The organism is Pseudomonas sp. NFX15 (genome assembly GCF_049132105.1).
Lineage (GTDB): Bacteria > Pseudomonadota > Gammaproteobacteria > Pseudomonadales > Pseudomonadaceae > Aquipseudomonas.
On record NZ_JAFMPV010000027.1, the window covers coordinates 1 to 57,671 of the forward strand.

General features: G+C 61.0%; 46 protein-coding genes (1 of these 46 running past the window's edge). 25 read left to right on the plus strand and 21 right to left on the minus strand.

Translation table 11 applies throughout. From position 1 onward, the window contains the following. Nucleotides 1-82: 82 nt before the first annotated feature. Genes J1D76_RS22750 through J1D76_RS22760 form a run of 3 tightly spaced genes read right to left on the minus strand, consistent with a single transcriptional unit; the run spans nt 83 to nt 2,472 of the window. On the minus strand, nt 83-484 hold the full coding sequence (locus J1D76_RS22750; protein ID WP_421140586.1) for a DNA polymerase III subunit chi: 402 nt from the start codon (nt 482-484) through the stop codon (nt 83-85). A gap of 8 nt (nt 485-492) precedes the next feature. Continuing rightward, entirely contained in the window at nt 493-921 is a 429-nt protein-coding gene (locus J1D76_RS22755) for a DNA polymerase III subunit chi (RefSeq protein WP_421140587.1), read from the minus strand. A gap of 60 nt (nt 922-981) precedes the next feature. Beyond that, the gene (locus J1D76_RS22760) at nt 982-2,472 is read right to left on the minus strand and encodes a leucyl aminopeptidase (RefSeq protein WP_421140588.1); all 1,491 of its coding nucleotides are present in this window, start codon (nt 2,470-2,472) and stop codon (nt 982-984) included. 398 nt (nt 2,473-2,870) lie between these two features. Between J1D76_RS22760 and lptF the strand changes: the two genes are divergently transcribed. The 8 genes from lptF to pdxJ all read left to right on the plus strand — a co-directional run bounded on the left by lptF (nt 2,871) and on the right by pdxJ (nt 11,293). Next, nucleotides 2,871-3,989, plus strand: coding sequence for an LPS export ABC transporter permease LptF (gene lptF / locus J1D76_RS22765; protein WP_421140589.1), 1,119 nt, complete (start codon nt 2,871-2,873; stop codon nt 3,987-3,989). Further along, nucleotides 3,982-5,043 carry an LPS export ABC transporter permease LptG gene (gene lptG, locus J1D76_RS22770; protein WP_421140590.1) on the plus strand — a complete coding sequence of 354 codons (1,062 nt, stop codon included), beginning with the start codon at nt 3,982-3,984 and terminating at the stop codon, nt 5,041-5,043. Before lptF ends, lptG begins: the two co-directional genes overlap by 8 nt. A 172-nt stretch (nt 5,044-5,215) precedes the next feature. Continuing rightward, nucleotides 5,216-7,015 carry a translation elongation factor 4 gene (gene lepA, locus J1D76_RS22775; RefSeq protein ID WP_008053223.1) on the plus strand — a complete coding sequence of 600 codons (1,800 nt, stop codon included), beginning with the start codon at nt 5,216-5,218 and terminating at the stop codon, nt 7,013-7,015. 5 nt (nt 7,016-7,020) lie between these two features. Next, nucleotides 7,021-7,875: a signal peptidase I gene (gene lepB, locus J1D76_RS22780; protein ID WP_421140591.1), complete on the plus strand. Its 855-nt coding sequence runs from the start codon at nt 7,021-7,023 to the stop codon at nt 7,873-7,875. 184 nt (nt 7,876-8,059) lie between these two features. After that, on the plus strand, nt 8,060-8,749 hold the full coding sequence (gene rnc / locus J1D76_RS22785) for a ribonuclease III (protein ID WP_421140592.1): 690 nt from the start codon (nt 8,060-8,062) through the stop codon (nt 8,747-8,749). Next, a complete protein-coding gene (gene era / locus J1D76_RS22790; protein WP_093214366.1) occupies nt 8,742-9,644 on the plus strand; it encodes a GTPase Era in 903 nt (300 codons plus the stop codon). Before rnc ends, era begins: the two co-directional genes overlap by 8 nt. Nucleotides 9,645-9,810: 166 nt before the next feature. Beyond that, a complete protein-coding gene (recO, locus tag J1D76_RS22795) occupies nt 9,811-10,494 on the plus strand; it encodes a DNA repair protein RecO (protein ID WP_421140593.1) in 684 nt (227 codons plus the stop codon). Nucleotides 10,495-10,546: 52 nt separating this feature from the next. Beyond that, nucleotides 10,547-11,293 (plus strand): pyridoxine 5'-phosphate synthase, encoded by a 747-nt coding sequence (gene pdxJ, locus J1D76_RS22800; RefSeq protein ID WP_421140594.1) that lies wholly within the window; start codon nt 10,547-10,549, stop codon nt 11,291-11,293. A gap of 122 nt (nt 11,294-11,415) precedes the next feature. Here the strand turns inward: pdxJ and mltF are convergent, their stop codons facing one another. Then, a complete protein-coding gene (gene mltF, locus J1D76_RS22805) occupies nt 11,416-12,876 on the minus strand; it encodes a membrane-bound lytic murein transglycosylase MltF (protein ID WP_421140595.1) in 1,461 nt (486 codons plus the stop codon). 285 nt (nt 12,877-13,161) lie between these two features. On the opposite strand from mltF, the gene purL reads away from it, so the two are divergent. Both purL and J1D76_RS22815 read left to right on the plus strand, forming a co-directional pair. After that, a complete protein-coding gene (gene purL, locus J1D76_RS22810) occupies nt 13,162-17,058 on the plus strand; it encodes a phosphoribosylformylglycinamidine synthase (RefSeq protein WP_421140596.1) in 3,897 nt (1,298 codons plus the stop codon). Between the two features lie 5 nt (nt 17,059-17,063). After that, a complete protein-coding gene (locus tag J1D76_RS22815) occupies nt 17,064-17,375 on the plus strand; it encodes an NGG1p interacting factor NIF3 (RefSeq protein ID WP_421140635.1) in 312 nt (103 codons plus the stop codon). Nucleotides 17,376-17,539: 164 nt separating this feature from the next. On the opposite strand, the gene nagE is transcribed toward J1D76_RS22815, so the two are convergent. The 7 genes from nagE to J1D76_RS22850 all read right to left on the minus strand — a co-directional run bounded on the left by nagE (nt 17,540) and on the right by J1D76_RS22850 (nt 26,296). Beyond that, nucleotides 17,540-19,255, minus strand: coding sequence for an N-acetylglucosamine-specific PTS transporter subunit IIBC (gene nagE / locus J1D76_RS22820; protein WP_421140597.1), 1,716 nt, complete (start codon nt 19,253-19,255; stop codon nt 17,540-17,542). A 40-nt stretch (nt 19,256-19,295) separates the two neighbouring features. Beyond that, the gene (ptsP, locus tag J1D76_RS22825; RefSeq protein ID WP_421140598.1) at nt 19,296-21,812 is read right to left on the minus strand and encodes a phosphoenolpyruvate--protein phosphotransferase; all 2,517 of its coding nucleotides are present in this window, start codon (nt 21,810-21,812) and stop codon (nt 19,296-19,298) included. Between the two features lie 150 nt (nt 21,813-21,962). Further along, on the minus strand, nt 21,963-22,985 hold the full coding sequence (locus J1D76_RS22830) for an SIS domain-containing protein (protein ID WP_421140599.1): 1,023 nt from the start codon (nt 22,983-22,985) through the stop codon (nt 21,963-21,965). Continuing rightward, nucleotides 22,966-24,072 carry an N-acetylglucosamine-6-phosphate deacetylase gene (gene nagA / locus J1D76_RS22835; protein WP_421140600.1) on the minus strand — a complete coding sequence of 369 codons (1,107 nt, stop codon included), beginning with the start codon at nt 24,070-24,072 and terminating at the stop codon, nt 22,966-22,968. Before nagA ends, J1D76_RS22830 begins: the two co-directional genes overlap by 20 nt. A 28-nt stretch (nt 24,073-24,100) precedes the next feature. Next, the gene (locus J1D76_RS22840) at nt 24,101-24,832 is read right to left on the minus strand and encodes a GntR family transcriptional regulator (protein ID WP_421140601.1); all 732 of its coding nucleotides are present in this window, start codon (nt 24,830-24,832) and stop codon (nt 24,101-24,103) included. Nucleotides 24,833-25,191: 359 nt separating this feature from the next. Further along, nucleotides 25,192-25,695 carry a L,D-transpeptidase family protein gene (locus tag J1D76_RS22845; protein ID WP_421140602.1) on the minus strand — a complete coding sequence of 168 codons (504 nt, stop codon included), beginning with the start codon at nt 25,693-25,695 and terminating at the stop codon, nt 25,192-25,194. 52 nt (nt 25,696-25,747) lie between these two features. Next, nucleotides 25,748-26,296 carry an NUDIX hydrolase gene (locus J1D76_RS22850; protein ID WP_421140603.1) on the minus strand — a complete coding sequence of 183 codons (549 nt, stop codon included), beginning with the start codon at nt 26,294-26,296 and terminating at the stop codon, nt 25,748-25,750. A 147-nt stretch (nt 26,297-26,443) separates the two neighbouring features. Here J1D76_RS22850 and J1D76_RS22855 point away from each other — a divergent pair, with 147 nt between their 5' ends. The 8 genes from J1D76_RS22855 to guaA all read left to right on the plus strand — a co-directional run bounded on the left by J1D76_RS22855 (nt 26,444) and on the right by guaA (nt 33,788). Further along, nucleotides 26,444-27,043 carry a CoA pyrophosphatase gene (locus J1D76_RS22855; RefSeq protein WP_421140604.1) on the plus strand — a complete coding sequence of 200 codons (600 nt, stop codon included), beginning with the start codon at nt 26,444-26,446 and terminating at the stop codon, nt 27,041-27,043. 45 nt (nt 27,044-27,088) lie between these two features. Continuing rightward, nucleotides 27,089-27,613 (plus strand): gamma carbonic anhydrase family protein, encoded by a 525-nt coding sequence (locus J1D76_RS22860; protein WP_421140605.1) that lies wholly within the window; start codon nt 27,089-27,091, stop codon nt 27,611-27,613. Further along, nucleotides 27,610-27,825, plus strand: coding sequence for a DUF1289 domain-containing protein (locus J1D76_RS22865; protein ID WP_421140606.1), 216 nt, complete (start codon nt 27,610-27,612; stop codon nt 27,823-27,825). The genes J1D76_RS22860 and J1D76_RS22865 overlap by 4 nt, the downstream gene beginning before the upstream one ends. A 107-nt stretch (nt 27,826-27,932) precedes the next feature. Beyond that, the gene (locus tag J1D76_RS22870) at nt 27,933-28,400 is read left to right on the plus strand and encodes a preQ0 transporter (RefSeq protein ID WP_421140607.1); all 468 of its coding nucleotides are present in this window, start codon (nt 27,933-27,935) and stop codon (nt 28,398-28,400) included. Between the two features lie 87 nt (nt 28,401-28,487). Next, nucleotides 28,488-29,669, plus strand: a complete 1,182-nt coding sequence (gene purT / locus J1D76_RS22875; RefSeq protein WP_421140608.1) for a formate-dependent phosphoribosylglycinamide formyltransferase — start codon at nt 28,488-28,490, stop codon at nt 29,667-29,669. A 183-nt stretch (nt 29,670-29,852) separates the two neighbouring features. Then, nucleotides 29,853-30,401 (plus strand): sugar ABC transporter ATPase, encoded by a 549-nt coding sequence (locus J1D76_RS22880; protein WP_421140609.1) that lies wholly within the window; start codon nt 29,853-29,855, stop codon nt 30,399-30,401. A gap of 238 nt (nt 30,402-30,639) precedes the next feature. Then, a complete protein-coding gene (gene guaB, locus J1D76_RS22885; RefSeq protein ID WP_034150805.1) occupies nt 30,640-32,109 on the plus strand; it encodes an IMP dehydrogenase in 1,470 nt (489 codons plus the stop codon). 101 nt (nt 32,110-32,210) lie between these two features. After that, the gene (guaA, locus tag J1D76_RS22890; protein ID WP_007982837.1) at nt 32,211-33,788 is read left to right on the plus strand and encodes a glutamine-hydrolyzing GMP synthase; all 1,578 of its coding nucleotides are present in this window, start codon (nt 32,211-32,213) and stop codon (nt 33,786-33,788) included. A gap of 113 nt (nt 33,789-33,901) precedes the next feature. On the opposite strand, the gene J1D76_RS22895 is transcribed toward guaA, so the two are convergent. Next, nucleotides 33,902-38,581, minus strand: a complete 4,680-nt coding sequence (locus J1D76_RS22895; RefSeq protein WP_421140610.1) for a membrane-targeted effector domain-containing toxin — start codon at nt 38,579-38,581, stop codon at nt 33,902-33,904. 228 nt (nt 38,582-38,809) lie between these two features. On the opposite strand from J1D76_RS22895, the gene J1D76_RS22900 reads away from it, so the two are divergent. Next, nucleotides 38,810-40,186: a multicopper oxidase family protein gene (locus J1D76_RS22900; protein ID WP_421140611.1), complete on the plus strand. Its 1,377-nt coding sequence runs from the start codon at nt 38,810-38,812 to the stop codon at nt 40,184-40,186. Then, nucleotides 40,186-40,674 (plus strand): tRNA adenosine(34) deaminase TadA, encoded by a 489-nt coding sequence (tadA, locus tag J1D76_RS22905; protein WP_421140612.1) that lies wholly within the window; start codon nt 40,186-40,188, stop codon nt 40,672-40,674. The genes J1D76_RS22900 and tadA overlap by 1 nt, the downstream gene beginning before the upstream one ends. An 81-nt stretch (nt 40,675-40,755) precedes the next feature. On the opposite strand, the gene cmoB is transcribed toward tadA, so the two are convergent. The 7 genes from cmoB to J1D76_RS22940 all read right to left on the minus strand — a co-directional run bounded on the left by cmoB (nt 40,756) and on the right by J1D76_RS22940 (nt 50,497). Continuing rightward, complete coding sequence (cmoB, locus tag J1D76_RS22910; protein WP_421140613.1) at nt 40,756-41,712, minus strand: tRNA 5-methoxyuridine(34)/uridine 5-oxyacetic acid(34) synthase CmoB; 957 nt, start codon at nt 41,710-41,712, stop codon at nt 40,756-40,758. After that, nucleotides 41,709-42,488, minus strand: a complete 780-nt coding sequence (gene cmoA / locus J1D76_RS22915; RefSeq protein ID WP_421140614.1) for a carboxy-S-adenosyl-L-methionine synthase CmoA — start codon at nt 42,486-42,488, stop codon at nt 41,709-41,711. The genes cmoB and cmoA overlap by 4 nt, the downstream gene beginning before the upstream one ends. 51 nt (nt 42,489-42,539) lie before the next feature. Then, entirely contained in the window at nt 42,540-43,175 is a 636-nt protein-coding gene (locus tag J1D76_RS22920) for a lysoplasmalogenase (RefSeq protein WP_421140615.1), read from the minus strand. 2 nt (nt 43,176-43,177) lie between these two features. After that, complete coding sequence (locus J1D76_RS22925; RefSeq protein ID WP_421140616.1) at nt 43,178-43,570, minus strand: protease inhibitor I42 family protein; 393 nt, start codon at nt 43,568-43,570, stop codon at nt 43,178-43,180. A 205-nt stretch (nt 43,571-43,775) separates the two neighbouring features. Next, a complete protein-coding gene (gene lon / locus J1D76_RS22930; protein WP_421140617.1) occupies nt 43,776-46,193 on the minus strand; it encodes an endopeptidase La in 2,418 nt (805 codons plus the stop codon). A gap of 311 nt (nt 46,194-46,504) precedes the next feature. Then, on the minus strand, nt 46,505-48,913 hold the full coding sequence (locus tag J1D76_RS22935) for a glucose/quinate/shikimate family membrane-bound PQQ-dependent dehydrogenase (protein WP_421140618.1): 2,409 nt from the start codon (nt 48,911-48,913) through the stop codon (nt 46,505-46,507). A gap of 201 nt (nt 48,914-49,114) precedes the next feature. After that, entirely contained in the window at nt 49,115-50,497 is a 1,383-nt protein-coding gene (locus tag J1D76_RS22940) for a carbohydrate porin (RefSeq protein ID WP_421140619.1), read from the minus strand. 360 nt (nt 50,498-50,857) lie between these two features. On the opposite strand from J1D76_RS22940, the gene J1D76_RS22945 reads away from it, so the two are divergent. Both J1D76_RS22945 and J1D76_RS22950 read left to right on the plus strand, forming a co-directional pair. After that, entirely contained in the window at nt 50,858-51,088 is a 231-nt protein-coding gene (locus J1D76_RS22945) for a VF530 family DNA-binding protein (protein ID WP_421140620.1), read from the plus strand. A 2-nt stretch (nt 51,089-51,090) separates the two neighbouring features. After that, nucleotides 51,091-51,732 (plus strand): Pr6Pr family membrane protein, encoded by a 642-nt coding sequence (locus tag J1D76_RS22950; RefSeq protein WP_421140636.1) that lies wholly within the window; start codon nt 51,091-51,093, stop codon nt 51,730-51,732. A gap of 161 nt (nt 51,733-51,893) precedes the next feature. Here the strand turns inward: J1D76_RS22950 and J1D76_RS22955 are convergent, their stop codons facing one another. Both J1D76_RS22955 and J1D76_RS22960 read right to left on the minus strand, forming a co-directional pair. After that, nucleotides 51,894-52,682, minus strand: a complete 789-nt coding sequence (locus J1D76_RS22955) for a siderophore-interacting protein (protein ID WP_421140621.1) — start codon at nt 52,680-52,682, stop codon at nt 51,894-51,896. Beyond that, nucleotides 52,679-53,254: a PadR family transcriptional regulator gene (locus J1D76_RS22960; RefSeq protein WP_421140622.1), complete on the minus strand. Its 576-nt coding sequence runs from the start codon at nt 53,252-53,254 to the stop codon at nt 52,679-52,681. The genes J1D76_RS22955 and J1D76_RS22960 overlap by 4 nt, the downstream gene beginning before the upstream one ends. Nucleotides 53,255-53,758: 504 nt before the next feature. Between J1D76_RS22960 and J1D76_RS22965 the strand changes: the two genes are divergently transcribed. The 3 genes from J1D76_RS22965 to J1D76_RS22975 form a co-directional block, all read left to right on the plus strand. Continuing rightward, on the plus strand, nt 53,759-54,238 hold the full coding sequence (locus tag J1D76_RS22965; RefSeq protein WP_421140623.1) for a CS1 type fimbrial major subunit: 480 nt from the start codon (nt 53,759-53,761) through the stop codon (nt 54,236-54,238). 111 nt (nt 54,239-54,349) lie between these two features. Continuing rightward, the gene (locus J1D76_RS22970) at nt 54,350-56,872 is read left to right on the plus strand and encodes a CS1-pili formation C-terminal domain-containing protein (RefSeq protein ID WP_421140624.1); all 2,523 of its coding nucleotides are present in this window, start codon (nt 54,350-54,352) and stop codon (nt 56,870-56,872) included. Between the two features lie 34 nt (nt 56,873-56,906). After that, on the plus strand, nt 56,907-57,671 hold the 5' portion of the coding sequence (locus J1D76_RS22975; protein ID WP_421140625.1) for a hypothetical protein. 465 nt of this gene lie beyond the right edge of the window; the window shows 765 of its 1,230 coding nt (coding positions 1-765); its start codon is at nt 56,907-56,909; the stop codon falls past the right edge of the window.

The following is a 57,671-nucleotide window of genomic DNA, read 5'->3' on the forward strand; positions in this document are numbered from 1 at the left end:
ATGGTGTGTCAGCCACATAGGTGTTGACTGACACACCATCGCGAGCAGGCTCGCTCCTACAGAAAAGGCGTCTGCAGGTTGTTCAGTCGTTGTACTGGCTCAACAACCGCTCCAGCCTGGCACTGAGGCGGCGTTTGATTTCGGTTTCGATGTGCGGGGCGAAGTCGTCGATCACGTCTTGCATGATCAACTGCGCGGCGGCGCGCAGTTCGCTGTCCAGGTGCAGCAAGTCGTCCGGGTTCTTGGCAGGCGCCGGCGTCGCCGTGGCAACGGGTTCAACGATGGGCGCTGGGGTTGCCGGTACGACGGCGGGCGAAGGCTCGGCCACGGCGTCGAACAGCATTGGGATCTGTTCCTGGTCGCCGTCCTCGACCGTGTCGGTCAGCAGGGGCGGTTGCAGGTTGTCATCGCCGAGCAATTGGCGGATCGACTCGAGGTCGTCCAGCAAGTGCGCGGACTGTTGCAGCGGTTTTGAAGTGTCCATTGTCAGGCTCAGAGTCGCTGTAAACGGTGATCTTGCAGAGGATAGCCCTGTTCGCGGTAGAAACGGAAACTCTCCCGCGCGGCCGCTCTGATCGTGGGATCCTCCACCACCACCTCCGCCACCCTGGCGAACCGGTTGGCGAAGGCCGGGACTTTCAGGTCTAGATTGACCAGCAAATCCTGATGCTGACCGCAGTCATCGCCAAGCCCCAAAACAATCGCGCTCTCAGGTTCACTGTCGGCAGGGCCGTGGGGCACGAAGCTTTCGCCCTTGAACGCCCACAGGCGCGCATCGAGATCGTCACGTTGGGCTGCATCGCTGCAATGCAGGTAGATGCGGTGGCCCATCCGCCAGGCTTTTTCGGTGAGCTTGCAGGCAAAATCCAGGCGTGCCGAAGGATCGGCGCTGGGCAGGATATAGAAGTCGACTTTGGTCATTGCGGTTCCTGAGCCTTTGGCGGCGTCACCCGAGAGCAGCGCCGCCAAGGATCATTGGTTTCAGGCTTTGGCGCGGTCCAGCAGGTATTGGGTCAGCAGGGGCACCGGACGGCCCGTGGCGCCCTTGTCCTTGCCGCCGCTGGTCCAGGCGGTGCCGGCGATGTCCAGGTGCGCCCAGTTGAGGTTCTTGGTGAAGCGCGACAGGAAGCAGGCCGCCGTAATGGTGCCCGCTTTCGGGCCGCCGATGTTGGCGATGTCGGCGAACGGGCTGTCCAGCTGTTCCTGGTACTCATCGAACAGCGGCAGTTGCCAGGCGCGGTCGTCGGCTGCCTTGCCGGCGCTCAGCAGTTGGCCGATCAGTTCGTCGTTGTTGCCCAGCAGGCCCGAGGTGTGGGAGCCCAAAGCAACCACGCAGGCGCCGGTCAGGGTCGCGATGTCGATCACCGCTTGTGGCTTGAAACGCTCGGAGTAGGTCAGGGCGTCGCACAGCACCAGGCGGCCTTCGGCGTCGGTGTTGAGGATTTCGACGGTCTGGCCGCTCATGGTGGTGACGATGTCGCCCGGGCGCGAAGCGTTGCCGCTCGGCATGTTCTCGGCGCAGGCGAGGATGCACACCAGGTTGATCGGCAGCTTCAGTTCGAGCACGGCACGCAGGGTACCGAACACGCTGGCGGCGCCGCCCATGTCGTACTTCATTTCATCCATGCCGGCGCCCGGCTTGAGGCTAATGCCACCGGTGTCGAAGGTGATGCCTTTGCCGACCAGGGCGTACGGCTTCTCGGATTTCTTGCCGCCGTTGTATTGCATGACGATCAGGCGCGGAGGCTGGGCGCTGCCCTGGCCCACGGCGTAGAACGAGCCCATGCCCAGTGCCTTGATCTTCTTCTCGTCGAGGACTTCGACCTTCAGGTCCTTGAACTCTTTGCCCAGATCCTTTGCCTGCTCACCGAGGAAGGTCGGGTGGCAGATGTTCGGTGGCAGGTTGCCCAGGTTGCGGGTGAACGCCATGCCGTTGGCGATCGCAGTGGCGTGGGTCACGGCGCGCTGGACTTCAGCCTGGGCGGCCTTGATGGTCAGCAGGGTGATTTTCTTCAGGGCGCGGGGTTCGGCTTTCTGGCTCTTGAACTGATCGAAGTTGTATTCGCCGTCTACCAGGGTTTCGGCCAGCAAGCGGGTCTTGCCGTAGCTGTCGCGGCCTTTGACGACCACTTCATCCAGGGCCAGCACCGCATCGCTGCCGCCCAGGCCTTTCAGAACATTGAGGATGCCGGCGATGGTTTTGCGGAACGGGCGGTCACCCAGTTCGTCGTCCTTGCCCACGCCCACCAGCAGCACGCGTTCGGCCTTGAGGTTCGGCAGGCTGTGCAGCAACAGGCTCTGGCCAACCTTGCCGGCCAGGTCGCCGCGCTTGAGCACTGCGCTGATCGCGCCGCCGCTCAATTCGTCGAGCTGCTTGGCCACTGCGCCGAGTTTGCGGCCTTCGCCGACGGAAACCACCAGCGTGGCAGTCTTCAACGTTTCCGGGTTGACGCTTTTTACAACCAGTTCCATGTCCGGGTCCCTGAATTGATGGTTAGCCTGCAAGCGTCCGACACCGTACGTGCGTCACTTGCCTGGAAAAAAGAGAGGCGCCAGGATTGATCGGCGACAAAGGCCGCAGTTTGAACCTCGCTACCGGCGGCTGACAACCCTCGGTTGCACGATTGTAGGAGCAGCCGGTCGACGCTCGATCGCTCGCGAAGAACCCAAGGCCACTGCGGGGTTTCAGGTTCTTCGCGTTATCGTGGGCGACCATCGCCAGCAAGCTGGCCCCTGCATGCATTGCGCAGTGACAGGCGCGTCCAATCACAGGATAATGCGCCATCTTTTTTCGGCGGCCCTGTCCTGCGGGCTGTCAGAAACGTTTGCTTGTTTGGCCGCCTTAGCCTGACAACCCTGGAGTGTCTGGTTTGATTGTCTTCCGTTATCTATCCCGCGAAGTCCTGTTGACCTTGAGCGCCGTCAGTGCCGTGCTGCTGGTCATCATCATGAGCGGTCGCTTCATCAAGTACCTCGCCCAGGCGGCTTCGGGCCTGCTGGATCCGGGGTCGCTGTTTCTGATCATGGGCTATCGCATGCCCGGTTTTCTCCAGCTGATTCTGCCGCTGGGCCTGTTTCTCGGGATTCTGCTGTCGTACGGGCGCCTGTACCTCGAAAGCGAAATGACCGTGCTCTCGGCGACCGGCATGAGCCAGCAGAAACTGGTTGTCATGACCCTGTTCCCGGCCACCCTGGTTGCACTGATCGTGGCATGGTTGAGCCTGAGCCTGGCGCCGCAAGGTGCGAACCAGTTTCAGTTGCTGCTGAACAAGCAGGACGCCCTGACCGAGTTCGACACCCTGGAGCCGGGACGTTTCCAGGCCCTGCGTGACGGCACCCGGGTGACCTACACCGAGCGCATGTCGGATGACCGCGTCAATCTGGGCGGCGTGTTCATCTCGCAGAAAAACATCAGCTCCAACAACAAGGATCGCGGGATTTCCGTCCTGGTGGCAGAAAAAGGCCGTCAGGAAATTCGCCCCGACGGTAACCGCTACCTGATCCTCGATAACGGCTATCGCTATGACGGTAATCCTGGGCAGGCCGACTACCGGGCGATCAAATATGACGAATACGGTGTGTTGCTGCCAAAACCGGACGTCAGCGATGAAGTCACCGACCGTGACGCAATGCCGACCAGTACGTTGGTCGGCAGTGAAGACATTCGCCTTCGCGCCGAATTGCAATGGCGCATGTCGCTGCCCTTGCTGGTGTTCATCGTGACCTTGATGGCAGTGCCGTTGTCGCGGGTCAACCCGCGCCAGGGCCGGTTCCTCAAGTTGCTGCCGGCGATTCTTCTTTATATGGCGTACCTGACCATCCTGATTGCCGCTCGCGGTGCCCTCGACAAGGGCAAGATCCCGGCGGTCGTAGGCTTGTGGTGGGTGCACGGGATTTTCCTGGCGGTCGGCCTGGGCTTGCTCTATTGGGAACCCCTGCGCTTGAAGCGGGCGAGTCGCCGCAGCGCGCTGGAGGTGGCCCGTGGTTAAGCTGGATCGCTACATTGGTAGCAGCGTACTCATCGCGATTCTGGCCGTGCTCGGGATCATTCTCGGCCTGGCGACCCTGTTTGCCTTCATCGACGAGATGGGTGAAGTCAGCGATACCTACACCCTGATCGATGTGCTGAGCTATGTGACGCTGACCGCACCGCGCCGCATGTATGAAATGATGCCGATGGCGGCGCTGATCGGTTGCCTGATCGGCCTGGGCAGCCTGGCCAGCAACAGCGAACTGACCATCATGCGCGCCGCCGGCGTGTCGATTGGCCGCATCGTCTGGGCAGTCATGAAGCCGATGCTGGTCTTGATGCTGGCTGGCGTGTTGATCGGCGAATACGTTGCGCCGCCTGCCGAAACCGCGGCTCAGGCCAATCGCTCGCTGGCCCAGGGCAGCGGCGATGCGCAAAGCGCCAAGCACGGCCTGTGGCACCGCCAGGGCGATGAGTTCATCCACGTCAACTCGGTACAGCCCAACGGCATCCTGTATGGCGTAACCCGTTATCGCTTCGACAACGAGCGGCACATGCTCTCGGCGAGCTTCGCCAAGCGTGCCGAATTCGCCAAGGATCACTGGCAGTTGACGGACGTCACCACCACGCTGTTCCACGAGCGCAGCACCGAAGTGGTGTCGGCCCCGGACGAGCGCTGGGAAATCGCACTGAGCCCGCAATTGCTGAACACCGTGGTCATGGTGCCGGAGTCGCTGTCGATCAGTGGCCTGTGGAATTACATCCACTACCTGGCGGACCAGGGGCTGAATAACGGCCGCTACTGGCTGGCATTTTGGGTCAAGGTCTTGCAGCCGTTGGTTACCGCCGCGTTGGTGCTGATGGCGATTTCCTTCATTTTCGGTCCATTGCGTTCGGTGACGCTCGGTCAGCGCGTGTTCACCGGTGTGCTGGTGGGCTTCACCTTCCGCATCGTCCAGGATCTGTTGGGGCCTTCCAGTCTGGTGTTCGGCTTCCCGCCGTTGCTGTCGGTGCTGTTGCCGGCCGGTGTTTGTGCCGTGGCGGGGCTCTGGTTGCTGCGCCGCGCCGGTTAATGGCGAGCACTTCGTGGCCTGAAACACCATGAAAAAACGCCCCGGTCGCAAGGCCGGGGCGTTTTTGTACGCACCGTCTGACCTGCGAACGTGACGCTTGCGCCGTGGATCAGGTACAATTCCCGGCTATTTTTCGGCGGGCTATGCCTGCAGCCTTTTTGAGTGTTGATCCGTGAGTGATTTGAGTCATATCCGCAATTTCTCCATCATCGCCCACATTGACCATGGCAAGTCGACGCTGGCCGATCGCTTCATCCAGATGTGTGGCGGCCTGGCCGAGCGCGAAATGGAAGCCCAGGTCCTGGACTCCATGGACCTTGAGCGTGAACGCGGGATCACTATCAAGGCGCACAGCGTCACCCTGTATTACAAGGCTCGCGACGGTATCAACTATCAGTTGAACTTCATTGATACCCCCGGCCACGTTGACTTCACCTATGAAGTAAGCCGTTCGCTGGCCGCCTGTGAAGGCGCGTTGCTGGTGGTCGATGCCGGCCAGGGCGTTGAAGCTCAATCGGTTGCCAACTGCTACACGGCCATTGAACAGGGCCTGGAAGTGATGCCGGTGCTGAACAAGATCGACCTGCCACAGGCCGACCCGGACCGCGTTAAAGAAGAAATCGAAAAAATCATCGGCATCGATGCCACCGACGCGGTCGAGTGCTCGGCCAAGACCGGCCTGGGTGTCGATGAGGTGCTCGAGCGCCTGGTGGCCACCATTCCTGCACCGACCGGCAACTACGAAGATCCGCTGCAAGCGTTGATCATCGACTCCTGGTTCGACAACTACCTGGGCGTTGTGTCCCTGGTGCGCGTTCGCCACGGCCGCGTGAAGAAGGGCGACAAGATCCTGGTCAAGTCCACCGGCAAGATCCACCTGGTGGACAGCGTCGGTGTATTCAACCCGAAACACACCCCTACCGCTGACCTCAAGGCCGGTGAAGTGGGCTTTATCATCGCCAGCATCAAGGACATTCATGGTGCGCCAGTGGGCGACACCCTGACCTTGAGTTCGACGCCGGACGTTGATGTACTGCCAGGCTTCAAACGGATTCAGCCGCAGGTTTACGCCGGTCTGTTCCCGGTCAGCTCCGACGACTTCGAAGACTTCCGCGAGGCGCTGCAAAAGCTGACCCTCAACGATTCGTCGCTGCAATACACCCCGGAAAGCTCCGACGCACTGGGCTTCGGCTTCCGTTGCGGCTTCCTCGGCATGCTGCACATGGAAATCATCCAGGAGCGCCTGGAGCGCGAATACAACCTGGACCTGATCACCACCGCGCCGACGGTAATCTTCGAGCTGCTGCTCAAGACCGGCGAGACGATCTACGTCGATAACCCGTCGAAGCTGCCGGACCTGTCTTCCATCGAAGACATGCGCGAACCCATCGTGCGCGCCAATATTCTTGTGCCGCAAGAGCACCTGGGTAACGTCATTACCCTGTGCATCGAAAAGCGCGGCGTGCAGGTCGACATGCTGTTCCTCGGCTCGCAGGTCCAGGTGACCTACGACCTGCCGATGAACGAAGTGGTACTGGACTTCTTCGATCGCCTGAAATCCACCAGCCGCGGCTATGCTTCGCTGGATTACCATTTCGATCGTTATCAATCGGCCAGTCTGGTGAAGCTGGACGTGCTGATCAACGGTGACAAGGTCGATGCCCTGGCGCTGATTGTGCACCGTGACAACTCGCACTACAAAGGTCGCCAGTTGACCGAGAAGATGAAAGAACTGATTCCACGGCAGATGTTCGACGTGGCAATCCAGGCCGCCATTGGCGGGCAGATTGTGGCGCGTACAACCGTCAAGGCGCTCAGAAAGAACGTATTGGCCAAATGCTACGGCGGTGACGTCAGCCGTAAGAAAAAACTGCTTGAAAAGCAAAAGGCCGGTAAAAAACGCATGAAGCAAGTCGGCAACGTGGAAATTCCACAAGAAGCCTTCCTTGCAGTGCTCAGGTTGGATAGTTAGGTCCTATGTCACTAAATTTCCCGCTGTTGCTGGTCATCGCCGTATTTGTCTGCGGCCTGTTGGCGTTGCTCGATCTGTTGATCCTGGCACCGCGTCGGCGTGCCGCCATTGCCTCTTATCAAGGCAGTGTCAGCCAGCCAGACATGGTCGTGGTCGAGAAACTGAACAAAGAGCCGCTGCTGGTTGAATACGGCAAGTCGTTCTTCCCGGTGTTGTTCATCGTGCTGGTGCTGCGTTCGTTCCTGGTGGAACCGTTCCAGATTCCTTCAGGCTCGATGAAGCCCACCCTGGATGTCGGCGACTTCATCCTGGTGAGCAAGTTTTCCTACGGGATCCGCTTGCCGGTGATCGACAAGAAAATCATCGAGGTCGGTGATCCGCAGCGCGGCGATGTGATGGTGTTCCGCTACCCGAGCGATCCGAACGTCAACTACATCAAGCGTGTCGTAGGCTTGCCGGGCGACACGGTGCGCTATACCGCTGACAAGCACCTGTTCGTCAACGGTCAATCGATTGCCGAACAGATGATCGGCTCGGAGCCGGGCACGCTGGGCAGCGCGGAACTCTACAAGGAAAAACTCGGCGCCGCCGAGCACCTGATCCGCAAAGAGATGAACCGCTACCGCGCGACGCCGGACCATTCGTGGACCGTGCCGGCCGGGCACTACTTCATGATGGGCGACAACCGCGACAACTCGAACGACAGTCGCTACTGGGATGATCCGAACATTCCCAAGGATCTGCTGGGCATGGTTCCCGACAAGAATATCGTCGGCAAGGCCTTCGCGGTCTGGATGAGCTGGCCGGAACCCAAACTCAGCCACCTGCCGAATTTCTCGCGGGTTGGCCTGATCAAGTAATCAGACACGGCGCTGTTGAACACAGCGCCGAATGCATTTCTGGAACCGACACAATCGGGGCCGAACGCATGAAGCCAATGATATTCAGGACGTTATTTTTGAACACAGCGTTAATTGTCCCAAGCCTGCGCCGACTCTCGGCGGTGGCAGTGGAATCCAGCCACGAACTCAGCGTGGGTAAACCGTGAGCGTCTCCTTAAGCCGTCTAGAGCGTCAGCTCGGCTACACCTTCAAGGATCAGGAACTGATGGTCCTGGCCCTGACTCATCGCAGCTTTGCCGGGCGCAACAATGAACGCCTGGAATTCCTCGGTGACGCTATCCTTAACTTCGTGGCGGGCGAGGCGTTGTTCGATCGCTTCCCGCTGGCCCGCGAAGGTCAATTGTCGCGTTTGCGCGCCCGCCTGGTGAAAGGCGAGACCCTGGCCGTACTGGCCCGTGGTTTCGATCTGGGCGAATACCTGCGCCTGGGTTCCGGCGAGCTGAAAAGCGGCGGTTTCCGTCGCGAGTCGATCCTGGCTGACGCCCTCGAAGCGCTGATTGGTGCGATCTACCTCGATGCCGGCATGGAAGTGGCAAAAGAGCGCGTGCTCGCCTGGCTGGCCGGCGAGTTCGAAGGCTTGACGCTGGTCGACACCAACAAGGATCCAAAGACCCGCCTGCAAGAATTCCTGCAGTCCCGGGGTTGTGAGCTGCCGCGTTACGAAGTGGTGGATATCCAGGGTGAGCCGCATTGCCGGACGTTCTTCGTCGAATGCGAAATCATCTTACTGAATGAAAAAAGCCGAGGTCAGGGTGTGAGTCGTCGTATTGCCGAACAGGTAGCGGCCGCCGCAGCACTGATTGCCCTGGGTGTGGAGAATGGCAATGACTGATACAAACGCAACTCGCTGTGGCTATGTTGCCATCGTCGGCCGTCCGAACGTGGGCAAGTCCACGCTGCTGAACCACATCCTGGGTCAGAAGCTGGCGATCACCTCGCGCAAACCGCAAACCACCCGACACAACATGCTCGGCATCAAGACCGAGGGTGATGTGCAGGCGATCTACGTCGACACCCCCGGCATGCACAAGGGTGGCGAAAAAGCCCTGAACCGCTACATGAACAAGACCGCTTCGGCGGCGTTGAAAGACGTCGACGTGGTGATCTTCGTGGTCGACCGCACCAAGTGGACCGACGAAGACCAGATGGTCCTCGAGCGCGTCCAGTACGTGACCGGCCCGCTGATCGTGGCGTTGAACAAGACCGACCGCATCGAAGACAAGGCCGAGTTGATGCCGCACCTGAGCTGGTTGCAGGAGCAGTTGCCGAATGCGCAGATCATCCCGATTTCCGCGCAGCACGGGCACAACCTCGATGCCCTGGAGCGCGTAATCGCCGAGCACCTGCCGGAAAACGATCACTTCTTCCCGGAAGACCAGATCACCGACCGCAGCAGCCGTTTCCTCGCCGCTGAACTGGTGCGCGAGAAAATCATGCGCCAGATGGGCGCCGAGCTGCCGTACCAGATCACCGTCGAGATCGAAGAGTTCAAGCAGCAGGGCAAGACCTTGCACATCCACGCGTTGATCCTCGTCGAGCGCGATGGCCAGAAGAAAATCATCATTGGCGACAAGGGCGAGCGCATCAAGCGCATCGGCACCGAGGCGCGCAAGGACATGGAGCTGCTGTTCGACTCCAAGATCATGCTCAACCTGTGGGTCAAGGTGAAGGGTGGCTGGTCCGATGACGAGCGTGCGTTGCGTTCGTTGGGTTATGGCGACCTGTAAAGCCGGACCCAAGTGATGTAACGGTAGGAGCGAGCCTGCTCGCGATAGCGGTCTGTCAGTCAACGAGTGTGTTGAATGTTAGTCCCTCATCGCGAGCAGGCTCGCTCCTACAGTGGTTTTGGGGTTGTCAGTAATATCTGCTTCTTCATCGAGATCTGCAATTTCCATGTCCCAACCCATCCCCCAGCCCGCCTACGTCCTGCACTCCCGCGCCTACCGCGAAACCAGCGCGCTGGTGGATTTCCTCACGCCGCAAGGTCGGCTGCGGGCGGTGTTGCGCAGTGCGCGGGGCAAGGCCGGGACGTTGGCGCGGCCGTTCGTACCGCTGGAAGTTGAATTCCGGGGCAAGGGTGAGCTGAAGAATGTCGGGCGCATGGAAAGTGCCGGGGTTTCCACCTGGCTCAACGGCGAGGCCCTATTCAGCGGCCTGTACCTCAATGAATTGTTGATTCGCCTATTGCCCGCCGAAGACCCGCTGCCCTCGGTGTTCGATCACTACGCCGCGACCTTGCTGGCCCTCGCCGAAGGCCGGCCGCTGGAACCCTTGCTGCGCTCGTTCGAATGGCGCCTGCTCGATGATCTCGGGTACGGGTTTTCGCTGACCTCCGATATCCACGACGAGGCCATCGCGCCCGACGGCCTCTACCGATTGCAGGTGGATGCCGGGCTCGAACGCGTCTACCTGCTGCAACCCGGTTTATTCAACGGCACCGAGCTGCTGGCCATGGCAGAGGCCGACTGGAGTGCACCGGGCGCATTATCAGCGGCCAAGCGCCTGATGCGCCAAGCGTTGGCCGTACATCTGGGCGGTCGGCCGCTGGTTTCCCGCGAGTTGTTTCGAAAGCCGTAATTTCCCCGTGTATGCTGTGCACCGAACTTTCTCTTCTTCTGGAGCGCTTTCCGTGACCACCAGCACCCGTATTCTTCTTGGCGTGAACATCGACCACGTTGCCACCCTGCGTCAGGCCCGCGGCACTCGGTACCCGGACCCGGTCAAGGCAGCGCTGGACGCAGAAGAGGCGGGCGCCGACGGCATCACCGTGCACCTGCGCGAAGACCGTCGGCACATTCAGGAGCGCGACATCCTGGTGCTCAAGGACGTGCTGCAAACCCGCATGAACTTTGAAATGGGCGTCACCGAGGAAATGATGCAGTTCGCCGAACGCATCCGCCCGGCGCACATTTGCCTGGTCCCGGAAACCCGCCAGGAACTGACTACCGAAGGTGGCCTGGACGTGGCGGGGCAGGAAGCGCGGATCAAGGCAGCGGTCGAGCGCTTGTCGAAGACCGGCGCCGAAGTGTCGCTGTTCATTGATGCCGATGAGCGTCAGATCGAAGCCTCGCGCCGTGTCGGCGCACCGGCCATCGAACTGCACACCGGGCGTTACGCCGATGCCGAGACGCCGACCGAAGTCGCTGAAGAACTCAAGCGTGTGGCGGACGGTGTGGCGTTTGGTCTGGCCCAGGGCCTGATCGTCAATGCCGGCCATGGTTTGCACTACCACAACGTTGAAGCCGTGGCGGCGATCAAGGGCATCAACGAACTGAACATCGGCCATGCGCTGGTGGCCCATGCGCTGTTCGTGGGCTTCAAGTCGGCTGTTTCGGAGATGAAGGCGCTGATTCTGGCGGCGGCTGCCAAGGCGTAAAGCCAACACAAACCCTGTAGGAGCGAGCTTGCTAGCGAAAGCGGAGTGTCAGCCAACAGAGTTGCTGGATGATAAACCGCCTTCGCGGGCAAGCCCGCTCCTACAGTGATTTTGGGTGGTTGTCAGAGCGGCGCGGGCTCTTGGGCAGGCTTGGTCTTGTCGATCCCCGGCACCAGCAGTTTGCCCTCGGCGACCTGGTCGCCTTCAAGCTGCGGCTGCGTGACCCACGTCAGGATGTCGTAGTAGCGCCGGATGTTCGCCACGAAATGCACTGGCTCGCCGCCGCGGGCGTAGCCGTAGCGGGTCTTGCTGTACCACTTTTTCTCCGCCAGGCGTGGCAGGATCTTCTTCACGTCCAGCCACTTGTCCGGGTTCAACCCTTCCTTGGCCGCCAGTTTGCGGGCGTCATCGAGGTGCCCGCTGCCGACGTTATAGGCGGCCAGCGCAAACCAGGTGCGGTCCGGTTCCTGGATCGAATCGTCGAGCTGGTCCTTCATGTAGGCCAGGTACTTGGCGCCGCCCATGATGCTCTGCTTGGGGTCGAGGCGGTTGGACACGCCCATGGCCTGCGCGGTGTTCTGGGTCAGCATCATCAGGCCTCGCACGCCGGTCTTGGAGGTGACGGCCGGTTGCCACAACGATTCCTGGTAACCGATGGCCGCGAGCAGGCGCCAGTCGACTTTCTCCTTCTTGGCGTAGGCCTTGAAGTGCTGTTCGTACTTGGGCAGGCGTTGCTGCAAGTGCTGGGCGAAGGTGGTGGCGCCCATGTAGCCAAGGACGTCGACGTGCCCGTAGTAGCGGTCCTTGAGGCGTTGCAACGTGCCGTTTTTCTTGACCTTGTCGAGGTAGTCGTTGATTTCGTTGAGCAGGCTGTTGTCGTCGCCCGGCGCCACGGCCCAGCTCTGGTTGCTGGCGTCACCGAGGTCGAAGGCGACACGAATGTTGGTGAAGTACACCTGGTTCATCGCCACTTCGTTGGAGTCGACCAGGGTCAGGTCGATCTGGCCTTCGTCGACCATGCGCAGGAGATCGACGACCTCGACTGCGTCAGACTCTTCGTATTCGATGCCGGGAAACTTCTGTTTCAGTTGCGCCAGTTGTTCGGCGTGGGTGCTGCCCTTGAGCACCATGATTTTCTTGCCCACCAGATCCTTCGCGTCGGTCGGCCGTGACTGGCCGTTGCGATAGATGATCTGCGGGGTGACTTCCAGGTAGGAGTGGGAGAAGCGCACCTGCTTCTTGCGCTCTTCGCTGCTGACCAGGCCGGCTGCCGCCAGCACCGGGCCATTGGGCTTGCCGACCTGGTTGAACAGGTCGTCGAGGTTGTCGGCGGTCTCGATCTTGAGCTCGACCCCCAGATCGTCGGCGAAGCGCTTCACCAGCTCGTATTCGAAGCCGGTTTCACCGTTGCGATCCTGGAAGTAGGTGGCGGGGCTGTTACGGGTAATGACCCGCAGCACACCATCCTCCTTTACGCGCTCGAGGGTGTTGGGTTTATCAACACAGCCGCCGAGCATCAGGAAGAGTCCGGTTGCGATCAGCCATTTGGCGTACCGCGGACGCAAAGCCGTTGGGAAAAACATTTGCGCAGTATACGCAAAGGACCACGGGCGCCATATCTCGACAGCAAGGGGCTTGTCTGCTAGCGATCACAAAACCGGCCGAAACCCCGCAGGAATGGGCCTTGTCTGCATTTTGTTACAGTAAAAATAAGCTGGCATCAGAGGCCTGATTAACCTGACTTTCGAGGCAGAAACACAGAATGGCACCCGAGTGCAACCGTGCGTAGCGTTTCGGGTGATGTCGCGGGCTGTTTAGGCTAGAATGCACGGCCTCAAAGCACACCCCTTCCCGAGGCTGTCCCGAAGATGTTGATCCTGCGCGGCGCTCCTGCCCTTTCTGCCTTTCGCCACAGCAAGCTCCTTGAGCAACTGAGCCAGAAGGTTCCGGCTGTCAGTGGCCTGTATGCTGAATTCGCTCACTTCGCCGAAGTTACTGGCGTCCTGACCGGCGACGAACAGCAGGTGCTTGCGCGCCTTCTGAAGTACGGTCCAAGCGTACCGGTCCAGGAACCGACCGGTCGTCTGTTCCTGGTGTTGCCGCGTTTCGGCACCATCTCGCCGTGGTCGAGCAAGGCCAGCGATATCGCTCGCAACTGTGGCCTGGCCAAAATCCAGCGCCTGGAGCGCGGTATTGCGTTCTACGTGGCCGGCCAGTTCAGCGACGCGCAAGCACAGCTTGTTGCGGATGCACTGCACGACCGCATGACCCAGATCGTGCTGGGCAACCTGGAACAGGCCGCCGGCCTGTTCAGCCACGCCGAACCGAAACCGCTGACCGCCATCGACGTACTGGGTGGCGGCCGTGCCGCGCTGGAAAAAGCCAACACCGAGCTGGGCCTGGCCCTGGCCGAAGACGAGATCGACTACCTGGTCAACGCGTTCGTCGGTTTGAAGCGCAACCCGCACGACATCGAACTGATGATGTTCGCCCAGGCGAACTCCGAGCACTGCCGTCACAAGATCTTCAACGCCAGTTGGGACATCGACGGCCAGAGCCAGGAAAAAAGCCTGTTCGGCATGATCAAGAACACCTACCAGATGCACAGCGAAGGTGTCCTGTCGGCTTATAAGGACAACGCTTCGGTGATTGTCGGCTCCGTGGCCGGCCGCTTCTTCCCGGACCCTGAGACCCGCCAGTATGGCGCGGTGCAGGAGCCGGTGCACATCCTGATGAAGGTTGAAACCCACAACCACCCGACCGCGATTGCCCCGTTCCCGGGCGCGTCCACCGGTTCCGGTGGCGAGATCCGTGACGAAGGCGCCACCGGTCGCGGCGCCAAGCCAAAGGCTGGCCTGACCGGTTTCACCGTGTCCAACCTGCAGATCCCGGGCTTCGAACAGCCGTGGGAAGTGCCGTACGGCAAGCCTGAACGCATCGTTACCGCGCTGGACATCATGATCGAAGGTCCGTTGGGCGGCGCCGCGTTCAACAACGAATTCGGCCGTCCGGCACTGACCGGTTACTTCCGTACCTTCGAACAGTCGATCACCACCCCGCACGGTGACGAAGTTCGCGGTTACCACAAGCCGATCATGCTGGCGGGCGGCATGGGCAACATCCGTGAAGAACACGTCAAGAAAGGCGAGATCCTGGTTGGCTCCAAGCTGATCGTGCTCGGCGGCCCGGCGATGTTGATCGGCCTGGGCGGCGGCGCGGCTTCCTCGATGGCCACCGGCACCAGCTCGGCCGACCTGGACTTCGCTTCGGTACAACGCGAAAACCCGGAAATGGAACGCCGCTGCCAGGAGGTCATCGACCGTTGCTGGCAGCTGGGCGACAAGAACCCGATCAGCTTCATCCACGACGTGGGGGCGGGCGGTCTGTCCAACGCCTTCCCGGAGCTGGTCAACGACGGCGACCGCGGTGGCCGTTTCGAACTGCGCAACATTCCAAACGACGAGCCGGGCATGGCCCCGCACGAAATCTGGTCCAACGAATCCCAGGAGCGTTACGTCCTGGCCGTTGGCCCGGCGGACTTCGAGCGCTTCAAGGCAATCTGCGAACGTGAGCGTTGCCCGTTTGCCGTGGTCGGCGAAGCCACTGCCGAACCACAGCTGACCGTGACCGACAGCCACTTCGGCAACAGCCCGGTGGACATGCCGCTGGAAGTGTTGCTGGGCAAGGCTCCGCGCATGCACCGTTCGGTGGTGCGTGAAGCCGAACTGGGCGACGATTTCGATCCATCGGCCCTGAACATTGCCGATTGCGTCGAGCGCGTACTGCATCACCCGGCCGTGGCGAGCAAGAGCTTCCTGATCACCATCGGCGACCGCACCATCACCGGTCTCGTGGCCCGTGACCAGATGGTCGGCCCGTGGCAGGTTCCGGTGGCCGACGTTGCCGTCACCGCCACCAGCTTCGACGTCTACACCGGTGAAGCCATGGCCATGGGCGAGCGCACTCCGCTGGCCCTGCTGGACGCTCCGGCGTCGGGCCGCATGGCCATCGGCGAAACCCTGACCAACATCGCGGCGTCGCGCATCGGCAAGATCTCCGACATCAAACTGTCGGCGAACTGGATGTCGGCAGCCGGTCACCCGGGTGAAGACGCACGCCTGTACGACACCGTGAAAGCGGTCGGCATGGACCTGTGCCCTGAACTGGGCATCACCATCCCGGTGGGCAAGGACTCGATGTCGATGGCCACGCGCTGGAGCGACAAGGGCGAAGACAAGTCCGTCACCTCGCCGATGTCGCTGATCGTGACCGGTTTCGCGCCGGTGACTGACATCCGTCAGACCCTGACCCCGCAACTGCGCATGGACAAGGGCACCACCGACCTGATCCTGATCGACCTCGGCCGCGGCCAGAACCGCATGGGCGCGTCGATCCTGGCACAGGTTCACGGCAAGCTCGGCAACCAGGCCCCGGACGTCGATGACGCCGAAGACCTGAAAGCCTTCTTCGCGGTGATCCAGGGCCTTAACGCCGACGGTCACCTGCTGGCTTACCACGACCGTTCCGACGGTGGTTTGCTGACCAGCGTTGTCGAGATGGCCTTCGCCGGTCACTGCGGCCTGAGCCTGAACCTCGACAGCCTGGCGGATACCTCCGCTGACATCGCCGCGATCCTGTTCAACGAAGAACTGGGTGCGGTGATCCAGGTTCGCCAGGATTCCACCCCGGACATCCTCGCGCAGTTCAGCGCTGCCGGCCTGGGTGACTGCGTGTCGGTGATCGGCCAGCCAATCAACAATGGCGAGATCAGCATCACCTTCAACGGTGACACCGTGTTCGAAGGCCAGCGTCGCCTGCTGCAACGCCAGTGGGCCGAGACCAGCTACCAGATCCAGCGTCTGCGTGACAACGCCGACTGCGCCGAGCAAGAGTTCGACGTGCTGCTGGAAGAAGACAACCCTGGCCTGAGCGTCAAGCTGAGCTACGACGTCAACCAGGACATCGCCGCGCCTTACATCAAGAAAGGCATCCGCCCACAGGTTGCCGTGCTGCGTGAGCAGGGCGTCAACGGTCAGGTGGAAATGGCGGCGGCATTCGACCGCGCCGGTTTCAACGCGATCGACGTGCACATGAGCGACATCCTGGCCGGCCGTGTCGACTTGAACGAGTTCAAGGGCATGGTCGCTTGCGGCGGCTTCTCCTACGGCGACGTACTGGGTGCCGGTGAAGGCTGGGCGAAATCCGCGCTGTTCAACAGCCGTGCCCGGGATGCGTTCCAGGGTTTCTTCGAGCGCAACGACAGCTTCACCCTCGGCGTGTGCAACGGTTGCCAGATGATGTCCAACCTGCACGAACTGATCCCGGGCAGCGAGTTCTGGCCGCATTTCGTGCGCAACCGTTCCGAGCAGTTCGAAGCGCGTGTGGCGATGGTGCAGATCCAGGAGTCGAATTCGATCTTCCTGCAAGGCATGGCCGGTTCGCGTATGCCGATCGCCATTGCCCACGGTGAAGGCCACGCCGAGTTCGAAAGCGAAGAAGCCCTGCTGCAAGCCGACCTGTCCGGTTGCGTGGCGATGCGTTTCGTCGACAACCACGGCAAGGTCACCGAAAGCTACCCGGCCAACCCGAACGGCTCGCCGCGTGGTATCACCGGCCTGACCAGCCGCGACGGTCGCGTAACGATCATGATGCCGCACCCGGAGCGTGTGTTCCGCGCCGTGCAGAACTCGTGGCGCTCCGATGACTGGAACGAAGATGCACCGCTGATGCGCATGTTCCGTAATGCGCGCGTGTGGGTGAACTGATAGCTGTGTTCAAGCTCAGCTTTTTTGTTCCCGACAGTCATGTCGAGGTGGTCAAGAGTGCCGTATTCGCTGCCGGTGGCGGGCGGATCGGTGCTTATGATCACTGCGCATGGCAGGTGTTGGGCCTGGGCCAGTTTCGTCCACTGGACGGCAGTCAGCCGTTCATTGGGCAAGCGGGGCAGGTCGAACAGGTTGAGGAATGGAAGGTTGAACTGGTGGTGGCGGATGAGTTGATTCGCCCGGTGGTGGCGGCTCTGAAACAGAGCCACCCCTACGAGACACCGGCTTATGAAGTGTGGCGGCTGGAGGATTTCTGATCCTGCGCCGCTGAAATGAAAAACCCGCTGAAAGTGATTTCAGCGGGTTTTTTTTGCCCTGGTTTTTGTGGTGAAGCTTAGGGCCTCTTCGCTTGCAAGCCAGCTCCTACAATGGATCTGTGTACACCGGACCTGCAGGCGCTGGCTTGCCAGCGAAGACGGTGCTAAACCTTGGCGCTGACCTCGCTGCGATTGACCAACGCTTCCAGCGCAACACTCAAACTGGCTGCTTTGTCGCCAATCAACAAATGCCACACGCCAGCGTCCAATTGACTGACGCCCTGACAACCCAACGCTTTCAAATCACATTCCGACAACGCCTTGCCATTGGCCAGTTGCAAGCGAATGCGGGTCATGGCGATGCAGTCGAGTTGCAGCACATTGTCGCCACCGCCCAGGGCCTCCAGCCATTGCTGCGCCTCGGGTACCGCCACGTTGACCGGTGGTGCTGTGTCGATTTCAGCGGCAGGCGACGACACAATGGCCCGACCCAGTGCCGGCATGGCCTGGCGGATCTCATCGGCAATCGCGTCGGCCATCGGCCCGACCACCACTTGCAAACTGCCGCCCTTACCGGGACGTACCACGGCCATGGCACCGAGTGCCTTCAAGTTGGTGTCCGACGCCTTGTTGCGATCAACCATGTCCAGGCGCAAGCGTGTGGTGCAGGCGCCAACGGTGATCAGGTTTTGCGCACCGCCCAATGCCTTGATGTAGGCCCCGGCCCGTTCGTTGTCGGCGACTGCCACTTGCTCGGCGGCTGCACGGGTTTCGCGACCCGGCGTCTTCAGGTCGAAGCGGCGGATACAGAAGTCGAACACCCCGTAATAGATCACGGCATACGCCAGGCCCACCGGGAATACCCGCCAGCCGTTGGTGGACTTGCCCCAGCCAAGGATCATGTCGATAAAGCCACCGGAGAAGGTGAAGCCCAGATGAATGTTCAACGCATTGGTGATCGCCATCGACAGCCCCGTCAGCAGCGCATGCAGCAGGTAAAGCAGCGGCGCGAGGAACATGAAGGCGAATTCGATCGGCTCGGTGACGCCGGTCAGGAACGCGGTCAGTGCCATCGACAGGAAAATCCCGCCCATCACCTTGCGTCGTTCCGGCAGGGCGTTGCGGTACATCGCCAGGCACGCGGCGGGCAAGCCGAAGATCATCATCGGGAACATGCCGGTCATGAACTGCCCACCTTTCGGGTCGCCGGCGAAGTAGCGCGACAGATCGCCCGTCACCAGTGCGCCGGTGGTAGGGTCGGTGAAATTGCCGAACACGAACCACGCCATGTTGTTGAGGATGTGGTGCAAGCCGGTGACGATCAGCAAGCGGTTGAACACACCGAAGACGAACGCGCCGAAGCTGCCGCTTTCCATCATTAGGGTGCCGAAGCCGTTGATGCCGTGCTGGATCGGCGGCCAGATGTAGCCGAACACCACGCCCAGGCCGACGGCGGCGAACCCGGTGACAATCGGCACGAAGCGCCGGCCACCGAAGAACGCCAGGTACTCCGGCAGCTTGATGTCCTTGAAACGGTTGTACAGCGCGCCAGCCATCAGGCCACTGACGATCCCGGCGAGCATGCCCATGTTGATACTCGGGTCGAGCACCTTGAGGGTGGAGATCATCACCAGGTAACCGATGACCCCGGCAAGCCCCGCCGTACCGTTGTTGTCCTTGGCGAAACCGACCGCGATGCCGATGGCGAAGATCATCGCCAGGTTGGCAAAAATCACTTGGCCGGCGTCGTGAATGATGGCGATGTTCAAAAGGTCAGTATCGCCCAGGCGCAGCAACAGGCCGGCAATCGGCAGGATCGCGATCGGCAGCATCAGTGCGCGGCCGAGGCGTTGCAGGCCTTCGATGAAAAGTTGGTACATGGCGAATCTCCCTGGATTTTTGTTCTTCTTTTGTAAAGCGCTAGCTCAGAGGCCAGTGCTGGTGACAGGCGTGACGCACCGCGCTGGCGCTGTTCAGCTTGAGCAGGCCCTGGCTGAGGCGTCGACACTGCGCGGCGTCGAGGTGACGCACGCGGTCCTTGATCTCGCCGATCTGCACCGGGCTCACTGACAGCTCGCTGACGCCCAGGCCGATCAGCACCGGCGTGGCCAATGGATCGCAGGCCAACGCGCCGCACACACCGACCCAACGCTGGTGCAACGCCGCACCGGCGCAGGTCTGGGCGATCAACCGCAGCAGGGCCGGGTGCAATGCATCGACGCGGGCGGCGAGCCCGGCATGGTCGCGGTCCATGGCCAGGGTGTATTGCGACAGGTCGTTGGTGCCGATGGACAGGAAGTCCGCGTGTTCGGCCAGTTGCTCGGCCAGCAGCGCGGCGGCCGGCACTTCAATCATCACCCCCAGCTCCGGGCGTTGCGTCAGACCCAGCTCGGTACACAAGGCGTCGAGGCGCTGGCGAATGTGCAGCAGTTCATCGACTTCGGTAATCATTGGCAGCAGGATCCGGCAGCGCGACAGCGGGCTGACGTGCAGCAGTGCGCGCAGTTGCTGGTCGAGCACTTCCGGGCGAACCTGGGCCAGGCGAATGCCGCGCAGGCCGAGCACCGGGTTGGCCTCGACAGGCAGCGGCAGGTAGTCGAGTTGCTTGTCGCCACCGACGTCGATGGTGCGGATGATCACCGACTTGTCGCCCATGGCATCGAGCACCGCTTGGTAAGCCTGGCGTTGTTCCTGTTCGTCCGGCGCGGTGTGGCGGTCGACAAAGAGGAATTCGGTGCGCAGCAAACCGACGCCGTCGGCGCCATTGGCCAGTGCGCCCGCTGCTTCCGCGCTGGACGCCACATTGGCCGCGACTTCGATGTGCTGGCCATCGCGGGTCAACGCCGGTGTGTGCGCCTGGGCTTGTTGTTCGGCGCGGCGTTGTTGCTGTTGCTGCTGCAACTGGTGCACATCGGTCAGGCGCTCGGTGCTGGGCGTCAGTTCGAGGCGGCCACCGTCGGCGTCCAGCACCACCGCTTGCCCCTGTGGCTGGTCGAGCAGGGCCGAGCCCAGTGCGACCATGCACGGCAGGCCTTTGCCCCGGGCCAGGATCGCCACGTGGGAGGTCGCGCCACCTTCGGCCATGCACAGCCCGGCGACGCCTTGCTGGCTCAGTTGCAGTAAATCCGAAGGGGTCAGCTCATGGGCGGCGACGATGGCGCCGGCCGGCACGTCGTCATGCCAGGTATCGCCGAGCACTACGCGCAGCACCCGTTGCTTGAGGTCGCGCAGGTCGTTGGCGCGCTCGGCCAGCAGCGTGCTGCCGGTTTGCTGGAGGACGTTGCACTGCGCGTCGATGGCCTGGTTCCAGGCATGGGTCGCGGCCGAGCCTTGGGCGATGCAATGGCTGGCAGCGTCGAGCAGGGCAGGATCTTCGAGCAGTGCGAGGTGGGCGGCGAAGATGGCTTCTTCGGCGCTGTCCTTGTGTTTCTTCGCCTGCATCAGCGTGTTGTCGATTTCACCGCGTACCTGAATCAGTGCCGCGTCCAGCACTTGTAATTGTTGTTGCGGATCATGATTACCGGCATCCACCGGCAGGCTGATCGCATTCAGGCGAAACAGCGGCCCGCCAACCAGGCCCGGTGCTGCGCAGACACCGTGCAACACGCCGGCTTCGGCGGGGCGCTTGCGTTGGGCAATCGTCAGTGGCGCAGCGGCGTGGCTGTCTTCGGCCAGGGCTGTGGATAACGCCGCCAGCAAGGCTTGCAGCGCGGCTTCGGCGTCCGGGCCCTGGCAACTGACCTGGACCTCGGCTTGCTCGCCGATGGCCAGCCCCATCAAGCCGATCAGGCTGTCGCAGGTGGCCGATTTGCCGGCGAAGTGCAGTTGCGATTTGCTTTTGAAACCTTGCGCGGTCTGGCGGATCAGCGCGGCGGGGCGTGCGTGCAGGCCGCCACGATGAGCGATGTGCACCTGACCGACAATCTCGACACCGGCAAACTCGGCCTCGATCTGTGCGCTCGAGGACTGGCGACGAATGATGTGCAGCAGCGGCTCGCCAACCTTCACTGATTTGAGAGTAATGGGACGCGCCTGAAAGTCCTGGCTGTTGGTGAGAATGAGCAGGCTGACCAGGCTCTTGCACTGTTGCGCGACCTTGTCCAGGTCGTAGCGCAGCAGCGGTTGGCCGTTAGTGACGCGTGCGCCTTCCTCGACCAGCATCGAGAAACCCTGGCCCTGCAATTCGACCGTGTCGAGCCCAAGGTGCAAGAGCAGCTCGGCGCCGTTGTCGGCACGCAGGGTCAGCGCATGAGCGGTGCGGGCGACCTGCACCACCACGCCCGCGCAGGGCGCGTGCAGGGTGTCGTTGAGCGGATCGATGGCGATGCCGTCGCCCATGGCGCCGCTGGCGAACACCGGGTCCGGGACTTTGGCGAGCGTGAGCACCGGGCCGCTGAGCGGGGCGCTTAAAGTCAGCTCTTTATTGTTGTTATGCATGGCTCGGTCTCATCAGGAAATACAACAATTGGTCTCGACGCGCCTCCTGTAGGAGCAGGCTTGCCGGCGAAGGGGACCTCAAACATGGCGTTGTTCTTGCGGCCGCCTTCGCTGGCAAGCCAGCTCCTACAGGGGGATTTGCACCCCGTTTCAATGGGTGCGCGTGACTTTGCTCAAATGCCGCGGCTGGTCCGGGTCCAAGCCGCGGGCCACGGCCAGGGCGGCAGCCATCACATAGAAACTCTGGATCGCCAGAATCGGGTCGAGGGCCGGGTGTTCGGCGCGGGTCAGCGTCAGGTCGCGCTCAAGCACGTCATCCGGCGCGGCCAGCAATACGCGGGCGCCACGCTGGCGCATGTCGGCGGCCAGGCTCAGCAATCCGGCCTGTTCCGCACCGCGAGGGGCGAATACCAGCAGCGGGTAGTTGTCGCCGATCAAGGCCATCGGGCCGTGACGGACTTCGGCACTGCTGAAGGCTTCGGCCTGGATCGCCGAGGTTTCCTTGAACTTGAGCGCCGCTTCCTGGGCGATGGCGAAACCGGCACCACGACCGATCACCATCAACCGCTGGCAATCGCGCAAGGCCTCGATGGCCGCGCTCCAGTCCTGCTGCGCGGCATCGCGCAGGCCTTCGGGCAAGGCGAGGCCGGCGTCGAGCAGTTCGGCGTCCTCTTTCCAGTGGCCGATCAACCGGGCGCTGGCGCTGAGGGTGGCGATGAAACTCTTGGTCGCGGCCACACTGCTTTCGGTGCCGGCGAGCAGTGGAAGACTGAACTCGCACGCCGCTTCCAGCGGCGAATCAACGGCGTTGACCATCGACACGCTGAGGGCGCCGCGCTTGCGCAACAGGCGCAGGCTGTTGACCAGGTCCGGGCTTTGCCCCGATTGCGAAAAGGCGAAGGCCACCTGGCCACTGACCTTCAACGGTGCCTGTTGCATGGTCACCACCGACATCGGCAACGAGGCCACCGGGATGCCCAGCTGTTGCATGGTCAGGTAGGCGAAGTAGCTCGCGGCGTGGTCGGAGCTGCCGCGCGCCACGGTCATGGCCACTTGCGGCGGCTGACGGCGCAGGCGTCCGGCGATCTCGATCATCTGCGGATCGAGTTGTTGCAACTGGGCTTGCACGGCCTCGAACGAGGACAGCGCCTCTTCAAGCATTTTTGAAGTCAATGTCTTCTCCTTCGACCATGACGGCGGTCAGTTTCAGTGAGCGATCCAGCCGCACGCAGTCGGCCCAGGCACCCGGTTGCAGGCGCCCGCGTTCGGTGATGCCGAGGTAATCGGCGGGGAATTGCGACAGGCGCTGCGAGGCTTCGGCGATGGGCAGGCCGATCTTCACCAGGTTGCGCAAGGCCTGATCCATGGTCAGGGTGCTGCCGGCCAGGGTGCCGTCGGGCAGGCGCACGCCGCCCAAACACTTGGTCACGGTGTGGCTGCCGAGCTTGTACTCTCCGTCGGGCATGCCGGCGGCGGCGGTCGAATCGGTGACGCAATACAGGCACGGGATTGAGCGCAGCGCCACGCGGATCGCACCGGGATGCACGTGCAGCAAGTCCGGAATCAGCTCGGCGTACTGGGCATGCGCCAATGCCGCGCCGACGATTCCCGGCTCACGGTGATGCAGCGGGCTCATGGCGTTGTAGAGGTGGGTGAAGCTCGTGGCGCCGGCCTCCAGCGCAGCGACGCCTTCCTCGTAGCTGCCCAGGGTGTGACCAATCTGCATGCGGATGCCGCGACCGCTGAGTTCGCGGATCAAGGCGTCGTGGCCGGCGATTTCCGGGGCGATGGTGATCACCCGGATTGGCGCCAGTGCCAGGTAGTCTTCGACCTCGGCCATCAGCGCCGTGTGCGCGAAGTTCGGTTGTGCTCCGAGTTTGCCGGGGTTGATGTACGGGCCTTCGAGGTGCACGCCGAGTACGCGGGCGCTGCCCTTGGGCCGCTGCTCAGAGAACTCGCCGACGGCCTTGAGCACACGCGAGATCTCGTCGCTCGGCGCGGTCATGGTGGTGGCCAGCAGCGAGGTGGTGCCGAAGCGCACGTGGGTGCGGGTGATGGTTTCGAAGGCCGGCGTGCCTTCCATGATGTCTTTGCCGCCGCCGCCGTGAACGTGTAGGTCGATGAAGCCCGGCAGCAGGTACGGCAAGTCGTTCGCTGTCGGATCGCAGGGAACGCCTTCGATGGACAGCACTTTGCCTTGCTCGTGGACCAGTCGGCCGCGAACCCAGCCTTGTGGGGTGAGGATGTTGTCTTCGGACATGATCGGTTCTCGTTCAGCGAGGCGGCGATTAGCGACGCAGCTCTGCGACAAAGTCGTAGTAGTCGTTACGGCAATAGGTGTCGGTGACTTCGATGGGCGTGTTGTCTTCCAGGTAGCCAACCCGGGTCATCAGCAACATGGCGGTGCCGGGTGCGATGCCGACCAGCGCAGCGAACTCGTCGCAGGCGTTGATCGCCTGGATGTGCTGCAAGGCGCGGACGATGGGTTTGCCGATGCCGTCGAGGTAGGCGTAGAGGGAATCGCCGATCAATTGCGGCTCGGCGATGATCGAGGCGGGCAGGGTGCTCATCTCGATGGCCATGACCGTGTCGTCGGCTTTGCGCAGGCGTTTGAGCCGCGCCACCTTGTCATTGGGCGACAGGCCGAGGCGGATCAACTCTTCATGGGTCGGCAGGGTGATGTCCCGTTCCAGCCAATGCGAACTGGGTACGAAACCCTTGAGGCGGAGCATTTCACTGAAACCGGACAGCCGCGACAGCGGTTGTTCGAGGCGCGGTGTAATGAAGGTGCCGGAGCCCTGGTTGCGGCGGATCAGGCCTTGTTCGAACAACACTTCCAGGGCCTTGCGAGCGGTGACGCGGGAGATGCCCAGCGTTTCGCTCAGATTGCGCTCCGACGGCATGGCCTGCTCGGCTTTCCACTGGCCGGCATGAATCGCCGCTTCCAGGTTGCGGGCCAGTTGCAGGTACAACGGCGTGGGTTGAGTGTCGTCGGGGCGCAAGGCCTGGAGATCGTTCATGGCGGGTGTCCGGGGCGAATGTTGGAATATTTTGGCCCGTGAATGCGGCAGAAACTAATACCACTTGAATACCATGTCAACGCCAGTACTTTGCTGTAGGCGTGCGAAATCGGGCCTTGGGGGAGGGGAAGCGGCGGATTGGTTTTAAGTGGTATTAGCGGTGGGGGAGGCGGTCGTAAAGATCGCAGGCTTCGGCTGGTGCTTCGGGCGGGAGTGGTATCACCGGTGCGGGAGCGGCCGTGATGGGCTTTTTTTTGATTTTATTTTGCGATGTCGACCAATGGTCACATCCGGAGGCGGGCAATGTTCTTTGTGGCGAGGGAGCCCCCTCGCCACAGGAGCGCCGCTAATTCGGAGTGTCAGGGGCGGATTTCGATCATCGTGCCGTCCGGCACCAGGTTCCAGACTTCGCGCATGTCCATGTTGCGCATGGCGATGCAGCCGTCGGTCCAGTCCAGTGTGTGGAACAGGTCTTCGGGGGTGTCTTCGGTGTCCGGGGTGCCGTGGATCATGATCATGCCGCCGGGCTCGACGCCTTCACGGCGGGCGCGGGCGGAATCGCTGATGTTCGGGTAGGAAATGTGCATCGCCAGGTTGAATCTATCGCTGACCTTGCGCCAGTCGACCCAATAGAAGCCTTCCGGGGTGCGTTTGTCGCCTTCCATCAGCTTCGGACCCTGGGGACGTTTGCCCAGGGAAATGCGATAGGTCTTGAGCGGCTTGCCGTCATTGATCAATTGCAATTGATGGGAAGACTTGAGAATCAGGATTTTCTCGATGACCTTGCCGTTCATGGTTTCCACGGCAGACGCCTGGGACACCGTGACCAGCGACAAACAGAACAGGGCAAGCAACCAGCGCATTGAAACGATTCCCCAGAAAAAGGTGTCGCGACTATTTATTTATAGATGTTTTTTAGTTGGCAGGCTGAGCAAGCGGCGGGATCGATTCAGACCGCACGGGGTAGACCTCGGTACGCCGGTCAGCAAAGAAGCATTCTAAGGTACGGCCCACCGTGCGGAAAGCCAGCTCATCCCACGGAATGTCCGCTTCGTCGAATAGTTGCACTTGCAGGCTCTCGGGGCCGGCCGAAAAGTCCAGGTCGGCCAGTTCGGCGCGGAAGAATACGTGCACCTGGCTGATGTGCGGCACGTCGATCAGGGTGTAGATGCTCAGGTTGCGCACTCGGGCGCAGGCTTCCTCGGCGGTTTCGCGAACGGCGGCCTGCTCGATGGTCTCGCCGTTCTCCATGAAACCGGCGGGCAGGGTCCAGTAACCACGGCGCGGCTCGATGGCGCGGCGGCACAGCAACACCTGGGTGCCCCAGGTCGCGACGCAGCCGGCGACGATGTTGGGATTCTGGTAGTGAATGGTGTGACAGCTGTCGCAGACAAAACGCAGGCGGGAATCGCCGTCGGGAATGCGCTGGGAAACCGGGTTACCGCACTGGCTGCAAAATTTCATGCTGGGGTTCCTGAATGCTGGGCCTATCTTGGCGTGCGGCGGTGTCAGTCGGCAAGTTGTCGTTTCGCGACATGGGACGGTCGCGGGGGTTGGGCGACCGCAACGATTGGTGCATGATGCCGGGTAAGGCACAGATCGAGAACACTCATGCTGGACGAGCTACTGCATCGGGTTAGTCACCACACGCCACGCACGCTGGAGACCGACCGTCGTTTTCCCGAAGCTGCGGTGCTGGTGCCCATCACCCGCAGTGATGAACCTGAGCTGGTGCTGACCCTGCGCGCCAGCGGCCTGTCGACCCATGGCGGTGAAGTCGCCTTTCCTGGCGGACGCCGCGATCCCGAAGACCCTGACCTGATTTTCACCGCCCTGCGCGAAGCCGAGGAAGAGATCGGCCTGCCGCCGGGACTGGTCGAGGTGATCGGGCCGCTGAGCCCTCTGATCAGTCTGCATGGCATCAAGGTCACGCCGTATGTCGGGGTGATTCCGGACTTCGTCGAATACCGGGCCAACGATGCCGAGATCGCCGCGGTGTTCAGCGTGCCCCTGGAATTCTTCCGCAAAGACCCCCGCGAACATACCCACCGCATCGATTATCAGGGCCGCAGCTGGTATGTGCCGAGCTATCGCTTTGGCGAGTTCAAGATCTGGGGCCTCACGGCGATCATGATCGTTGAGTTGATCAACCTGCTGTATGACGCCAAAATCAGCCTGCACCAGCCGCCCAAAAGCTTTATCAATATCTGAAGCCATCGTTCGAATGGCCCTGCCCGAGCCCTGAGGGAAACCACAATGAAATACCGCCTGGGCGACGCCCGCGTCGAAACCCATCCACAGAGCTGGGTTGCCCCCAATGCAGTGCTGGTGGGCAAGGTCAAGCTGGAAGAAGGTGCGAACGTCTGGTTCAACGCCGTTTTGCGGGGTGACAATGAACTGATCCTGATCGGCAAGAACAGCAACGTCCAGGATGGCACGGTGATGCACACCGACATGGGCTATCCACTGACCATCGGCACAGGTGTGACCATCGGCCACAACGCCATGCTCCACGGCTGCACCGTAGGCGATAACAGCCTGATCGGCATCAACGCGGTGATCCTCAATGGCGCAAAAATCGGCAAGAACTGCATCATTGGCGCCAATTCGCTGATCGGTGAGGGCAAGGAAATTCCCGACGGCTCACTGGTCATGGGCTCGCCCGGCAAGGTCGTGCGTGAGCTGACCGAGGCGCAGATCAAAATGCTCGAGGCCAGCGCTGCTCACTACGTGCACAACTCGCAACGCTATGCCCGCGACCTGGTCGAGCAGGAACAATGACCACGCCTGAACGCCCGGTGGCATCGCCCTGCGTGAATATTTGCGCACTGGACGAGGATGATATCTGCACCGGTTGTCAGCGTACGGTCGAGGAAATCACCCGCTGGAGCCGCATGAGCAACGACGAACGGCGTAACGTGCTGGGGTTGTGTCATGAGCGGGCGAAGGCGAGTGGGTTGATCTGGATGTTGCCCTCCAAATCCGATCGCTGAGCCGGTCGCGCTGTTGTGGCGAGGGAGCAAGCCCCCTCGCCACGGGTTATTTGTGTACTGAAGATGAAGTATCCTGTGCACAAAATTGACAGGTATTCCCCCGCCCCATGCTCTTCCTGATCGCCTACATCAGCAGCGTTGTGCTGATCAACTTCGCCTTTTCCACCGCGCCTCACCTGGACATCATCTGGTCGGCCTGGGGTGGGTTGGTGTTTATCCTGCGCGACATGGTGCAAACCCGTTTCGGCCATGGCGCCCTGGTGGCGATGCTGGCGGCATTGGCGCTGTCCTATGTCACTTCCGATCCGTCCATCGCCCTGGCCAGCGCTACGGCGTTCGCGGTGTCCGAGTGCATTGACTGGCTGGTGTTCAGCATCACCAAGCGCCCGCTGCATGACCGCCTGTGGATAAGTTCGGCGCTGAGCATTCCCCTCGATACCTTTATCTTTTTCGGCATGATCGGCGCCCTGACGCCGGGGGTGATCCTCACTGCCCTGGGGTCGAAATTCGCTGGGGTCACTGCCGTGTGGCTGATCATGGCCTGGCGCCTGCGCAAACAGGCTGTCACCGGCTGAAGTTCATGTAAAATGCCGCGCTTTCTCCCCATGGGAAGCGCGCCAGGCGACGCATCCCTCGATGATCCGCTCCTTGAGGACCTTCAGATGACCCGTATCGGAACTCCATTGTCGCCGACCGCGACCCGCGTATTGATGTGTGGCTGTGGCGAGTTGGGCAAGGAAGTGGTGATCGAGTTGCAACGCCTGGGCGTTGAAGTGATTGCCGTGGACCGCTACGCCAACGCGCCGGCCATGCAGGTCGCGCACCGCAGCCATGTGATCAACATGCTCGACGGTGCAGCCCTGCGCGCCGTGATCGAAGCCGAGAAGCCGCACTTCATCGTCCCGGAAATCGAAGCCATCGCCACCGCGACCCTGGTCGAGCTGGAGGCCGAAGGCTTCACCGTGATCCCGACCGCCCGCGCCGCGCAACTGACCATGAACCGCGAAGGCATCCGCCGCCTGGCCGCTGAAGAGCTGGACCTGCCGACCTCGCCGTACCACTTCGCCGACACCTTCGAGGACTACAGCAAAGCCGTTGAAGACCTCGGTTTCCCGTGTGTGGTCAAGCCGGTCATGAGTTCGTCGGGCAAGGGCCAGAGCCTGCTGCGCAGTGTTGATGACGTGCAGAAATCCTGGGATTACGCCCAGGAAGGTGGCCGTGCCGGTAAAGGTCGGGTGATCATTGAAGGCTTCATCGATTTCGACTACGAAATCACGCTGCTGACTGTGCGTCATGTCGGCGGCACTACGTTCTGCGCACCGGTCGGCCACCGTCAGGAGAAGGGCGACTACCAGGAATCCTGGCAGCCGCAAGCCATGAGCCCGATTGCCCTGGCTGAATCCGAGCGTGTCGCCAAAGCCGTGACCGAAGCCCTGGGTGGCCGTGGTCTGTTCGGCGTCGAGCTGTTCATCAAGGGTGATCAGGTATGGTTCAGCGAAGTCTCGCCGCGCCCGCACGACACCGGCCTGGTGACCCTGATTTCCCAGGACCTGTCGCAGTTCGCCCTGCATGCCCGTGCGATTCTCGGTCTGCCGATCCCGTTGATCCGTCAGTTCGGGCCTTCGGCTTCGGCGGTGATCCTGGTGGAAGGGCAGTCGACCCAGACCGCTTTCGCCAACCTGGGCGCTGCCTTGAGCGAGCCGGATACCGCGCTACGTCTGTTCGGCAAGCCGGAAGTCAACGGCCAGCGCCGCATGGGCGTCGCCCTGGCGCGCGACGAATCGATCGAAGCCGCCCGCGCCAAGGCGACCCGTGCTTCGCAGGCGGTTGTCGTAGAACTGTAAACACCTCTTCGGCGGGCCTATACCTTCTACAGGCTCGCCACATTTCACTGTAGGAGCGAGCCTGCTCGCGATGGGCTCAAGAACACCGCGGGGAACCAGATTCCCCGCGTTCGTTAACGACCATCGTCGGAACGCCGCCCGGAGCAGGCTCGCTCCTACAGGTCATTCTTCAGGCCTGTACCCATGAATTCGCAAAGCATCATCGTCCCGAAAATCTCCACCCTGCCGGTGCACGAGCCCCGGGCGCGGGCGATTGTGCGTTGGCTGGTGCGCAAGAACATCATCCACGAAGAACTGACCACCTGTGGCCGCACGGGCAATCGCATGGCCCATGCCATCGCCGACGGTGCCCGCGCAGTGGTCCTGCACCCGGAGGCGCTGCCGTTCGGCGAAGCGATCAATGGCCTGGAGATCATCACCAAGCGCTGCATCTATACGCCAGCCAAGGGATTCCTGGAAGAGGCGGGCTGCGCCGAGTGTCGCAAGGAAATCGGCGAAGCCCTGTTCGAAAGCCTGGAAGACTGGATGCCGGGGCGTACCGACAACTTTACCTGCCCTGAGTGCGGGCACGAAGACGACATCAACGGCTTCCTGTTCCTGCAGGAGTGCGGCTTCTCCAACCTGGGTTTCATCTTCAACAACTGGGCTGAAGCCGGGTTCAAGCAGGGTTTTATCGATGAATTCGCCGATTGGCTCGATCAGCCGGTCAGTTGGGTGAAAGTCGAACTCTGATGACCTTGTAGGAGCGAGCCTGCTCGCGATGGTCGTGAACGATGACGCGTGCCGTCTGAAAACAAGCGTTGCCTGTAAGTTCATCGCGAGCAGGCTCGCTCCTACAAAAAAGCAGCATTCCCACCGTTTAATTCCCGTATATCAGTAATGCCAATAATAGACAGAGTTTTACATTGAACCCGAAGGGGTGTCTGACTATAATGGCGCGCTTCCATTTTCCCGCTCGGGAGCCCCCGCGATGCTGCGTATCAGCCAAGAAGCTCTGACATTCGACGACATTCTCCTCGTGCCCGGTTATTCCGAGGTGCTTCCTAACGAAGTCAGTCTCAAGACCCGCCTTACCCGTGGCATCGAGCTGAATATTCCACTGGTTTCCGCTGCCATGGACACCGTCACTGAAGCCCGTCTGGCAATCGCCATGGCTCAGGAAGGTGGTATCGGCATCATCCACAAGAACATGACCATCGAGCAGCAAGCTGCCGAAGTGCGCAAGGTCAAGCGTTACGAAGCCGGTGTGGTCAAGGACCCGATCACCATCGACGCCGACGCTACCGTGCGTGAACTGTTCGAACTGACCCGTATGCACAACATCTCCGGCGTTCCGGTGCTGCACAATGGCGACCTGGTCGGCATTGTCACCTCCCGTGACGTGCGTTTCGAGAACCGTCTGGAAGCCACTGTCCGTGAAGTGATGACGCCTAAAGAGCGTCTGGTGACGGTCAAGGAAGGCGCCGACAAGAACGATGTGCGTGAACTGCTGCACAAGCACCGCATCGAGCGCGTGCTGATCGTCGACGACAAATTCGCCCTCAAGGGCATGATGACCGTCAACGACATCGAAAAAGCCAAGGCTTACCCGCTGGCCAGCAAGGATGATCAAGGTCGTCTGCGCGTTGGTGCTGCCGTCGGTACCGGTAAAGACACCGGCGACCGCGTTGCCGCGCTGGTCAACGCCGGCGTTGACGTGGTGGTGGTCGACACTGCCCACGGTCACTCCAAAGGCGTGATCGACCGCGTTCGCTGGGTCAAGCAGAACTTCCCTGAAGTGCAGGTGATTGGCGGCAACATCGCCACCGGCGCCGCCGCCAAGGCCCTGGCCGAAGCGGGCGCGGATGCGGTCAAGGTCGGTATCGGCCCTGGCTCGATCTGCACCACCCGTATCGTCGCCGGTGTCGGCGTGCCGCAAATCAGTGCCATCGCCAACGTTGCCGCTGCCCTTGAAGGCACTGGCGTTCCGTTGATCGCCGATGGCGGCATCCGTTTCTCCGGTGACCTGTCCAAGGCCATCGTAGCCGGTGCTTCCTGCGTGATGATGGGCTCGATGTTCGCCGGTACTGAAGAAGCGCCGGGCGAGATCGAACTGTTCCAGGGCCGTTCGTACAAGGCTTACCGCGGCATGGGTTCGCTGGGCGCCATGTCCCAGGCCCAGGGTTCTTCCGACCGTTATTTCCAGGACTCCTCGGCAGGCGCCGAGAAACTGGTTCCGGAAGGCATCGAAGGGCGTGTTCCCTACAAAGGCACCCTGAGCGCGATCATCCACCAGTTGATGGGCGGCCTGCGTTCCTCGATGGGCTACACCGGCAGCGCCGACATCGAAGAGATGCGCACCAAACCTGAGTTCGTGCGGATCACCGGCGCTGGCATGGCCGAGTCCCACGTGCACGACGTGCAGATCACCAAAGAAGCGCCAAACTACCGCGTAGGTTGAGCCTTCAAGCAATAAGTTAAGCAACCGGGGCTGTTCGATTCAGCCCCGAGTTGTTTCTGAATCACGACTGTTTCTGAATGACTTTTAGACGAGACTGAATCATGGCCCTCGATATTCACGCTCACCGCATCCTGATCCTCGACTTCGGTTCCCAGTACACCCAGCTGATCGCCCGCCGCGTGCGTGAAATCGGTGTGTACTGCGAACTGCACCCGTTCGACATGGACGAAGATGCGATCCGCGAATTCGCACCTAAAGGCGTCATCCTCGCCGGCGGCCCGGAGTCGGTCCACGAAGCCAACAGCCCACGCTGCCCGCAAGCCGTCTTCGACCTGGGTGTACCGGTCTTCGGTATCTGCTACGGCATGCAGACCATGGCCGAGCAACTGGGCGGCAAGGTTGAAGGTTCCGAGCTGCGTGAGTTCGGTTACGCCCGTGTCGATGTGGTCGGCAAGAGCCGCCTGCTCGACGGCATCGAAGACCACATCGACGCCGACGGCCTGTTCGGCCTCGACGTGTGGATGAGCCACGGTGACAAGGTCACCAAAATGCCGTCCGACTTCCACATCCTGGCCAGCACTCCGAGCTGCCCGATCGCCGGCATGTTCAGCGACGAGCGTCGCTACTACGGCGTGCAGTTCCACCCGGAAGTGACCCACACCAAGCAGGGCGGCCGCATCCTGTCGCGCTTCATCCTCGACATCTGCGAATGTGAAGCCCTGTGGACCCCGTCGAAAATTGCTGAAGACGCCATCGCCCAGGTGCGCGCCCAGGTCGGTACCGACAACGTCTTGCTCGGCCTGTCCGGCGGCGTGGACTCGTCCGTGGTTGCCGCGCTGCTGCACAAGGCCATCGGCGACCAGTTGACCTGCGTGTTCGTCGACAACGGCCTGCTGCGTTTGCACGAAGGCGAGCAAGTGATGGCCATGTTCGCCGAGAACATGGGCGTCAAGGTGATCCGCGCCAATGCCGAAGAGCAGTTCCTCGGTAACCTGGCCGGCGAAGCCGACCCGGAGAAGAAGCGCAAGATCATCGGCCGTACCTTCATCGACGTGTTCGATGCCGAATCCTGCAAGCTGGACAACATCAAGTACCTGGCCCAGGGCACCATCTACCCGGACGTGATCGAGTCGGCTGGCGCGAAAAGCGGCAAGGCCCACGTGATCAAGTCGCACCACAACGTGGGCGGCCTGCCGGAAGAAATGAACCTGAAACTGGTCGAGCCTCTGCGCGAGCTGTTCAAGGACGAAGTCCGTCGTCTGGGCCTGGAACTGGGCCTGCCATACGACATGGTCTACCGCCACCCGTTCCCGGGCCCGGGCCTGGGCGTGCGCATCCTCGGTGAAGTGAAGAAGGAATATGCCGACCTGCTGCGTCGCGCCGACCACATCTTCATCGAAGAATTGCGCAAGGCCGACTGGTACCACAAGGTCAGCCAGGCATTCGTGGTGTTCCAGCCGGTGAAATCGGTGGGCGTGGTCGGTGATGGCCGTCGTTACGCCTGGGTCGTGGCCCTGCGTGCCGTAGAGACCATCGACTTCATGACGGCGCGTTGGGCACACCTGCCTTACGAACTGCTGGAAACCGTTTCCGGCCGCATCATCAATGAAATCGAAGGCATCTCCCGCGTCACCTACGACGTGTCGAGCAAGCCGCCAGCGACCATTGAGTGGGAATGATCGTGATCGGGCCTGAGCATCCAGGCCTGCAACGATAGTGGCAAGCAAAGCCCCCGATCGCGAGATCGGGGGCTTTTTGCGTTCAGGGGGATCGGGCCGGGCGAAGCGGGGCGTTATTGAGGCAAGCGACCTTCGAGGCGCATGCCCATGCGGCCCAGCGCCCAGGACAATTCGACGATGCTGTCGTACGGCACTTGATGCACTTCGGTCCAGGTGGGACGGTTGACCAGGTATTTGCCGTCAGCCGTTTGCTCGACCAACGTTCGCGTAATCTGGCCATTTCTGGCGCGATGAATCAGCGTCCAGCTGGCTTCAGTGTTTTCAAAGGTGAACATGCCCTGCCTGAACAGCAGTCGAGAGAGTTCCTCGGGCGTACGTTGCAGCAGCGGCAGTGGCATCTGCAAGTTCAAGTCGGCGTAGAGCGTGTCGACATTGCCAATGAAGGACTCGGGTTGTGTGGTAAAACCGCGTCCCACTTCAATTCCCCGGTCCGTCTCTATCAGTAAGTCGCCCTCTGGCGAAACTTCTTCGATGCGTAAACCGATACCGCCCTGCAATTCGCTGATACCCGCCATGCCGCGAAAGGTATTGGTGTTTTCCTGATCGGTCAGCACGACCCATTTGCCGGCGCCGTTGAGCGATGTGTCGGCCTGTATGAGGCTGTGCGTCAGGTAGGTTTTGATGGCTTGCTCATGCATGTCGGGCAACGGCGAGGCGGGGTAACGGTAACTCGCCAGACAGTCTGTGGCCTGTACTCGAATGCCATTGACTCGCGCGGTCTTGACCACTTCAAGCGGTGCGTATCGGCCGGCAGGATCGCTTTGCAGCTGTCGCAGGGTGGCTTCCAGATCGTCGGACATTTCCCCGGTTGTAAAGAACGTATTGAGATCCAGTTGGCTGAAATCGCTGAGCAGGCGATGGAAGTAAATCGTTTTGACCCCGGAGCGGGCCAGTCTCGGCATGTTCTCGATCAGCAATCGCATGCTGCCAATGCGATCCTGGCTTTCGCCGATGACCAGGCCAGGGGCTGTCTCAAACACCTTGGCAATCAGCTCTGCTGCTGTGGTCGAGGAAGAAACAATGGGTAGCGTTGGGCGATCGGGTAGCAGGTCATTGAAATCATCACGAGCAAAAAACTGTCGGGCGTCGTGTGACAACCGGGTGCGATGGAGTGCGACGTGTTCATCATAGGTGGTCAGCCCGCGCAGGCTACCGTTGGGCTGGCGAATGATTTTAATGTGGGTTTCAGGTATGCCGAGCGCCAGCTTTCTGAGGCTATATCGGCGAGGTACATCGTAGGGGGTGGAAGCGGGGCGCAGTGCGGGCAGCGGCGGGTTTTGAACCGGGTTCTGGAACGTTCCCGGTTGCGAGTTACCGCCGCCCTTGAGCCCGCCCCGAGGTGTCAGCTCCCATTCGCCCTGAGCATTGAGACGTACGGGGCGTGTTCCTGAAAACGCATTCGGGTGTTCAGGGTCGATGATCGCCCAGGTCCCACCGCCGTTGGCGTCGGCCTCAAAGCGCACGTAATAAGGCGTGTCATCGAGCATGATGGCGTTTGCCGGGTTGGAATCGAGCAGATAGATGCCCAGGTTTTTTCCCGGTTCGCTTACCGGAATTCGACCCTCCAGCAGTTCGTTGGCTTGCCAGTGGGTGGGGGCTTCAAGATTGGACAAGGATGACTCAAATTCCTCAGGCACTTCGGCCAACCAGCCCATGGGCTTCATGCCCTTTGCAATCAATGCGGCTTTCAGTTCATCGAGGGTGTTCACCGTCATAGCGTCATAGGCGGGCTGAAGCGGGGTATCCAGATTGAGTCGGCCCTCGGGCGTTGACCTGATGGCGCTTTCGACTATTTCATTGTTGGCGTTACGGTAGACCACCAGAATGTTGTTTCCATAGCGCTGCAGGGTGAACATTTCAGGTTCCGGCAGCAATGCCTCCAATTCCTGCGGGCTTCTATAGGCCCACTGGGTTTCAGCCTGCAAGCGCCAATCTCCCCGGATAAAATCCTGCTCTTCGTAAAGGTCTATGCCCTCTGGCCAAATCTCGTGGGCTACGGAGTCCGGGGCGTGCGAATACTGCACCGCCAAGCCAGGGTCGGAACCCATGGCGTTTGCCTGACCCGGCGCGACATCATCGATGCGCAGACTCACCGCGCCGGTTTGCTCGCTAATGCCCTGAAAGCCCCTGAACGTGGTCATGTTTTCTTGATTGACCAGCGCAATCCAATTGGCCACGCCGTTCGTTTCTTCGTTGAATTGAATAACCTCACTGGCAAAAAAACTTCTCGCGATTCGGAAACTCCCGTCCCAGTCCATCGGATCTTTATTGATGTTGTAGGTCGTCGACATGTCGATGGCCTGGACGCGGATTTTCTGGGCGTTGGCAGACTTCACCAGGTTCAGCAAATTGAACTGTCCGTCGGGATCGTTACCGGCACGGATATCGAGGTTTTTAAGGTAGGTCTCCAGCTCTTCGGGCATTTCGCCGGTGCGTGCGAAGGTGTCCAGGTCGAGTTGGTTTACGTTGGCCAGCAGCTCCTGCAAATAGAGGGTCTTTACGCCACGTCGGGCCAGGTCTCGCATGTTTTTGATCAGGAACTGTTTGCTGCCGACACTGCCTCGGGTCTCGCCGACAACAAGTCCTTTTTTGTCTGCAAAAGCGGTATCGAGCAATTCGGATGTTGTTTCAAACGTCCGTGCGGTAGAAACCGGTTGATCAAGACTCGGTGGATTGAGCTCGTAGTACGCTTTCGCGTCACTGACCAGGGTTCGTCGAGGTTCTTCCTGAGCCAGCTCGAATTCGCTCAAGGACTCGGTGAGTTCGTCGGCCGGGGACATGAAAATACTGCGAGCGCCGACGATGTCCTCATCGGCCCCGAGCACACTGCGCACGTCTATCGAGCCAAGGGTCCATACCCTTCGGAACAGACCCCGGACGTCCGCGCCACCGAGTGACCAGGCCCTCATCTGAGGATCTTCGAGGCCGGGGACATGAATGCCAGGCGTTTGTGCCCATTCGCCGGCTACAGATTCACTGGATGTGCCCGCAGTCGCAACAGGCGCTACGTCCATGCCGCCTCTGAGTCCCAATCGCGGGATGAGTTCCCATTTGCCTTCCGGGCCGCGGCGCACGGGTATCGAGCCCGAGAAAGCGTCGGGGTTGGCCGGATCGACAATGGCCCAGGTGCTGCGGCCGTTGACGTGGGCTTCATAGCGCACGAAATAAGCATCGTCGTTGAGCTTGATGGCCCTCGAAGGGTTGGACGTGAGCTGATAGGTGCCATTGAATTTGCCCGGTTCACGAACCAGCGTGTCTTCGTCGAGGGAGACATCGATTTTGAAATGCTCGGGCACCTTCGCTGTCGGCTCGGGCGCAGTTTCAACGGTGGTTTCCCCTGGTGCCGTTATCGAGCCTTGCGCGGGTAGCGTTGACTCCTTCAGATCGGCCATTTCCGTGGCTTCGGCAGCGTCGATGTCGGGGCCTGCCTCCTCCAGGGAGCCCGGGCCCTTCAACACCAGAAGATTGAACAGCAAATCAATGCCGCTGAGCACCGCCCCCAGGATGCCGGCCTTACGCTCTTCGGTGGTTTTGCCGTTGACCGCCTGATCAATGTTCAATCCCAGGCTGGCAATACTGGCGCCAATCACGGGCAGTGCGATCGGCCAGCCAACGACGGCCATCGGCCCGAACACTTTCAAGCCGGCGCTGAGATAGCCGATCCAGAGCTTTTTGCGCAGATCGCCGTTGGAGATAAGGGAAAGATCGGCCTCGGAGAACATGGCGGTTTTGGCCGAGTCGCTCAGCCAGGAAAAGGCGTCACCGCTGATCGCCTCGTCATTCTGATTGATCAGGTGGTGATCGTACTTGCCCCAGGTACTGACCAAACGGTTCATGAGGTCGGTGATGTTCTCGGCAACTTGCTGGCGGTCGGCGAGGGAGAAATGCGTCATGAATGCATGGCGGACGTCCTCCTTGTTCATCTGCTGCAATATCCAGTAGTGCATGTCTATAGGGGTTTTCAATGTCCGGAAGGCGGAGCTTGCACCGGGTAGATACACGATCTGCCGGCCCTTGGAGGCGGCGAAACGAAGGATGTTGTTGGCGACATGGCCATCGACATCCAGGGTCCGAACCTGGCTGGAGCAAGGATGATGGGCCTGCAGGAACGCCAGGCTGACGGGCCAACTGACCGGGCCCATGACAGCCTCAGTGATGAACTGAAAATCTTCGTCACTCAACTGGCGTTTGTCCCGTGCCCGCACGGCCTGGATGAGGAAATTGCACTTGGCCAGGGTGCGAAAATCGGTACCGGATTCGCTCCAGAATGTGGTCAGACGCTCGCGGTACAGCGAATTGAAATCGAGGCGCCAAAAGTCTTTCAGCACCTCGTTGCCGTGCAGTTTCACTTCGTTGGTTTCGTTAAAGAGCATGGCTTTCGGGCCGGCTGTGTAGAAACCGGCGTACGAGTCGATTAAGTCGGCGTTGTCTTGATCCGTGACCCGGAAACGGTGGATCACCAGCTGCGTGAGGGTCATGGTTGACGTGGGTGTCGCCTTGGCGTGCTCCCACCCGGTGAAGGATTTCGTGCTGCTTTGGGCGGCGTCGAAGCGATGGAAGTACACCTTGTCCGGATCAAGCCCGGTGATGCCGTACTTTTTCAGTAGATTGCCGGCGACCTCGCGAGCCGTGTCTTGCAGGCTGGGGCAGGTCTGGATGATGCGGGTGGCGATGGCCTTGAGCGCGGCCTTGTCGGCGGTGTTGGGCAAGGGGCGTGTGTCGGTGGGGGTCATGTCGTCGATCCTTGAGAGATGGGCCGTAAGCATGAGCCGCTGATCCAAGGCGGGTGCGGTAAATAGTTATGCCAATGAGCGGTTTTCTGGGCGTTATGTTCGGGCAGGCAGTGCCCTTAACCTGCGTCCATCCGCCGCGCTGCCCTTACTGTTTCGCAGTTGCAGGTGTATCGTATTCGCCTTTTGCAGGCCCCGGGCCTGCCGCAGATACGTGAGGTAGTTGAGTTCATGTCGTTTACCCGTCGCCAAATCCTCGGTGGCCTGGCCGGTCTTGTTGTCGTTGGCGTCGGTGCCGGGGGCGCGTCGCGTTACTGGCTGGGCAAGAGAGCCGATGCCGAGGCCGGCCACGATTACGAGCTGATCGCAGCGCCGCTGGACGTGGAACTGGTGGCCGGGCACAAGACCCAGGCCTGGGCGTTCGGACCGTCGGCGCCGGGTACCGAGTTGCGTGCGCGCCAGGGTGAATGGCTGCGGGTGCGCTTCATCAACCACCTGCCGGTCGCCACCACCATTCACTGGCACGGCATCCGCCTGCCGCTGGAAATGGACGGCGTGCCCTACGTCTCGCAGTTGCCGGTGTTGCCGGGGGAATACTTCGACTACAAGTTCCGCGTGCCGGATGCCGGCAGCTACTGGTACCACCCGCATGTGAACAGCAGCGAAGAGCTCGGCCGCGGCCTGGTCGGCCCGTTGATCATCGAGGAACGCGAACCGACCGGTTTCAAGTACGAAAAAACCTTGAGCCTCAAGAGCTGGCATGTCGATGATGTCGGCAATTTCGTCGAGTTCAGCATTCCCCGTGAAGCAGCCCGTGGCGGTACGGCCGGGCGTCTGGCGACGATCAATGGCGTTCCGCTAGCGGTGATCGACTTGCCGGCGGGGCAGATCACCCGGGTGCGAATTCTCAACCTCGACAACACCCTGACCTATCGGCTGAACATTCCCGGTGTCGAAGCGCAGATCTATGCGCTGGACGGCAACCCGGTCGAGCCACGCCCGCTGGGCAAGGAATACTGGCTCGGCCCGGGCATGCGCATTTGCCTGGCGATCAGGGCCCCGGCGGCCGGTGAGGAATTGTCGCTGCGTAACGGCCCGGTGCGCCTGGGCACGTTGCGTTCGGTGGCCAATAGCGACGCTCCGACCGAGTGGCCATCGGCACTGCCAGCCAACCCGATCGCCGAGCCGGACCTGGCCAATGCGGCGAAACTCAACTTCAATTTCGAATGGGTCGGCTCGGTGTCGGTCAACGTCGACAACGGCAAGCCGCCGAGCCTGTGGCAGATCAACGGCAAGGCCTGGGACATCACCGACAAGACCTGCGCCGACCGACCGATTGCCAAGCTTGAAAAGGGCAAGAGCTACATTTTCGAATTGAAGAACATGACGCAGTACCAGCACCCGATCCACTTGCACGGCATGAGCTTCAAGGTCATCGCCTCGAACCGGCACAAGGTGATTCCGTACTTCACCGATACCTACCTGCTGGGCAAGAACGAACGCGCGCAAGTGGCGCTGGTGGCCGATAACCCGGGCGTGTGGATGTTCCATTGCCATGTGATCGACCACATGGAAACCGGCCTGATGGCCGCCATCGAGGTGGCGTGATGCGTCAGATTCGACCTGCAGCGATCATTGATCGCAGCCGCGATCAGGATTTCATGCGTGAAGCGCTGGCGCTGGCGGCTCAAGGCGCGGCGCTCGGTGAGGTGCCAGTGGGCGCGGTGCTGGTGCAGAACGGTGAAATCATCGGTCGCGGCTTCAATTGCCCGATCAGCGGCAGCGACCCGAGCGCCCACGCCGAAATGGTCGCGATTCGCGCAGCGGCGCAAGCGGTGAGCAACTATCGCCTGCCCGGCAGCACGCTGTACGTCACGCTGGAGCCGTGCAGCATGTGCGCCGGGCTGATCGTGCACTCGCGGATCGCGCGGGTGGTGTATGGCGCACTGGAGCCGAAAGCCGGGATCGTGCAGAGCCAAGGGCAGTTCTTTACCCAGGGCTTTTTGAATCACCGGGTGTTGTATGAGGGTGGGGTGTTGGCCGAAGAGTGCGGGGCGGTACTGAGCGAGTTCTTCAAGGCTCGACGTGCGCGGTGACAGGGCCGACGTCTTCGCTGGCAAGCCAGCTCCTGCAATGGATCGCGGTCGACTGTAGGAGCTGGCTTGCCAGCGAAGCTTTTATTTCCTGGCGACGATCACGGCCCGCATCGGCGCTGGCAGTCCTTCGATAGTCTTGCTGTGATCCTCAGGATCAAGGAAGTCACTCAGCGACTGATACTTCATCCACTCGGTGCCGCGTTGTTCCTCGACGGTGGTGGTGCTCACGTCCACGCATTTCACATCGGTGAACCCGGCGCGGCGCAGCCATAGCTCCAGGGCCGGGACTGACGGCAGGAACCACACGTTGCGCATCTGCGCGTAGCGGTCTTCCGGCACCAACACCTGATGCTTGTCGCCTTCGACCACCAGGGTCTCCAGCACCAATTCACCGCCTTTGACCAGGCAATCCTTCAGCGCCAGCAAATGCTCGATGGGCGAGCGGCGGTGGTAGAACACGCCCATGGAAAACACCGTGTCGAAGCCTTCGAGGTTCGGCGGCAGGTCTTCGAACGGGAATGGCAGGTGCCAGGCGTTCGGTTCGGACAGGTAACGCTGCACGGCCTGGAACTGACAGAAGAACAACCAGTTGGGGTCCACACCGATCACGCTGTCGGCGCCGGCGCCGAGCATGCGCCACATGTAATAGCCGTTGCCGCAGCCGACATCGAGGATGCGCTTGCCCTTGAGGTCCAGGTGCGGCGACACCCGCGACCATTTCCAGTCCGAGCGCCATTCGGTGTCGACGTGCACGCCGAACAGGTCGAACGGCCCCTTGCGCCATGGCGACAGCCCCATCAACGCGATGCGCATTTGTGCTCGGGTCTCATCGCTGCAATCAGTGTCGAGCTTCAAACCGTTGAGCAGATCGACTTCACTCGGCCGAATCTTCGGCAAGGCGTCGAGCGCGGTTTGCCAGCGCTCCAGGTCGCCATGGCCCTTCTCCATTTTCTTGTCGAGTTGCGCTTGCAGCGTGGTGGCCCATTCGGCCAGCGGCGAGCCAGCCAGACGGCGGGCGAGGGGAGACAAATCAATCATGGCAAGGCAATCAACGAGGCGAAGTTAAGACACTGAAACCACGGCACGACTGTCGAGAACCCGGCCGCCAGCAGGCGTTCGCGGTGTTCTTCGAGGCTGTCGGGCTTCATGACGTTTTCGATGGCGCTGCGCTTCTGGGCGATTTCCAGTTCGCTGTAGCCGTTGGCGCGTTTAAAGGCGATGTGCAGGTCGGTGAGCAGCGCGTGTTCCTGCTCGTCTTCAAAACGCAGTTTTTCCGAGAGGATCAGCGCACCGCCAGGCAACAGTGACTGACGGATGCGTGACAGCAACGCGGTGCGCTGGTCGGGTGCGATGAATTGCAGGGTGAAGTTCAGCGCGACCACAGAGGCCGGCTGGAACTCCAGCGCCAGGATATCGCCCTCGATCACCTCGACCGGCAGCAACTCCTGGAACATCGAATCCTGCCCGTTAAGGTACTCGCGGCAGCGCTCGACCATCGCCGCCGAGTTATCCACAGCGATCACCCGACAACCGTCGCTGCGCACGTGCCGCCGCAGGGCCTGGGTCACGGCGCCCAGCGACGAGCCGAGGTCGTACAGCACGCTATTGGGCTGGGCGAATTGCGCGGCGAGCACGCCGAGGTTTTCGACGATGGTCGGATAGCCCGGCACCGAGCGCTTGATCATGTCCGGGAACACCCGCACCACGTCCTCGTTAAAGGCGAAGTCGGGCACCTGGGCCAAAGGCTGGGCGAAAAGGCGATCGGATTCTTTGCTCACGGCGGTTCCAGCGGTGTAGGTGGAAAAGGCCGGCATTTTAGCCAAGTTGGCGCGCGGATGCGCGGGTTGTCTGATAAAGCGGCGGGGTTAGCGTGTTCTTTGGGTGAACGCCGAGGCAGTGATCCCCCATTGCCCCAGCCAGTAGCTGAGGATGATCACATAAGGCGCCGCCTCGAACGGTACGACAAACCGGCTGATGCCAATCACGCTGTCGGAGAACACGAACGCCACCGCGCCACCCGCCGCCAGCCATGCCGAACGCTGGGGTACATCGCTGCCGAGCCGTGCGAGCGCGCGCCAGAGCATGGCGCTGATTGCCAAACCGTAGACGATCACCGGCACCAGCAACGGACCCAGCCCATGAGCAATCAGAATACCCAGCAGCACCGCGCCGACACCGAGGGCAATCACCAGCGGCAAGAGCGCCAGGCGCCGGCAATCGCTCAAGTACGCTTTCAGGTAAGCCAGGTGCGCGACCAGAAACGCGCCAAGACCAAACACAAACAAATCCCCCGGCCAGGCCAGCAACACATCGCCGAGCAGGGAGAAGATCAGGCCGAGGCTTATCCAGCGCCGATACTCGCTGGGCGGTGCGTCATGCAGCCAGCCGAGCAGGGCCAGCACCGGCAGCGGCTTGACCAGCAGGCAGAGCAAGGCGGCATGCACGCTCAGGCCGTAGAGAAAGGTCACTGCGCCCATCAGCGCCAGGATCAGCCAGCCCACGGTCAGTTAACCGAGATCGCGCAGTCGAAGACGTCCACCGGCAACACTTCCGGCGCCCAGGGTTGCTGCGAGGTCAGGCGCAAACGCCCGGTGCCCGAGGCGAAGGCCTGGAAGCGCCAGGTCGAGACCCCGGCTGAGCCAACGATGCCGGCATCTTCCGGGTTCTGATACACCTCGGGGCCGAGGGCGTGCAGGACGCCGCCGGCCGAATCCTGGATCGCCCAGCGGTAACCGGTGGTCGGGTTGCTTGGCAGGGACAGGATCAGGTTTTGCCCGCTGGTGAGCTTCACCGGGCATTCGCTTTGTTTTTCCACGGTCACATTGTGTGCAGGTGGCGTGGCGCAGGCGGCGAGCAAGGCGAGGGCGAGGGGGACAAGCAGGCGAATGGGGGACATACAGTCAGTGGCTCCGGCGTTCACGACGAACGGCGAGCATAACCGAGATGAGACAAAGTGTGACAGCGGGGGGCGTTCGGGCTGACGCCTTCGCTGGCAAGCCAGCGCCTACAAGGGCCGGTGGTGTTCACAACATGTGTGCCCACCACAAAACCGTAGGAGCTGGCTTGCCAGCGAAAGCGCCGGTTCAGGCGCTACAGGACTCTCAGAACAACACCTTCGCCACATCCGCAAACTTCTTGGCAAAGTGCACGGTAATGCCTTCCCTCAGGTACTCCGGCAGCTCCTCGAAATTCCCGCGGTTCGCTTCCGGCAAAATCAATTCGAAGATCTTCTGCCGCCGCGCCGCAATCACCTTCTCGCGAACCCCGCCAATCGGCAAGACATGCCCGGTCAACGTCAATTCACCGGTCATGGCCACGCCTTTTTTCGGCGGCTGGTTGCGCGCCAGCGACAGCAGCGCACTGGCCATGGTCACCCCGGCACTCGGACCGTCTTTGGGGGTGGCGCCTTCCGGCACGTGCAGGTGGACGAAGGCTTCGTCGAAGAATTTCGGATCGCCGCCGTAGGATTTCAGGTGCGAGCTGACGTAGCTATAGGCGATTTCCGCCGACTCTTTCATCACGTCACCCAACTGCCCGGTGAGCTTGAAGCCACGGTTGAGGGTGTGGATGCGCGTGGCTTCGATCGGTAGGGTCGCGCCGCCCATGCTGGTCCAGGCAAGGCCGGTGATCACGCCGACACCCGCCAGCACCTGCTCGTTGCGGAACACCGGTTTGCCCAGCGAGGTTTCCAGGTCTTTGGGGCCGAGCTTGATTACCGCGCTCGGCTCGTCGAGCAGTTTCATCACCGCTTTGCGCACCAGTTTGCCGAGGTTTTTTTCCAGCTGGCGCACGCCGGCTTCACGGGCATAACCGTCGATCAGTGCCTTGAGCGCGCTGTCGCTGATGGTCAGGCTGGTCTTGGACACGCCGGCCTTTTCCAACTGTTTTGGCCACAAGTGACGCTTGGCAATCGCGACTTTTTCTTCGGTGATGTAGCCCGACAGGCGAATCACTTCCATCCGGTCGAGCAACGGGCCGGGGATTGAATCGAGGGTGTTGGCGGTGCACACGAACAGCACTTTCGACAGGTCCATCCGCAGATCCAGGTAGTGGTCGAGGAATTCGACGTTCTGCTCAGGATCCAGGGTTTCCAGCAGCGCCGAGGCCGGGTCGCCCTGGTAGCTCTGGCCCATTTTGTCGATCTCGTCGAGCATGATCACCGGGTTCATCACCTCGACGTCTTTCAACGCCTGCACCAGTTTGCCCGGCTGTGCGCCGATGTAGGTGCGGCGGTGGCCCTTGATCTCGGCTTCGTCGCGCATGCCACCCAGGCTGAACCGATAGAACGGCCGGCCGAGGGATTCGGCGATGGATTTGCCGACGCTGGTCTTGCCCACGCCCGGCGGGCCCACCAGCAACACGATGGAACCGCTGATCTCGCCTTTGTAGGCGCCGACCGCGAGGAATTCGAGGATGCGGTCCTTGATGTCGTCGAGCCCGGCGTGGTGCTTGTCCAGCACCTTGCGTGCGTGCTTGAGGTCGAGTTTGTCCTCGCCGTACACGCCCCACGGTACCGAAGTCGCCCAGTCGATGTAGTTGCGGGTCACCGCATACTCCGGCGAGCCCGTTTCGAGGATCGACAGCTTGTTCATCTCTTCTTCAATGCGCTTCTGCGCCTGGGGCGGCAGGACTTTGCCCACCAGCCGTTGCTCGAACTGTTCAAGGTCGGCGCTGCGGTCGTCCTTGGTCAGCCCCAGCTCCTGCTGGATGACCTTGAGTTGTTCCTTGAGGAAGAATTCGCGCTGATGCTCGCCGATCTTGCGGTTAACTTCGGCAGAAATCTCTTTTTGCAGGCGCGCGACTTCGACTTCCTTGCGCAGCATCGGCAGGACTTTTTCCATGCGCTTGAGCATCGGCACGCAGTCGAGCACTTCTTGCAGCTCGCTGCCGGTGGCCGAGGTCAAGGCAGCGGCGAAATCAGTCAGCGGCGACGGATCGTTGGGGCTGAAGCGGTTGAGGTAGTTCTTCAGTTCTTCGCTGTACAGCGGGTTGAGCGGCAGCAGCTCTTTGATCGCATTGATCAGCGCCATGCCGTAGGCCTTGACCTCGTCGGTCGGCTCGGTGGGCTGGTGCGGGTATTCCACTTCCACCAGGTAGGGCGGGCGATGGTGCTTGAGCCAGGTTTTCAGGCGTACGCGGGTCAGGCCCTGGGCGACGAATTGCAGCTTGCCGTTTTCGCGGCTGGCGTGGTGCACCTTGACCAGCGTGCCATACAGCGGCAGGGCCGAGGTGTCGAAATGGCGCGGGTCGTCCTGGGGCGTGTCCATGTAGAACAGGGCCAGGGAATGGTGTTCGGACTTGGCCACCAGGTCGAGGGTCTCGGCCCATGGCTCTTCGTTGACGATGACCGGCAGCACTTGGGCCGGGAAAAACGGCCGGTTGTGGATCGGAATGATGTAGACCTTGTCCGGCAGGTTCTGGCCGGGCAGGGCGAGGCCTTTGCCGGTGGTGTGGTGCGTGGCGTTTTCCGGGTCGGCGTATTCACTCGGGTCTTCGGGGAATTCTTGCTGGTCGCTCATGGGGGCACCTGCGCAATGGGTATGGGTCTTAGATGGGGCAGGTTGGTGGTGGTTTCAACGGTCATTTTCTGCGAAGCGGTGTTTCGCAGGCGTGTTCAGGAGAGAGACAGGTTAGCTGGATTTCGCCACGACACGGTCCTTGTAGGAGCGAGCCTGCTCGCGATGGCGTGTCAGTCGACATCAATGCAGCTGATACACCGTCGCGAGCAGGCTCGCTCCTACAGGGGGGTCTATGGTGTTTTGAAATCTGCGGAGACAAAAAAAGGCGACGCCTGTGAGGGCGCCGCCTTTGTATTACCTGCCGTTAAAACTTACTCGGACAGTTTGTACGCAATCACATAGTCACCCTGCTTGGTGCCCAGCGAACCATGACCGCCAGCCACGACCAGCACGTATTGCTTGCCGTCCTTGCCGGTATAGGTCATCGGCGTGGTCTGTGCGCCGGCCGGCAGGCGGCCTTCCCACAGTTGCTTGCCGTTTTTCATGTCATAGGCGCGCAGGTACTGGTCGAGGGTACCGCTGAGGAAGCCCACGCCACCGGCGGTGGTGAAGGTGCCGCCCAGGCTTGGCACGCCCATGCTCAACGGGATCGGAACCGGCGAGCTGTCGCGCACGGTGCCGTTCTTGTGCATCCAGATTTTTTCATGGGTGGTCAGGTCGACCGCCGCGACGTAGCCCCAGGCCGGGGTCTGGCACGGCAGGCCCAGTGGCGACAGCAACGGCTCAAGGACCACGCCATACGGCGCGCCTTTGTTCGGCTGTACGCCTTCGGTTTCGCTTTTACGCGGACCTTGGGCGGCGATTTGCGCTGCCGGGATCAGTTTCGATTTGAACGCCATCCAGTCCGGGTTCACGAACGCGATCTGACGCACCGGGTCGACCGAGATGCCGCCCCAGTCGAACACGCCGAAGTTGCCTGGATACACGATCGAACCTTGCAGCGATGGTGGCGTGAACGGGCCGTCATAGCGCATGGATTTGAAGGTGATGCGGCACATCAGTTGGTCGAACGGGGTGACGCCCCACATGTCGCGCTCTTTGAGCGGCGGCGGCATGAAGTTCAGGTCGGACTTGGGCTGGGTTGGCGAGGTGTGATCGCCTTCCACCGCACCTTGCGGCACCGGTACTTCGTTGATCGGCACGATGGCCTTGCCGGTGCTGCGGTCCAACACGTAGATGCTGCCTTGCTTGGTCGAAGCCAGTACAGCCTGCTTCACGCCTTCTGGGGTCTTCAGGTCCATCAGGGTCGGCTGGCCGCCGACGTCCATGTCCCACAGGTCGTGGTGGGTGAACTGGAAGTGCCAGCGCACCTTGCCGGTGGCGATGTCCAGGGCGGTCAGGCCGGCCGAGTGCAGTTCCGATTCCGGCGTACGGGCGCCACCGAACTGGTCCGGGGTCTGGTTGCCCATCGGCAGGTAGAGCATGCCGAGTTTTTCGTCGACAGCGAACATGGACCACATGTTCGGCGAGTTGCGGGTGTAGGTCTTGCCTTCGGCAATCGGCGTGGTGTCGTCCGGGTTGCCACTGTCCCAGTTCCACACCAGTTTGCCGGTGTGCACGTCGAACGCGCGGATCACGCCGCTCGGCTCGTCGGTGGAAACGTTGTCGGTCACGTGGCCGCCAATGACCACCAGGTCTTTGGTGACCGCTGGAGGCGAGGTGGAGTAGTAACCGCCGGCGGCAAAGCCGCCGATGTTGGCGCGCAGGTCGACCTGGCCCTTGTCGCCGAAGTCTTCGCACATCTTGCCGGTGTCGGCATTGAGGGCGATCAGACGGGTGTCGGCGGTCGGCAGGAAGATGCGTTTCGGGCAGGCGCTGGTGACGGCCGCGCTGGCGCTGCCGGTCGGGCTCTGCTCGGAGGCGTAGACGGCGTCATCGTGATACGACACGCCACGGCAGGTCATGTGCGCCCAACCTTTGAAGTTCGCCGCGTTCTGCGTGGAGATCTTCGGATCGAAACGCCAGATTTCCTTGCCGGTGTCTGGGTCCAGGGCAATCACCTGGCTGTGCGGCGTGCACACGTAGAGCATGCCGTTGACTTTCAGCGGGGTGTTTTCGGCGGTGGTTTCACCCGGGTCGTTCGGCCCTGGCAGGTCGCCGGTGCGGTAGGTCCACGCCTCGACCAGTTTGTGGGCGTTTTGCGGGGTGATCTGCGCCAATGGTGAGTAACGGTCACCGTGGGCGCTGCGGCCGTAGGAGTTCCAGTCACCATCCGGCATCGTCGGGGCGGTATTGGTCATGCCCGGCACGCTGTCGCGGTCCAGCTGGCCCTTGAGTTCACCGGGGTTGGTGAACTGGCTGGCCAGTGCGGCGGCGCCCGCCAGCACCACGGCCACGCTCAGGGCGCCAGTGCCCATCGGTGAGGCGCCGGTCAGCAGCAGCGGACGACGGAACCATGGCAACAGCATGACGATACCCAGTGCAAACAGCATGGCCAGGCGTGGCACCAGTTGCCACCAGTCGAGGCCGACTTCCCACAAGGCCCACACGGTACTGGCAAACAACACCAGTGCGTACAGGCCCAGTGCGGCGCGGCGCGCAGCGATCAGCAGAATGCCGGTCAGCGCCAGGCCGATACCGGCCAGCAGGTAATACAGCGAGCCGCCAAGCATGCTCAGCTTGATCCCCCCGGCCAGCATGGCCAGGCCCATCAGTAGAAGCAGAATGCCGAGCAGGGTCGGCAATAGACGGCTTCGACCCAAGGCACTATCTGTGCTCATAGTGTGATTCTCCGTGACGTTTCAAGTAGTCCCGCGCAAGTTCACTGTAGATGACGATCTGGCACGGGCATGGTTCAGTTAAAAACGAACAGCCTTTTGTAGGCGCTGGCTTGCCAGCGAAGGCGGTGTGTCAATCGGTGCAAGCGTCGGCTGACACACCGCCTTCGCCGGCAAGCCGGCTCCTACAGGTGTGGGGTGTTTTTAGAACGAGGACTGGACCTTGATCCCGCCGATCAACGCGTCATCGATCTCGTTCACGCCACCGGGGTGGCGGATGTATTGCAGGTTCGGGCGCACGGTCAGCCAATGGGTCACGTGCACGCCGTAATAGAGTTCGGCGCTGTATTCGGTGTCCTGGGGCGGCAGGTAGGTCGGGTTGTCATAATCGAAGACCCCGTTAACCTGGTTGATCGCCTCGGCATTCTTGCGATAGGCCGGGTTGACGTGGACGCGGGCAATGGCAAAGCCGATGTCGTCCTTGGCGCGGGCGTCGAACAGGCCTTTGTAGACGAGACCGGCCTGGACATAGTTGTCGATGGCGTTGGTCTTCTTGTCGTGCAGGGTGCCGTTGGCGAACAGGTTCAGGCCGCGCGAATGGTCGCTGGCGAGGCTGGTGACTTGCTGCTGGAGGCCGAGCCACACGCCGTGTTTGCTCGATGCGCTGCGGTAGGCCTCGCCACTCAGGGCGGCGGGTTGGCCATTGCTGTCCTTGTAGACATCGGTGGCGTTGGCGCTGCTGTAGTAGTAACCGGCGCGGTATTCGCCCGGCAGGCCGTTGAACTTCGGCGTCCACACCAGCTCCACCGGCAGGACTGCGCCCTGGGTGCCGCTGCCACTGAGCTTGAAGCCGTTGTCGCGGTCGAGGTTCGACGGGTTCTGTTCATAGGCGCCGACCTGTGCATAAAGCTCTGGCGTCAGGTGATACTTGACCCGCATGGCCCACTGGCTGACTGGCCAGTTGTACCAGATGTCGCCCGCCCAGTTGCCGACCTGGGAGCCACAAAACGCCAGGTTCTGGAAGTCGCAGGGGAAGCTGTTGAAGTCTTCGCCTTCGCCGAAACGGCCGACCTTGATGTCGAGCGTTTGATCGAGGAACTTCTGCTGATACCACATCTGCGTCAGGCGCCAGGTCTGGCCGCGGCCCCAGACTTCCTGGGCCGAGGTGAAGCCGCCGACCCGCGGGTCGTTGATGCGGTCGTTGCTGATGTTGTTGCCGTTGCGTTCGGTGACGGTCAACTGGAACTCGGCATCGTTCCAGCCGAGGATCTTCTGCAGGTCCAGATGGGTGCCCAGGCCGAACTGGTCGCTGTAGCGCGCGGTGTGATCGTGGTCGTAGCCACCGTGCAGATTGCTGCCCATTTCACCGGTGTAATCGACTTTGAAGTCGTAGCCTTTTTCCGCGAGTTCTGTACGAGTGCCGTTCCAGTCACCGAACATCCACGGGGAGTCGCTATCGAAGGCCGGCGCTGCCTGGACGCAGGAGGCGAGGCCCATGGCGGTCAGGCCGCTGATCAGGGGCAGGAGGTTTCGTGGGGCAGCAGTTGCAAAGACAGCGCTGTCTCGCAAGGATTTAAAGTCGGGCATAGACACGGAATTCTTGATCTTTTTCTGGGGGGATAACGAAAAACAGCGGACGTCAGGCATGTAGCAGAAGCGTTTCAGCTAAAACGGGCGCAAGGATAATGTTCTGTTACAAATAGAGAAAGTGCTTTTACCGATATGCAGCCTTTCGGAATTGGTAACAGTCTGTAGGCACTGGCTTGCCAGCGAAGCTTTTTGCGTCAATGACATAAAGACCTGACCCACCCCTTTCGCTGGCAAGCCAGCTCCTACGGTTAAACAGCGTGATATTCAGAGCTCGCCTACATTTAATGAGCTTCCCCCCAACGAAACCCTCGGCTAAGGTGCGCGGCTTCCCATTCCCTCACTGCTCGAAGGCCCGGCATGACCGAACACACTCCTGACCCGCTGCACGGCATAACGCTGGAACAGATCCTCAACGCGCTGGTGGAACATTACGAGTGGTCGGGGCTGGCCGAGCGCATCGATATTCGCTGCTTCAAGAGCGATCCAAGCATCAAGTCGAGCCTGACGTTCCTGCGTAAAACCCCGTGGGCGCGGGAGAAAGTCGAGCGTCTGTATGTGAAGCTGATGCGTACCAAGCGACCGCTTTGACAATGCTCAGCACGCCGGCGTTGCGACGTCGTTTCGTGGCCGTGGCGGCCCTGCTCGGCTGGGCGGGGTTGAGCATCCAGATGTACCTGATCTTCCAGTCCCGCTGGGCCTTGGGCGCGAGCCTGATTGGCGGGCTGGTGAGCTTTTTCAGCTATTTCACCGTGCTGAGCAACACCCTGGTGGCGACCGTGCTGACCTGTGCATGGACATCCCGCGATTCCGCCGCACGGCGCTGGTTCTTGCAGCCCGGGGTCAGTAGTGCGATTGCCGTGAACATCGTCGTGGTGAGCCTGGCCTACAACCTGCTGCTACGCCATTTGTGGCACCCCGAGGGTTGGCAATGGCTGGCCGATGAACTGTTGCACGACATCGTGCCATTGCTGTTTCTGGGGTATTGGTGGTGCTGTGTGCCCAAGGGCACTTTGCGCCTGTGGCATATCGCGCTGTGGGCGATGTATCCGCTGCTGTATTTTGGCTATGTGTTGTTGCGCGGGCACATGCTGGCGGTTTACCCGTATCCGTTCGTGGATGTGACCAGGCTGGGTTATCCACAGGTGTTCATCAATGCCAGCGGGTTGCTGGCGGGGTTCGTGGTGATCGCGTTGGTGGTGATCGGGCTGGACCGGTGGCGGGCTCGAAAGTGAGCAACCATGGAAAGGTTGAACACCTTTGTGGCGAGGGAGCTTGCTCCCGCTCGGCTGCGAAGCAGCCGTAAAATCTGCACATAAGGTTTTGGCACTGCTGCGCAGTGCAACGGGAGCAAGCTCCCTCGCCACAGAACATCCGGCTCACTAATGGATGGTCTTCATTGCTCAGCACTGCCCTCCAGCTTCCAGTACCCCACCGCCTTCACCAACTGTTCGTCCAGCCCGTGCTCATCGAGCAACACCCGGCGAATCTGTCGCGACACTTTGCTCTCGGTCGCCACCCAGGTGTAGAGGTTGCCGGTCGGCACCTTGATCTGGCGCACGGTGCTCAGCAGGTGATCCTTGCCACCTTCGCGCAGCACCCAGATCACATTGACCTCAGCCGCACTGTGCAGCTCTTGCTGCTCCTTGCCGTTCTCCACTTCCACGATCACCAGCGCCCGGCGATTGGCCGCAAGGCCTTCAAGGCGTCGAGCGATGGCGGGCAGGGCGGTTTCGTCGCCGATCAGCAAGTAGCTGTCGAAGATGTCCGGCACGATCATCGAACCCCGCGGCCCGCCGATGTGCAGGAATTGTCCGGGTTCGGCCTGCGCGGCCCAGGTCGAGGCAGGGCCGTCGCCGTGCAGCACGAAGTCGATGTCCAGCTCCAATGTCTCGAGGTCGTAGCGGCGCGGGGTGTAGTCGCGCATCTCGGGCATCGGGCCGTTGTCCTTGCCGGCGCCCAGCACCAGGTTTTCCAGGGCCGCCGCTTGCTCGGCGTTCTGCGGGAACAGCAGCTTGACGTGATCGTCCGTGCCCAGGCTGACGAAGCCTGCCAGCTCAGGGCCACCCAAGGTAATCCGGCGCATGCGCGGGGTCAGCTCGACCACGCGCAAGACTTCCAGGCGACGGCGTTTGATTTCATGCATGACACGGTGAATGGTTTGCGGCGCGATCACTTCAGTCATTCGGCTTGCTCCTGAGCGGGTTGAACGGCATGGCCGTCGACAATGGCCTTGGCGGTGTTGTTGAGCAGGTCGCGCACCCGCAGGATTTCCTCCGGGCTCCAGCGGCCATGGTGCATTTGCAGGGCATGGCGCAAGTTATGCACAGCCTCATGGATTTCCGCGGGGCGATCATGCCCGCGCAGCGAACGCTTGCTGACCTCGATGCGCATCCGCACGCCATCGAGTGCAACGGCTTGCTCGTTCAGGAATAGACGTCCGGCGTCGGTGAGGGTGTAGCGCTTTTTACCAGCCTCGGTGTCGCCCAGGATCAGTTCGCTTTCTTCCAGGAACGTCAGGGTCGGGTAAATCACGCCGGGGCTGGGGCAGTAGGCGCCGTCGAACATGCCTTCGATCTGGCGGATCAGGTCGTAGCCATGGCACGGCTGTTCGGCGATCAAGGCCGGCAGCAGCAATTTCAAGTCGCCGGGGGCAAACACCCGGGGGCCGCGGCCGCCACGTTCGCGGGCGGGACGTTTCTCGAAGCCGTCGCGGCTGTCACCGTGCTCGCGGTGGGGGGAATGATGGTCTCTCATTTTTGCTTTCTCTCGTCGTGTTTAGATACAACTTAAGATATATCTTATGAGAAAGGCAAGCACTCCCGACCGACGGTTTGCCCCGACGCGGGACTGAAAATCAGCGGTCAATCAGCAAAAAAGTGCTCGACAGCACAAGGGCAAATGCGCAAATTAGTGTTAAGTCTCTAAACTACGCTTTTGCTCCATTGTTTACGGGGAGTGTGGTATTGGTCTTACAGAAGTCACTTTGATAATATTTCACCGGCCCTGTCGACTAGTACACGCTTTGTAGTCTGTCTCTTACAGATGAACTTTGAGTTCGTCTTTATTCCCGGTTTTTTCTTTCTATCCTCGTAGCACTTTGGCTACGCACTTGCAGGAACTTGCCTGCTTACTTTCCAGATCATTTGCCCGATCATCTTTCGGCGTTGAAAGTTCAGCTGGGCAAATGGCTGCTCGTGACAGTTTTTACTCACCATGAACTTTCAGCACTTATCCTTTTTAAAAAACAGGTACTGAAAGATGTTCAAGAAAATTGCGTTCGCTGCTCCCCTGGCCGTTCTGGCGCTGAGTTCTTCCATGGCATTTGCTGCCACCGAAGCCAGGCACTCCATCAGCTTGAAGGCAACCGTCAATTCCGACGATTTTTACGCGGTGCCGGTTGATGCCGACCTGGTCAACAAGGACCAGGACATGAGCTACAACCCGAGCACCGACGCCATGAAAACCGTCGACGGGCACTTTGACGTCCTGCATACCGCCGGCAAGGTCAACGCCCGTCTGGAGGGCGTTCCAAAGCTGATCGCCGGTAACAGCACCATTGATTTGAAAGTTGAACTCAATGGCAAGACGTTGACCACCACCTCCCAGGAAGTGGTTGGTGATAAGGAATCCAATACCCGCTATCGTGCGCCATTCAAAGTCAGCGCGGTCACCACTAAAAAACCCGATGCCGGCGACTACACCGGTGTGGTCATGTTGGTCATCGAACCTTCTGTCTAAGCAAGGCTTTCGATACTAAAACGTTTACTTGATCCAAGTAACGTACTCGGTCGACAAACTTTTCGGTTTGTCGGCCGTGCTTTGACTTCTTTGCAATTAGAGTATTTTTTCATGTTCCCGATGACGCCCATCGCGGCGGCGCTTGCGCTGCTGTTATGTAGCAGCGCATTTGCGGCACCCACTGCTGCAGATCACACGCCGCGAAGTTTGCTGGCTCAGGCCAAGGGCCTGCCGGCGGAATTCGAGGAGCACTTTTTCGATGTTCCGTTGGCAGTCCGGATCGAACTTGATCAACAACCCCTCGGTGAGGCGATGATTGTGTTGTCCCGTGATGATCGGGTGACGCTGCTCGATTTTACGGACACCAGCGAAAGCCGTTATGGCGCCAGTGAGCGTGATGCCTGGAGCGACATTCTCAAACCCGGCGTGACACTGGGCAACTGCACCGGCCAATGCCCGGAACAGATGCTGGCGGTGCACTACAACCTTGAAAACTCGCTGCTGTCGGTCATCACCGAACATGCCGAGCGCGACAGTGAAACCAAGCGTTACTACGATCAGCCAGAGGGTGGCAGCAGCGGCCTGATGGTGCGTAACCAACTCAATCTCAACGGCGGCCAGGACCAGGACCTGGGCGGTCGTTTTGGCCTGGAAGCCAGCGGTAGCCTGGGAAACTGGACCCAGTCGTTCAACATGCAACTGTCTCGTCTGGGCGGCCCGGACGACAAGCTCTACCACGCCGTGCATGAGCTCTATAGTCAACGCGAACTGGAAGGCCGTTTTTTTCGCCTGGGTTACTTCACTCCCAATTCCGAAGGCTTGATGCGCGAGCCGCGCTCATTCGGCACCAGCCCCGATACCGCGGTGGGTGTGATGTATGGCAGTTCCGACAGCCTGGCGATCGACAGTCCGAAACCCAGTGTCTATCCGGTTTATGTCACCGCCAACCGGCAGGGTTCCGTGGAAATTTACCGCGACGGCTTACTGATCAATACCCAGTCGGTCCCGGCCGGTTTGCAAACCCTCGATACGCGTCCTTTGCCCGGCGGTATCTACGAAGTGGAAGTGCGCCTGATCGAAGACGGCCAAGTGACCTCGACCACCCAGGAACTGATCTACAAGCCCAACAATTGGCGCAACCATGACCAGCGCTGGCGCTACAACCTGTTCGCTGGACAGGAAAGCAAATTGTTCAGCAACTGGGATGATCAGGCCAGTGGCGATGCCACCGTTGGTGCGGCCATCAATTACTTGTTGCATCCACGGGTGATCCTCGGGCTATCGGCCCGTCAGGTACAGGACACGTTGCAATACGGCAGCTCCATCGACTGGAGTCTGGCCAACAGCTTCAGCCTGTACGCCAACGTGTACCAGACAGAAGACCACGGCACCGGTGCCGACCTGCAAGGCCTGTACAACTATGGCGCCGGTAGCCTGGTGGTCAGCCACAACCGTAGTTGGCTCGACACCACCGATACCTACGACACTTTGCCCGATGGCACGCGGGTGCGTCAGCGCAACGTGTTCACCGGGCAAACCAGTAATTCGTCGCTGGCGCTCAATCACCGGATCAGCCGCAAAAGTTCGCTCAATGTGCGGGTGTCGCACAGCGAGGGCAACGTCGAAGGTGTCGGCGCGGATCTTGGCTGGACGCAACGCACCGTGCTGTTTGGCAGTGATGCCAACTGGCGGCTTTCGCTGTTCGACCGCCCGGGCAGCTACAGCAGCGGCGACGCGCGCAATCGGGGCGTCGACCTCAGCATCAACCTGTCGCTGGGCCGTCCGGGACAGCAGATATCCGGCAGCATCGGCAGTCGCACCGCCCGGGACGGTAGCCGTGACAACAATGGCTCCTTCGGCTTTCGCCAGGATCTTCAAGACCATGTGCTGCAAAGCGTCTCGGTGACGGCGCTCACCGATACCTACGGCGTCGGACTGTCGAGCCTGGCGAACTTTCGCACCGACACCCTCAACGGTGACGGGTTCATCCAGCGTTCGTCGTTCAACAACAACTTCACCGGTGGCTTGAACCTCGACAGCTCGCTGGTCGTTGGCGCGCAGCGCATGGCATTGACCAGTCAGCATCAGGGCCGAGGGGCCGGGATGATTGTCGATGTCGAGTCCGATATCGACGGTATCGCCCTGCGAGCGGATGACCTCAGTGGCGGCAGTGCAGCGCTGCATCCAGGACGCAATTTCATACCGCTCACCGCTTACAAGAACAGCTCGGTGAGCTTCGACTTCGAAGGCAACGACGTGCCGGCAGCAAGCATTGAACCCGCGCGTACGCGCTACCACCTGAACAAGGGCGGCGTGGAGTACCGCAAGGTGCGGGTCATGAAAACCCTGACCGTGCTCGGCCGCTTGCTCGACCCACAAGGGCAGCCGCTCAAGGGCCATCACGTGATCAATCACGCCAGCCGTGGTGTCAGCGAAGCCGATGGATTCTTCTCCATGGAAATGAATGCCGGATCGCCGACCCTGGAGGTGCGTCATGCCGACCAGTTGCTGTGTCAGTTCCGCCTCGATGTCGACAAGCACCGCAGTGAAAACAACGTGTTGATGATCGGTGATTTGCGTTGCAGCCCGGACACCCTGGCCGACGCCACTTCCATCCGCCAGTCGGCGGGTTGAATGGCCAAGGCTGCGAACTATCAATGAGGGAATCATGAATCCAAAGATTTTTTGGCTGGGGCTGCTGGCGGCGTTTGCCAGCCCTTCGGCAGGGGCGGTGACCCAGGAGATCAGGGCGTTGTTCACGCCTGACTCCGCCAACCCTCACCGTAACGAGTTCGTCAACAAGACCCCTTCCACCGGTTACTGCGAGTACTACCCCGAGATATGCCGTAACAGCAATACGTTCAGTCTGCGCTTGCTGACCAAGGTCGAATCCATAAGGGCAATGCAGGCCAACGCCGATGCTCGCGGGAGTGCGATGTTCAAGGTGCCGGGAGGCTGGCGTCGATTGACCATCATGAATGTTGAGACGGGGGAGGCCGAAATTGTCGAAGTGCGTGTTGCCGGTATTGGGTCCAATTACGTATTGAGCGATACGGCCAGCAATCTGACGGGTGTATCGGACGCAGGAGAAGCGCACAACCGTTTGTGGCAAGGCGCTGCTTGGGTAAATGCTGCGCCGCCTTGTGTGTCTACCGGGTTAGGCTTTTATGGGGCAAAGAGCTTCGCCTTTTTCTGGAAAGTGCCCGATGAGAGGGCTTGCACCAAAGTCGCCAGTTTTGACATTCCAGCGATGACCTATGGCTATCTGGATTTTGCATACGAGTTGCGTACGCCTAACCCACTGAAGATGTCTTCAGGGTTCTACACCGGCAGCCTGAATTATCGCCTTGGTCCAGGGGGCGATTTTGATTTCGGTGACGTCATGATTCCTGACGATCCGGACCTGACGCTGGATTTCGTGCTGGAAGTGCAA

Coding starts and splice junctions, on each gene's coding strand:
- J1D76_RS22750 (WP_421140586.1), bottom strand. CDS start 484: ATGGACACTTCAAAACCGCTGCAACAGTCCGCGCACTTGCTGGACGAC.
- J1D76_RS22755 (WP_421140587.1), bottom strand. CDS start 921: ATGACCAAAGTCGACTTCTATATCCTGCCCAGCGCCGATCCTTCGGCA.
- J1D76_RS22760 (WP_421140588.1), bottom strand. CDS start 2,472: ATGGAACTGGTTGTAAAAAGCGTCAACCCGGAAACGTTGAAGACTGCC.
- lepB (WP_421140591.1), top strand. CDS start 7,021: ATGTCACTAAATTTCCCGCTGTTGCTGGTCATCGCCGTATTTGTCTGC.
- era (WP_093214366.1), top strand. CDS start 8,742: ATGACTGATACAAACGCAACTCGCTGTGGCTATGTTGCCATCGTCGGC.
- recO (WP_421140593.1), top strand. CDS start 9,811: ATGTCCCAACCCATCCCCCAGCCCGCCTACGTCCTGCACTCCCGCGCC.
- mltF (WP_421140595.1), bottom strand. CDS start 12,876: ATGTTTTTCCCAACGGCTTTGCGTCCGCGGTACGCCAAATGGCTGATC.
- purL (WP_421140596.1), top strand. CDS start 13,162: ATGTTGATCCTGCGCGGCGCTCCTGCCCTTTCTGCCTTTCGCCACAGC.
- nagE (WP_421140597.1), bottom strand. CDS start 19,255: ATGTACCAACTTTTCATCGAAGGCCTGCAACGCCTCGGCCGCGCACTG.
- ptsP (WP_421140598.1), bottom strand. CDS start 21,812: ATGCATAACAACAATAAAGAGCTGACTTTAAGCGCCCCGCTCAGCGGC.
- nagA (WP_421140600.1), bottom strand. CDS start 24,072: ATGTCCGAAGACAACATCCTCACCCCACAAGGCTGGGTTCGCGGCCGA.
- J1D76_RS22840 (WP_421140601.1), bottom strand. CDS start 24,832: ATGAACGATCTCCAGGCCTTGCGCCCCGACGACACTCAACCCACGCCG.
- J1D76_RS22845 (WP_421140602.1), bottom strand. CDS start 25,695: ATGCGCTGGTTGCTTGCCCTGTTCTGTTTGTCGCTGGTCACGGTGTCC.
- J1D76_RS22850 (WP_421140603.1), bottom strand. CDS start 26,296: ATGAAATTTTGCAGCCAGTGCGGTAACCCGGTTTCCCAGCGCATTCCC.
- J1D76_RS22855 (WP_421140604.1), top strand. CDS start 26,444: ATGCTGGACGAGCTACTGCATCGGGTTAGTCACCACACGCCACGCACG.
- J1D76_RS22860 (WP_421140605.1), top strand. CDS start 27,089: ATGAAATACCGCCTGGGCGACGCCCGCGTCGAAACCCATCCACAGAGC.
- J1D76_RS22865 (WP_421140606.1), top strand. CDS start 27,610: ATGACCACGCCTGAACGCCCGGTGGCATCGCCCTGCGTGAATATTTGC.
- J1D76_RS22870 (WP_421140607.1), top strand. CDS start 27,933: ATGCTCTTCCTGATCGCCTACATCAGCAGCGTTGTGCTGATCAACTTC.
- purT (WP_421140608.1), top strand. CDS start 28,488: ATGACCCGTATCGGAACTCCATTGTCGCCGACCGCGACCCGCGTATTG.
- J1D76_RS22880 (WP_421140609.1), top strand. CDS start 29,853: ATGAATTCGCAAAGCATCATCGTCCCGAAAATCTCCACCCTGCCGGTG.
- guaB (WP_034150805.1), top strand. CDS start 30,640: ATGCTGCGTATCAGCCAAGAAGCTCTGACATTCGACGACATTCTCCTC.
- guaA (WP_007982837.1), top strand. CDS start 32,211: ATGGCCCTCGATATTCACGCTCACCGCATCCTGATCCTCGACTTCGGT.
- J1D76_RS22895 (WP_421140610.1), bottom strand. CDS start 38,581: ATGACCCCCACCGACACACGCCCCTTGCCCAACACCGCCGACAAGGCC.
- J1D76_RS22900 (WP_421140611.1), top strand. CDS start 38,810: ATGTCGTTTACCCGTCGCCAAATCCTCGGTGGCCTGGCCGGTCTTGTT.
- tadA (WP_421140612.1), top strand. CDS start 40,186: ATGCGTCAGATTCGACCTGCAGCGATCATTGATCGCAGCCGCGATCAG.
- cmoB (WP_421140613.1), bottom strand. CDS start 41,712: ATGATTGATTTGTCTCCCCTCGCCCGCCGTCTGGCTGGCTCGCCGCTG.
- cmoA (WP_421140614.1), bottom strand. CDS start 42,488: ATGCCGGCCTTTTCCACCTACACCGCTGGAACCGCCGTGAGCAAAGAA.
- J1D76_RS22925 (WP_421140616.1), bottom strand. CDS start 43,570: ATGTCCCCCATTCGCCTGCTTGTCCCCCTCGCCCTCGCCTTGCTCGCC.
- lon (WP_421140617.1), bottom strand. CDS start 46,193: ATGAGCGACCAGCAAGAATTCCCCGAAGACCCGAGTGAATACGCCGAC.
- J1D76_RS22935 (WP_421140618.1), bottom strand. CDS start 48,913: ATGAGCACAGATAGTGCCTTGGGTCGAAGCCGTCTATTGCCGACCCTG.
- J1D76_RS22940 (WP_421140619.1), bottom strand. CDS start 50,497: ATGCCCGACTTTAAATCCTTGCGAGACAGCGCTGTCTTTGCAACTGCT.
- J1D76_RS22945 (WP_421140620.1), top strand. CDS start 50,858: ATGACCGAACACACTCCTGACCCGCTGCACGGCATAACGCTGGAACAG.
- J1D76_RS22950 (WP_421140636.1), top strand. CDS start 51,091: ATGCTCAGCACGCCGGCGTTGCGACGTCGTTTCGTGGCCGTGGCGGCC.
- J1D76_RS22955 (WP_421140621.1), bottom strand. CDS start 52,682: ATGACTGAAGTGATCGCGCCGCAAACCATTCACCGTGTCATGCATGAA.
- J1D76_RS22960 (WP_421140622.1), bottom strand. CDS start 53,254: ATGAGAGACCATCATTCCCCCCACCGCGAGCACGGTGACAGCCGCGAC.
- J1D76_RS22965 (WP_421140623.1), top strand. CDS start 53,759: ATGTTCAAGAAAATTGCGTTCGCTGCTCCCCTGGCCGTTCTGGCGCTG.
- J1D76_RS22970 (WP_421140624.1), top strand. CDS start 54,350: ATGTTCCCGATGACGCCCATCGCGGCGGCGCTTGCGCTGCTGTTATGT.